General features: G+C 48.3%; 49 protein-coding genes and 1 tRNA gene (1 of these 50 running past the window's edge). 20 read left to right on the top strand and 30 right to left on the bottom strand.

Annotation, left to right across the window (positions count from 1 at the left end; genetic code table 11):
- The 5 genes from Q3C19_RS13160 to Q3C19_RS13140 all read left to right on the top strand — a co-directional run.
- Nucleotides 1–259, top strand: the 3' portion of a protein-coding gene (locus Q3C19_RS13160; protein ID WP_277122865.1) for an RNA polymerase sigma factor. It extends 287 nt beyond the left edge of the window; the window shows 259 of its 546 coding nt (coding positions 288–546); its start codon lies off the left edge, out of view; its stop codon occupies nucleotides 257–259.
- Nucleotides 246–572: a DUF5056 domain-containing protein gene (locus Q3C19_RS13155; RefSeq protein WP_277122863.1), complete on the top strand. Its 327-nt coding sequence runs from the start codon at nucleotides 246–248 to the stop codon at nucleotides 570–572. The genes Q3C19_RS13160 and Q3C19_RS13155 overlap by 14 nt, the downstream gene beginning before the upstream one ends.
- Before the next feature lie 116 nt (nucleotides 573–688).
- Nucleotides 689–1897 carry a cardiolipin synthase gene (gene cls / locus Q3C19_RS13150; RefSeq protein WP_302729867.1) on the top strand — a complete coding sequence of 403 codons (1209 nt, stop codon included), beginning with the start codon at nucleotides 689–691 and terminating at the stop codon, nucleotides 1895–1897.
- A gap of 305 nt (nucleotides 1898–2202) precedes the next feature.
- Complete coding sequence (locus Q3C19_RS13145) at nucleotides 2203–2997, top strand: thymidylate synthase (RefSeq protein ID WP_071148790.1); 795 nt, start codon at nucleotides 2203–2205, stop codon at nucleotides 2995–2997.
- Between the two features lie 22 nt (nucleotides 2998–3019).
- Entirely contained in the window at nucleotides 3020–3508 is a 489-nt protein-coding gene (locus Q3C19_RS13140) for a dihydrofolate reductase (RefSeq protein WP_302729853.1), read from the top strand.
- A gap of 23 nt (nucleotides 3509–3531) precedes the next feature.
- On the opposite strand, the gene Q3C19_RS13135 is transcribed toward Q3C19_RS13140, so the two are convergent.
- The gene (locus Q3C19_RS13135; RefSeq protein WP_071148788.1) at nucleotides 3532–4020 is read right to left on the bottom strand and encodes an Lrp/AsnC family transcriptional regulator; all 489 of its coding nucleotides are present in this window, start codon (nucleotides 4018–4020) and stop codon (nucleotides 3532–3534) included.
- 186 nt (nucleotides 4021–4206) lie between these two features.
- On the opposite strand from Q3C19_RS13135, the gene Q3C19_RS13130 reads away from it, so the two are divergent.
- Nucleotides 4207–5484 carry an IgA Peptidase M64 gene (locus Q3C19_RS13130; protein ID WP_302729850.1) on the top strand — a complete coding sequence of 426 codons (1278 nt, stop codon included), beginning with the start codon at nucleotides 4207–4209 and terminating at the stop codon, nucleotides 5482–5484.
- A gap of 21 nt (nucleotides 5485–5505) precedes the next feature.
- On the top strand, nucleotides 5506–6039 hold the full coding sequence (locus Q3C19_RS13125) for a GNAT family N-acetyltransferase (RefSeq protein WP_302729848.1): 534 nt from the start codon (nucleotides 5506–5508) through the stop codon (nucleotides 6037–6039).
- Between the two features lie 358 nt (nucleotides 6040–6397).
- Here the strand turns inward: Q3C19_RS13125 and Q3C19_RS13120 are convergent, their stop codons facing one another.
- The 9 genes from Q3C19_RS13120 to Q3C19_RS13080 form a co-directional block, all read right to left on the bottom strand.
- On the bottom strand, nucleotides 6398–6862 hold the full coding sequence (locus Q3C19_RS13120; RefSeq protein WP_071148786.1) for a biopolymer transporter ExbD: 465 nt from the start codon (nucleotides 6860–6862) through the stop codon (nucleotides 6398–6400).
- Nucleotides 6862–7452, bottom strand: coding sequence for a biopolymer transporter ExbD (locus Q3C19_RS13115; protein WP_302729846.1), 591 nt, complete (start codon nucleotides 7450–7452; stop codon nucleotides 6862–6864). The genes Q3C19_RS13120 and Q3C19_RS13115 overlap by 1 nt, the downstream gene beginning before the upstream one ends.
- Nucleotides 7453–7469: 17 nt before the next feature.
- Nucleotides 7470–7952, bottom strand: coding sequence for a hypothetical protein (locus Q3C19_RS13110; protein WP_302729844.1), 483 nt, complete (start codon nucleotides 7950–7952; stop codon nucleotides 7470–7472).
- Nucleotides 7953–7967: 15 nt separating this feature from the next.
- On the bottom strand, nucleotides 7968–8780 hold the full coding sequence (locus Q3C19_RS13105; protein ID WP_022164429.1) for a MotA/TolQ/ExbB proton channel family protein: 813 nt from the start codon (nucleotides 8778–8780) through the stop codon (nucleotides 7968–7970).
- 76 nt (nucleotides 8781–8856) lie between these two features.
- A tRNA-Ser gene (locus Q3C19_RS13100) sits at nucleotides 8857–8944 on the bottom strand.
- Between the two features lie 162 nt (nucleotides 8945–9106).
- Nucleotides 9107–9886: a TatD family hydrolase gene (locus Q3C19_RS13095; RefSeq protein ID WP_071149358.1), complete on the bottom strand. Its 780-nt coding sequence runs from the start codon at nucleotides 9884–9886 to the stop codon at nucleotides 9107–9109.
- Between the two features lie 8 nt (nucleotides 9887–9894).
- Entirely contained in the window at nucleotides 9895–10596 is a 702-nt protein-coding gene (locus Q3C19_RS13090; RefSeq protein ID WP_071148785.1) for a hypothetical protein, read from the bottom strand.
- Between the two features lie 18 nt (nucleotides 10597–10614).
- A complete protein-coding gene (locus Q3C19_RS13085) occupies nucleotides 10615–11589 on the bottom strand; it encodes a polyprenyl synthetase family protein (RefSeq protein ID WP_302729841.1) in 975 nt (324 codons plus the stop codon).
- Between the two features lie 86 nt (nucleotides 11590–11675).
- The gene (locus tag Q3C19_RS13080) at nucleotides 11676–12365 is read right to left on the bottom strand and encodes an energy transducer TonB (RefSeq protein WP_071148783.1); all 690 of its coding nucleotides are present in this window, start codon (nucleotides 12363–12365) and stop codon (nucleotides 11676–11678) included.
- A gap of 269 nt (nucleotides 12366–12634) precedes the next feature.
- Here Q3C19_RS13080 and cmk point away from each other — a divergent pair, with 269 nt between their 5' ends.
- The 3 genes from cmk (at nucleotide 12635) to pfkA (ending at nucleotide 15301) form a co-directional block, all read left to right on the top strand.
- The gene (gene cmk / locus Q3C19_RS13075; RefSeq protein WP_071148782.1) at nucleotides 12635–13324 is read left to right on the top strand and encodes a (d)CMP kinase; all 690 of its coding nucleotides are present in this window, start codon (nucleotides 12635–12637) and stop codon (nucleotides 13322–13324) included.
- Nucleotides 13325–13348: 24 nt separating this feature from the next.
- Nucleotides 13349–14224, top strand: coding sequence for a 4-hydroxy-3-methylbut-2-enyl diphosphate reductase (locus tag Q3C19_RS13070; protein ID WP_071148781.1), 876 nt, complete (start codon nucleotides 13349–13351; stop codon nucleotides 14222–14224).
- 96 nt (nucleotides 14225–14320) lie between these two features.
- The gene (gene pfkA / locus Q3C19_RS13065) at nucleotides 14321–15301 is read left to right on the top strand and encodes a 6-phosphofructokinase (protein ID WP_022164438.1); all 981 of its coding nucleotides are present in this window, start codon (nucleotides 14321–14323) and stop codon (nucleotides 15299–15301) included.
- A 135-nt stretch (nucleotides 15302–15436) separates the two neighbouring features.
- Here the strand turns inward: pfkA and Q3C19_RS13060 are convergent, their stop codons facing one another.
- From Q3C19_RS13060 to Q3C19_RS13050, 3 genes are all read right to left on the bottom strand, one after another.
- Nucleotides 15437–16282 (bottom strand): SDR family oxidoreductase, encoded by an 846-nt coding sequence (locus Q3C19_RS13060; protein WP_302729836.1) that lies wholly within the window; start codon nucleotides 16280–16282, stop codon nucleotides 15437–15439.
- Between the two features lie 4 nt (nucleotides 16283–16286).
- Nucleotides 16287–17510: an NADH:flavin oxidoreductase gene (locus tag Q3C19_RS13055; protein WP_288912071.1), complete on the bottom strand. Its 1224-nt coding sequence runs from the start codon at nucleotides 17508–17510 to the stop codon at nucleotides 16287–16289.
- A gap of 75 nt (nucleotides 17511–17585) precedes the next feature.
- Nucleotides 17586–18356, bottom strand: a complete 771-nt coding sequence (locus Q3C19_RS13050) for a DUF1295 domain-containing protein (protein ID WP_302729833.1) — start codon at nucleotides 18354–18356, stop codon at nucleotides 17586–17588.
- 76 nt (nucleotides 18357–18432) lie between these two features.
- On the opposite strand from Q3C19_RS13050, the gene Q3C19_RS13045 reads away from it, so the two are divergent.
- The 5 genes from Q3C19_RS13045 to Q3C19_RS13025 all read left to right on the top strand — a co-directional run bounded on the left by Q3C19_RS13045 (nucleotide 18433) and on the right by Q3C19_RS13025 (nucleotide 23195).
- A complete protein-coding gene (locus tag Q3C19_RS13045; RefSeq protein WP_302729831.1) occupies nucleotides 18433–20337 on the top strand; it encodes an AAA domain-containing protein in 1905 nt (634 codons plus the stop codon).
- 309 nt (nucleotides 20338–20646) lie between these two features.
- Nucleotides 20647–21813, top strand: coding sequence for a 6-bladed beta-propeller (locus Q3C19_RS13040; protein ID WP_302729829.1), 1167 nt, complete (start codon nucleotides 20647–20649; stop codon nucleotides 21811–21813).
- 457 nt (nucleotides 21814–22270) lie between these two features.
- On the top strand, nucleotides 22271–22510 hold the full coding sequence (locus Q3C19_RS13035) for a DUF3791 domain-containing protein (protein ID WP_022162977.1): 240 nt from the start codon (nucleotides 22271–22273) through the stop codon (nucleotides 22508–22510).
- Nucleotides 22507–22980: a DUF3990 domain-containing protein gene (locus Q3C19_RS13030; protein WP_302729827.1), complete on the top strand. Its 474-nt coding sequence runs from the start codon at nucleotides 22507–22509 to the stop codon at nucleotides 22978–22980. The genes Q3C19_RS13035 and Q3C19_RS13030 overlap by 4 nt, the downstream gene beginning before the upstream one ends.
- The gene (locus tag Q3C19_RS13025) at nucleotides 22977–23195 is read left to right on the top strand and encodes a hypothetical protein (RefSeq protein ID WP_071148775.1); all 219 of its coding nucleotides are present in this window, start codon (nucleotides 22977–22979) and stop codon (nucleotides 23193–23195) included. Before Q3C19_RS13030 ends, Q3C19_RS13025 begins: the two co-directional genes overlap by 4 nt.
- 113 nt (nucleotides 23196–23308) lie before the next feature.
- Here the strand turns inward: Q3C19_RS13025 and ilvC are convergent, their stop codons facing one another.
- From ilvC to Q3C19_RS12985, 8 genes are all read right to left on the bottom strand, one after another.
- Nucleotides 23309–24352 (bottom strand): ketol-acid reductoisomerase, encoded by a 1044-nt coding sequence (ilvC, locus tag Q3C19_RS13020; RefSeq protein WP_277120396.1) that lies wholly within the window; start codon nucleotides 24350–24352, stop codon nucleotides 23309–23311.
- A gap of 131 nt (nucleotides 24353–24483) precedes the next feature.
- Nucleotides 24484–25233: an acyl-[acyl-carrier-protein] thioesterase gene (locus Q3C19_RS13015; RefSeq protein WP_302729823.1), complete on the bottom strand. Its 750-nt coding sequence runs from the start codon at nucleotides 25231–25233 to the stop codon at nucleotides 24484–24486.
- A 125-nt stretch (nucleotides 25234–25358) separates the two neighbouring features.
- Nucleotides 25359–25937 carry an acetolactate synthase small subunit gene (gene ilvN / locus Q3C19_RS13010; RefSeq protein ID WP_022163209.1) on the bottom strand — a complete coding sequence of 193 codons (579 nt, stop codon included), beginning with the start codon at nucleotides 25935–25937 and terminating at the stop codon, nucleotides 25359–25361.
- Between the two features lie 18 nt (nucleotides 25938–25955).
- The gene (gene ilvB / locus Q3C19_RS13005) at nucleotides 25956–27650 is read right to left on the bottom strand and encodes a biosynthetic-type acetolactate synthase large subunit (RefSeq protein WP_302729820.1); all 1695 of its coding nucleotides are present in this window, start codon (nucleotides 27648–27650) and stop codon (nucleotides 25956–25958) included.
- A 161-nt stretch (nucleotides 27651–27811) separates the two neighbouring features.
- Entirely contained in the window at nucleotides 27812–29611 is a 1800-nt protein-coding gene (gene ilvD, locus Q3C19_RS13000; RefSeq protein ID WP_302729818.1) for a dihydroxy-acid dehydratase, read from the bottom strand.
- Between the two features lie 238 nt (nucleotides 29612–29849).
- Nucleotides 29850–30197 carry a hypothetical protein gene (locus Q3C19_RS12995; RefSeq protein ID WP_277120401.1) on the bottom strand — a complete coding sequence of 116 codons (348 nt, stop codon included), beginning with the start codon at nucleotides 30195–30197 and terminating at the stop codon, nucleotides 29850–29852.
- 324 nt (nucleotides 30198–30521) lie between these two features.
- The gene (locus Q3C19_RS12990) at nucleotides 30522–32426 is read right to left on the bottom strand and encodes an alpha-L-fucosidase (protein WP_302729815.1); all 1905 of its coding nucleotides are present in this window, start codon (nucleotides 32424–32426) and stop codon (nucleotides 30522–30524) included.
- A gap of 25 nt (nucleotides 32427–32451) precedes the next feature.
- On the bottom strand, nucleotides 32452–33594 hold the full coding sequence (locus Q3C19_RS12985; protein ID WP_288911609.1) for a Gfo/Idh/MocA family protein: 1143 nt from the start codon (nucleotides 33592–33594) through the stop codon (nucleotides 32452–32454).
- Between the two features lie 142 nt (nucleotides 33595–33736).
- On the opposite strand from Q3C19_RS12985, the gene Q3C19_RS12980 reads away from it, so the two are divergent.
- Nucleotides 33737–34315, top strand: a complete 579-nt coding sequence (locus tag Q3C19_RS12980; protein ID WP_302729812.1) for a peptidylprolyl isomerase — start codon at nucleotides 33737–33739, stop codon at nucleotides 34313–34315.
- A gap of 106 nt (nucleotides 34316–34421) precedes the next feature.
- Here the strand turns inward: Q3C19_RS12980 and Q3C19_RS12975 are convergent, their stop codons facing one another.
- Complete coding sequence (locus tag Q3C19_RS12975; protein ID WP_071148767.1) at nucleotides 34422–35705, bottom strand: serine dehydratase subunit alpha family protein; 1284 nt, start codon at nucleotides 35703–35705, stop codon at nucleotides 34422–34424.
- A 181-nt stretch (nucleotides 35706–35886) separates the two neighbouring features.
- On the opposite strand from Q3C19_RS12975, the gene Q3C19_RS12970 reads away from it, so the two are divergent.
- Nucleotides 35887–37029: a PCMD domain-containing protein gene (locus Q3C19_RS12970; RefSeq protein ID WP_302729810.1), complete on the top strand. Its 1143-nt coding sequence runs from the start codon at nucleotides 35887–35889 to the stop codon at nucleotides 37027–37029.
- Between the two features lie 28 nt (nucleotides 37030–37057).
- Nucleotides 37058–37843, top strand: coding sequence for a porin family protein (locus tag Q3C19_RS12965; protein WP_022163217.1), 786 nt, complete (start codon nucleotides 37058–37060; stop codon nucleotides 37841–37843).
- A gap of 360 nt (nucleotides 37844–38203) precedes the next feature.
- Here the strand turns inward: Q3C19_RS12965 and Q3C19_RS12960 are convergent, their stop codons facing one another.
- A complete protein-coding gene (locus Q3C19_RS12960; RefSeq protein ID WP_302729806.1) occupies nucleotides 38204–39688 on the bottom strand; it encodes a PCMD domain-containing protein in 1485 nt (494 codons plus the stop codon).
- A gap of 398 nt (nucleotides 39689–40086) precedes the next feature.
- Between Q3C19_RS12960 and aroC the strand changes: the two genes are divergently transcribed.
- Nucleotides 40087–41163 (top strand): chorismate synthase, encoded by a 1077-nt coding sequence (aroC, locus tag Q3C19_RS12955; protein WP_022163219.1) that lies wholly within the window; start codon nucleotides 40087–40089, stop codon nucleotides 41161–41163.
- Nucleotides 41164–41291: 128 nt separating this feature from the next.
- Complete coding sequence (locus tag Q3C19_RS12950) at nucleotides 41292–42644, top strand: dipeptidase (RefSeq protein WP_302729804.1); 1353 nt, start codon at nucleotides 41292–41294, stop codon at nucleotides 42642–42644.
- Nucleotides 42645–42804: 160 nt separating this feature from the next.
- Here the strand turns inward: Q3C19_RS12950 and Q3C19_RS12945 are convergent, their stop codons facing one another.
- The 7 genes from Q3C19_RS12945 to Q3C19_RS12915 form a co-directional block, all read right to left on the bottom strand.
- Entirely contained in the window at nucleotides 42805–45003 is a 2199-nt protein-coding gene (locus tag Q3C19_RS12945) for a DNA topoisomerase 3 (protein WP_302729802.1), read from the bottom strand.
- Nucleotides 45004–45520: 517 nt separating this feature from the next.
- Nucleotides 45521–47206: a RagB/SusD family nutrient uptake outer membrane protein gene (locus tag Q3C19_RS12940; RefSeq protein ID WP_302729800.1), complete on the bottom strand. Its 1686-nt coding sequence runs from the start codon at nucleotides 47204–47206 to the stop codon at nucleotides 45521–45523.
- A 22-nt stretch (nucleotides 47207–47228) separates the two neighbouring features.
- Nucleotides 47229–50435 carry a TonB-dependent receptor gene (locus Q3C19_RS12935; protein ID WP_302729798.1) on the bottom strand — a complete coding sequence of 1069 codons (3207 nt, stop codon included), beginning with the start codon at nucleotides 50433–50435 and terminating at the stop codon, nucleotides 47229–47231.
- A 123-nt stretch (nucleotides 50436–50558) separates the two neighbouring features.
- The gene (gene hepC, locus Q3C19_RS12930; RefSeq protein ID WP_022163224.1) at nucleotides 50559–52562 is read right to left on the bottom strand and encodes a heparin-sulfate lyase HepC; all 2004 of its coding nucleotides are present in this window, start codon (nucleotides 52560–52562) and stop codon (nucleotides 50559–50561) included.
- 82 nt (nucleotides 52563–52644) lie between these two features.
- Nucleotides 52645–55179 carry a DUF4962 domain-containing protein gene (locus tag Q3C19_RS12925; protein WP_302729796.1) on the bottom strand — a complete coding sequence of 845 codons (2535 nt, stop codon included), beginning with the start codon at nucleotides 55177–55179 and terminating at the stop codon, nucleotides 52645–52647.
- A 176-nt stretch (nucleotides 55180–55355) separates the two neighbouring features.
- Complete coding sequence (locus Q3C19_RS12920) at nucleotides 55356–55823, bottom strand: HU family DNA-binding protein (protein ID WP_022163226.1); 468 nt, start codon at nucleotides 55821–55823, stop codon at nucleotides 55356–55358.
- Between the two features lie 182 nt (nucleotides 55824–56005).
- Nucleotides 56006–57643, bottom strand: a complete 1638-nt coding sequence (locus Q3C19_RS12915) for a DUF6562 domain-containing protein (RefSeq protein ID WP_302729794.1) — start codon at nucleotides 57641–57643, stop codon at nucleotides 56006–56008.
- Between the last annotated feature and the right edge of the window lie 28 nt (nucleotides 57644–57671).

The raw sequence follows: 57671 nt of genomic DNA, 5'->3' as shown, positions 1-57671 counted from the left end.
CCTGGACACTATGCGGGTAGATGCCCAATGCAGCACCCGACAGCCAGACACTGGCCTGAAGACAGACCTGCACCGCGCACTCGCTACACTGAAAGACATAGAACGTACCTGCATCACCCTGTTCTACCTGGAGGACCAGAGTATCGAAAAGATAGCAGGAATCACCGGATGCCCCACGGGAACCGTAAAAAGCCACCTTTCGAGGGCCAAGGAAAAGATGGCAACTTACTTAAAGCAAAATGGTTATGACGGAAAATAATGATAAACTACTGGAAAACTTCTTCGCCGAAAACCGGCAGGAAGTAGCCGACAACGGCTTCAGCAGACGAGTGATGCACCACCTGCCCAACCGGAACAGCCGTCTGGCACGCCTGTGGACGGCTGGCGGATTTACGCTGGCTGCCGTACTGTTTGTCCTGATGGATGGTCTGCAATTGGTATGGGACACTTTGCGCGAAACATTCACCACAACCGTAGCCAACGGCATGGAACAGGCCGACCCACGTTCGATAGCGATAGCCTTGGGCGTTCTTTTGTTCCTGATGTACCGCAAAATAGCTTCGCTGGCTTGAATAAACGTTTTTTCGTAAAGGAAAAACATTTTTATCGATGATATGTTATATCTTTGCCCACTTAAAAAACTAAAATGGCAAAGAAAGTTTTAATACATATCACCGTCAGCCTGACTATGTTCCTGCTTCTGTTTGCAGGGTATGTGCATGCACAAAGCACCAGCGACAGCATCGTCATGAACCGGCTGAAACAAATGGGAGCCCCATTGACCTATAACAACAAAGTGGAATTGCTGATGAACGGTCACGACAAGTTCACCGACCTGTTCGAAGCCATTCGCGGCGCCCGACATCACATCCATCTGGAATATTTCAACTTCCGCAACGACTCCATCGCCAACGCCCTGTTCGACCTGTTGGCCCAGAAAGCGGCCGAAGGCGTGGAAGTGCGTGCCCTGTTCGATGCTTTTGGTAACTGGTCGAACAGCAGCCCGCTGAAGAAAAAACATTTGGAAGCCATCCGCAAACGAGGCATCGAAATCATAAAGTTCGACCCCATCACCTTCCCTTGGTTCAATCATGCCGCCCACCGCGACCATCGGAAAATCGTAGTGATCGATGGGAAGATTGGCTACACGGGAGGCATGAACATAGCCGACTATTACATCAAAGGTTTACCCAAGATAGGCGAATGGCACGACATACATGCACGCATCGACGGCGATGCAGTCCGCTACCTGCAGGGCATCTTCCTGACCATGTGGAACCGCGAAACCGGACAACACATCGGCGGACCGGAATACTTTCCGGACACGCCCCAGCTGCCGGACAGCATTGCCGAAGAAATCATGATTGTAGACCGTACGCCGCGTGAAACACCGCGCTCCATCAGCCGAGCGTACGCCACTTCCATACGTGCGGCCGACAGCCTGATCCGGATTGTAAATCCTTACTTCGTACCCACCAAATCCATTCGTGAAGCCCTCAAATACGCCCTGAAAAAAGGAACACAGGTCGAGATTATGGTGCCCAAAGTATCCGACGTGCCGTTTACGCCCGAAGCGGCCTTCTACATCCTGCACAAACTGATGAAGCGGGGAGCCAAAGTATATCTGTTCAACGGCGGTTTCCATCACTCCAAAGTTATGATGGTGGACGACAGCTTCTGTACCGTAGGTACGGCCAACCTGAACAGCCGCAGCCTGCGCTACGACTACGAAACCAATGCTTTTATCTTCGACCCCGAAACGACAGCTGAACTGACCGAGATGTTCGAACATGACAAAGGACGCAGCACACTGCTGACTCCCGAAGTGTGGAAAGAACGTTCGGCATGGAAAAAGTTCGTGGGATGGTTCGGCAACCTGTTTACGCCGTTCCTCTGACCTGTCTGTACGCTGTTTGTGGGACACTTGCACGGCTCGCGAACAACACAAGTGTCGAACAAATGGATTGCAAGTGTGGCTCACGAGCCGTGCAAGTATCCCACAAAGCCCCTCCTGAAAGCCCACTAAGTTTTTTAAAGTCGGCAGTACCGATTTATCACCAAAAGAATTAACTTTGCAACGGCCTTGTTTCTGAAGACGGAATAGGTTCGGTATAGAAATAGCAGAAATACAGCTATTTACAGGACCAATAAACGTCTGAAAGAAAGGGTTGGAATCTCTCTATCAGTAACTATATCCTTGCAATGAAACAATATTTAGACCTACTCAACCGCATACTGACCGAAGGCGTCGAGAAAAGCGATCGTACCGGAACAGGTACCATCAGCGTGTTCGGACATCAGATGCGTTTCAATCTGGAAGACGGTTTTCCCTGTCTGACAACCAAAAAACTGCACCTGAAATCCATCATTTACGAACTGCTCTGGTTCCTGCGGGGCGACACCAACGTGAAGTACCTGCAAGACCATGGTGTGCGCATCTGGAACGAATGGGCCGACGCTGACGGCGATCTGGGACACATCTACGGCTATCAATGGCGTTCTTGGCCCGACTATCAAGGTGGCTTCATCGACCAGATCAGCGAAGCGGTAGAGACCATCAAGCACAATCCTGACTCGCGCCGCATCATCGTAAGCGCCTGGAACGTAGGCGACCTCAACAACATGAACCTGCCTCCCTGTCACGCCTTCTTCCAATTCTACGTGGCCAACGGGCGGTTGAGCCTGCAACTGTATCAACGCAGTGCCGACACCTTTCTGGGGGTTCCGTTCAACATCGCCTCGTATGCCCTGCTACTACAGATGATGGCACAAGTGACCGGCCTGAAAGCAGGCGACTTTATCCACACACTGGGCGATGCACACATCTACCTGAACCATTTGGAGCAGGTAAAGCTGCAACTGACGCGCGAACCACGTCCACTGCCGCAGATGCGCATCAATCCGGATATAAAAAACATCTTCGACTTCCAGTACGAGGACTTCGAACTGGTGAACTACGACCCGCATCCGCACATTGCCGGAAAAGTATCTGTATAACCCTGAAACAAACCTAAGATATATGATCAGCATCATCGCCGCCGTCGACCGCCGCATGGCCATCGGCTACCAGAACAAACTGCTGTTCTGGCTGCCCAACGACCTGAAACGTTTCAAAGCACTGACCACCGGACACACCATCGTCATGGGACGTAAAACTTTTGAGTCGCTGCCCAAAGGCGCGTTGCCCAACCGGCGGAACATCGTCCTGTCGTCCAACGCCGCCACCGTATGTCCTGGTGCCGAAGTGTTCACCAGCTTGCAGGAGGCGCTGGAACATTGCAGCAGCGATGAAGACATCTACATCATTGGCGGCGAAAGCGTCTACCGTCAGGCTCTTCCGCTGGCCGACCGCCTGTGCCTGACCGAAATAGACGACGAGGCACCACAGGCCGATGCCTATTTCCCTACCGTCGATCCCGCCGTATGGAAAGAAAAAAGCAGGGAGTCTCATCCTGCCGATGAAAAACATCCCTGCCCTTATGCCTTTGCCGACTACGTAAAGAAGTAGCCCATCCCTGTCAAGCCGCACAATCAAGCGTCCAGCTCGTCATCCTCGCCTTCCACCACAATCGGCATCTGGCGCTTGATGGCTTCGTGGAACGAAATCAGCGTTTCGGTCCGAGCCAACCCCAGCGGTTGCAACTTGTCGTGGATAATACTCAGCAAGTGGTGATTGTTGCGGGCATACAACTTGATGAACATGTCGTACTTACCTGTCGTAAAGTGGCACTCCACAATTTCAGGAATGGCCTCCAATGCCTTTGTCACGGCATCGAACGAAGCAGGATCTTTCAGATAAATGCCGATATAGGCACAAGTCTCGTACCCGATTTTCTCCGGATCAATCACAAATTCCGAGCCTTTCAGTATGCCCAGATTAGTCAGCTTCTGAATGCGCTGATGGATGGCAGCACCCGACACGTTACAGGCACGGGCTACTTCCAGAAAAGGTATACGCGCATTGTCAGCAATCAGTTTCAAGATCTGTTCGTCTAAAGTATCCAATTGATGATGTCCCATTTTCGATTCAAATGATTAATAAGTAACTTACTTTATTCCCGTGTTCACACACGGCTTTTGTGCAAAGTTAGTCATTTTTTTCTCGTTTTCTATCCGATTTATAACTTTTATGACAAAGAAAGAAATAAAATTGCAGATGCAAAACAAAGCACGTATCTTTGTGGATATAAATAAATGCGAACGAATATGAGAAAAATTGGATTGTTCCTGATAGGTTTGTGCATGTCTGCGGCTGCATCTGCACAAAACTTCAACGACTATTTTGCCGACAAGACGCTTCGGCTGGACTACATCTTTACCGGAAACGCAACCCGACAGGAAATCTGCCTGGACGAACTCTGCTCCCTGCCCGGATGGGCCGGACGGAAACACCATCTGGACGAATTGCCCCTGGAAGGAAACGGACAAGTGGTCGTAAAAGACCAGCAAAGCGGAAAAGCCATCTACAAGACATCTTTCTCATCACTTTTTCAGGAATGGCTGGAGACTGACGAAGCACAGCAGACGGTAAAGGGATTCGAAAATACTTTCCTGATTCCCTACCCGCTCCGTCCGGTTGAAGTAGAAATTACGCTGTTCGACCTGCGCCGCAACGTACAGGCAAAGCTGAAGCACATCGTCAATCCCGACGACATCCTGATTCACCACAAAGGACAGTCGCACATCACCCCGCACAAATATCTGCTGCAAAGCGGCAGCGCCGAACAGTGCATTGACGTAGCTATCCTGGCCGAAGGATATACACCCGACGAAATAGAAACCTTCTATCAGGACGCCGACATCGCCTGCGAAAGCCTGTTTGCCCACGAACCGTTCAAAAGTCTGAAGTCGCGTTTCAACATCGTAGCCGTTGCCAGCCCTTCGCAAGACAGCGGCGTAAGTATTCCCCGTTTGGGCGAATGGAAGCACACGGCATTCAGCTCACACTTCAGCACGTTCTATTCGGACAGATACCTGACCACCTCGCGCGTAAAATCCATCCACGACGCACTGGCCGGCATCCCTTACGAACACATCATCATCCTGGCCAATACCGAAGAGTATGGCGGCGGAGGCATCTACAATTCGTACACACTGACAACTGCCCATCATCCGCAATTCCGTCCTGTAGTGGTACACGAATTCGGCCATAGCTTTGCCGGGCTGGGCGACGAATACTTCTACGATGACGATGTCATGTCGGGCATGTATCCGCTGGACATCGAACCGTGGGAACAAAACATCACTACCCGCGTCGACTTTGCCTCCAAGTGGGAAGATATACTGGCTCCGGGCACACCGGTTCCTACGCCGACAGAGCAAAGCGAGACTTATCCCGTAGGCGTATACGAAGGCGGAGGCTATTCTTCGAAAGGCGTTTACCGTCCGGCCGACGACTGCCGCATGCGTACCAACAGTTATCCAACTTTCTGCCGCGTATGTCAGCGTGCCATCCAACGGATGATTGATTTCTATACCAAATAATCACCTTTAACCCATATTTCTATGATTACATTCGAACGTATCACCGACTCACGCTCTCCGCATTATCAGTACATGGAGCAACTGCTAGTGGCGTCTTTCCCAACAGACGAATACCGCGCTTTAGAAGAAGAACGGGAATATACCGACTCAAAAGAGATCTTTTATAACAACATTATATTGAACGACGGCGCCCCCATCGGACTTATCACTTACTGGGATTTCGGACAGTTTTATTATGTAGAGCACTTTGCCATCGATCCTGCGCAACGAAATGGTGGCTACGGCAAAACGGTACTAAACAAACTTTGCGAGGAACTGCACCGTCCCATCGTACTGGAAGTAGAAACACCTGTAGAAGAAATGGCCAAACGGCGCATCGGATTCTATCAGAGACAAGGATTCAGCTTATGGGAAAAGGAGTACCTGCAACCTCCTTACAAAGCGGGTGACATGTACCTGCCCATGCACCTTATGGTATACGGTAATCTGGAATGTGAAAAATCTTTTGATGAAATAAAGAATCTTATCTATCGGGAAGTATACAACGTGAAATAAGAATACTTACCCCCATTTTTCTCCCCAGTTAGGAAAAAATATTTTCCTAACTGGGGAATTTTATTTTCCTAACTGGGAAAAAATCCGGCCCCAGTTCCGAAGATTTTTCCAAGTATATTTCAAGGTGTTTTGAGTCGTTAATTATTTCCTTCCTAAGCCATAAGTCAACGAGTAGATGCAGCCGCTAACTATTCACTCGACAAGCCGTCAGTTAACCACTCAGCATACCGTAAGCAGTACTCTATCATCATGACGATACAGGAGGACAAACTGATCACTTGAAAACGAGAGGATATAGCAAAAAAGAGGCCGGATCAATAAGACCCGGCCTCTCTTTTTATAATTCACCGATTAACAATTACTGACGTGGTTGTGCAGAATAGTTAATCTTCAATGCATAAGCTTTACGAAGAGCTTCCTTGATATCGGTTACGATACCCATCTTGGTATCCTGATCGACCTTCAAAGAAACGGTCATCAAAGGCTGATCAGATTCTTTCATACTGGCACGTTCACCAATAATATAATCCTGAATCTCAGAAACCTCTGCATAACTATCATTCAACTGGATACGGCTCTCATTACCTAATTTCTTACGGAACTCGGCAGTAGGCTTTCCTACATAGATGAACGTAACCAATGATTTCTTCTCCAGTTTTTCCAATTCTGTACCTTGCGGAACCTTAAACTCAACCTTTAATGTTACTTCACGCATTGTTGTTACAATCATAAAGAAGAACAACAGTGAGAAGATAAGGTCAGGCAGAGAAGAAGTGTTCAACGCAGGCATTCCGCGTTTACCAGATTTATTAAATTTTCCCATTACTTCTTTTCTCCGTACTTTTTAGGTTCTGCCTCAGAAATCATCTGAGGATAAATTTTACGAATTGCTTCTTGCTGTACTTCATCCAGATCAGCATAATTCTTACCCCATTTTTCCTGAGCTAGTTCGTCACGCAATTCATTGTATGCAGCAACCAACTCATTCTGAACAGCGATATATGCCTTGTAAGAAGTACCACGGTCACAACGCAAAGATATTACATGCTTCTCTGTTACTTGAACAGTTCCGAAGAACGGTACTTCTACCGCATATTTTTCCGGAAGCTTTTCATCATTGTTCGGATTAGCAATGAATTCCTTAGCTCTATCACGCAGTTGATCTACGTTAATATAGTCTTCACCACACATCAACTGGTCTTGTAAGTTCAAGAAGACTTGCAATACATTACGCTCCTTCAACTTGATATCATCTTTCTGTTGGTTTTCCTCGGGTGGTGGCGGCAAACGTCTTGCCAATCCACGGTCAGTATCCATAGAAGTAGTAATCAAGAAGAAGATGAGCAACAAGAAAGCCATGTCCGCCGTTGAACTGGAGTTGATTTCAGGTGTGCTTCTTTTTCCTTTTGCCATCTTATTCTTCTCCTAAATTATTTAAGTTTCTTCGAAATTCCAAAACCTACAATTAACAGGATGAGTACACCCATCATAATATAAGTGGAATACAAGAACATATCAGTGATCTTCAACCAAAACGGTACGTTCTCTGTACCTTCATAACCCGGTATTACCAAGGGAACATCACTGCCTACCGAATAAGTCACAACCAACAGCAGAACAATCATGATAAGTCCCAACAAAGATCTAATTGCCGTTTTAGGAGAATCAACCAACTTAGATCCAAACTGGAAGATAGCAGCTACTATCGTAATGAATACAGTAACAGCGAGCAAAATATACATCCAGTAAATCAATGCATCTGTCTGTGCAGGTTCCGACATGGAAGTATCTGCGACTAACCGTTGGGATACAGGAGTTTCCCCTCCGAAGAAGAAGAGTCCCAGTATTACCACCGTAATGAGAAGCATTACCAATAATACAGAACCTGAAACTTTTTGAATTCTAATTTTCATATCGCAGATATATTATTATTTTTTGTACTTCAGGTCATATTTAATGAGCATATCCAAAAGCGTAATAGAAGAATCTTCCATTTCGCTGGTCAAAGCTTCAATCTTAGTCAGGATATAGTTGTAGAATACCTGCAGAATCAAAGCAACGATCAAACCGAAGATAGTAGTAATCAAGGCCACTTTCATACCACCTGCTACAACCGTCGGAGAGATATCACCTACTTGTTGGATCTTATCGAATGCCTGCACCATACCGATTACAGTACCCAAGAATCCCAATGACGGAGCCATCGCAATGAACAATGTGATCCAAGAGCAACCTTTTTCCAGGTAACCAGCTTGTACACCACCATAAGAAACAACAGACTTCTCAACAACATCAATACCTTGGTCAAGTCTCAGCAGACCTTGATAATAGATAGATGCGATAGGACCTCTTGTGTTACGAGCGATGTCTTTAGCAGCTTCTACATCACCTTTTTCCAAAGCAGCTTCGATAGCAGCCAAGAACTTCTTTGTGTTAATTTCAGCCAAGCTCAGATAAATGATACGTTCGATGCAGAATGCAAGACCGATAACCAATGCAATAGCAACGAAACTCATGAAGAATGCAGAACCTTCGATGAATTTTGTTTTCAATTCCTTGTGGATACCACCTTCAGTAGCTTCTACAGCCGCAGGAGCAGCGGCTTCAGCGGGAGCTGCTTCAACAGCCGGAGCAGCTTGTTCGGTTTGTTCAGCTGCAGGAGCATCTTGAGCCTGAGCAAGTTGAGTTGAGCCAAATGTTAAGACTCCCATCACAGCAACAATTGCAAATAACTTTTTCATTGTGTGTCTAAATTTTAAGATTAATTAATTAATTTATTTTATTATATTTATTTGTTTCACAATTAATCAAAATCTGCGGAGAGACGGGGATTCGAACCCCGGATACCCTTTAGGGGTATACACGCTTTCCAGGCGTGCCTCTTCAACCACTCGAGCATCTCTCCTAATCAATGCCCCTTATAAATCGGGTGCAAATTACAAAAAAAATGCGAATAATCTGCGTTTTCAGCTACAAATGTATTCTTTTTTTCGTTCTTCCGGTGCATTCTCCCCGTTTTATATTGAATAATATCTCAAAATTAATAAACTTTAAAACCTTCGGAACGTTATTTGAGCATTCCAAACACTTTTAAGGCATTTTCAGAAGTCACCAACGAAACCTCTTCCGGCGTCTTGCCGTACACTTGGGCAACTTTGGTAAGCGTATCTCTGACATAAGCACTCTCATTTCTTTTTCCCCTATTGGGAACCGGAGTAAGGTAAGGGGAATCCGTTTCCAGTACCACACGTTCCAAAGGAATCTGAGCTAACACACCAGGCAATGTCGATTTCTTAAAAGTAACCACTCCATTAATCCCTAAACAGAACCCTTGAAACTCAAGAAGGCGTTCCGCTTCTTCTTGCGTTCCCGTAAAACTATGAAAGATGCCAGTTAAAGGCGTAGCTTTGTAATCTGCTAATACCTTATATATATAATCAAAAGCTTCACGACAATGAATCACGATAGGCAGGCCGTATTCCAATGCCCATTCAACCTGTTGCCTGAACACAACCTCCTGTTCTTTTACGAAGGTCTTGTCCCAATAAAGATCCATACCGATCTCGCCAATTGCCACAAACGAATTAGGTTCTTTCAGATAACGGCATACAACTTCCAATTCCTGAAGATAATCATCCTTCACCGAAGTCGGATGAAGCCCCATCATCGGATAACACAAATCTTTATAAGCAGCGCAAACCTGCAACAGCGGCTCAACGGTGGTACTGTCTATATTGGGCATAAAGATATGAGTTACCCCTGCCTGCCGGGCACGTTCCATTACTTCAGGCAAATCTTCCGAAAATTCTTCCAGAAACAAATGCGAATGCGAATCTACCAACTTTATCATCTTACTTACTTTATCTGCTTTTCACCGGTACGGTAATAATAGACCAGCCCATAACTTCTGCACAGGTCCAGTCTCTTTTCATTTGGACTAACCGCCTCGAACTTACGTTCAACCTGATTCCAAATATCCAAAATCAGTTCATCTGCCTCGGCACGCATTGAAGAGAGTGCTTCGAGACTCCGAGCCGTAGCCTCCTGATACTCCTTCTGCCGTTCACCACTGTCCATAAAAATATCATAGTGTACCTTTACCTTAGCAATAGTCGGATTATAAATCGGCGTTCCTCCTTGAGACAGACGACGAGTTTCTCCGTCTATGATTTTTCGCCCCCATGACGCCAGTTGAGTTTCGGATGACAAATCGGGCACATTACAACTTTGTGGTTCCAAGCCATAATATTCTTTATGCGATGAACGGATTTCCGAACGTATTACCGCTAAATTCAACACCTGAATGAAATGTGAAACATACAAACGAGCCATTTTTACATTAGATTGGTGTTTCTGACCAGCCTTTGCCTGCCTCGCAAAGCATTCGGTATAGTAACGCTGTGCCGCCTCAAACTTCACAAGAAACCGCCTGGCCGCCGACAACGACTTCCAGGATATGGCCATCGCATCACCGTTGCACATATCCGCCTTCGTTATGACAGCTTTCAAAGCCCTGATTCTGGCCTGGTCAGTATTCGGTAGTCTTCGGTAAGGCATTACATCTGTTTAAACCTATCAGACTTCACGATGCATCAGTTCGTTCATCATCGTTTCCAGTTCCTGCTTGTTTTCTGCAGGAACATTCACCCGGTTCAGACTTTCCGACGCCCGTTTGCTGTACTCCACAATTCTATTTTCACACAAAGCCTTCACCCCAATCTCGTTATACAAACGGGTTACAGCAGCAATTTTCTCCTGCGGATCGAAAGTCTCACGGGTAAACCAATCGCTCAATAAAGCTTCCTGCTCGGTATTGGCATGTTCAAAAGCCTTTATAACCAGATAAGTCTTCTTATTGCACAGGATATCACCTCCGATGTTCTTTCCAAATCGAAGCGGATCGCCATAAACGTCCAGCAAATCATCCTTCAGTTGGAATGCCAGTCCTAGATTTACGCCAAAATCATATAAAGCGTCCGCATCTTCCTTCGAAGCACCTCCTAAAATAGCTCCGATTTTCAAACTGGCAGCCAGCAGAACCGATGTTTTCAAACGAATCATTTCAATATATTCATCTTCCTTCACATCCTTACGCTGTTCGAACTCCATATCCAACTGCTGTCCTTCACATATTTCCAAAGCGGTCAGACTGAACAAATCCATCACGTCCTTCAACTTTTCGGAAGCGCATTGCGTCATAAACTGATAGGCCAACACCAGCATGGCATCGCCCGAGAGAATGGCTACATTATCATTCCACACCTTATGCACGGTTGCCTTACCCCGTCGCATGTCTGCGCGATCCATCAGATCGTCATGCAACAAAGTATAGTTATGATACACCTCAATACCCGTAGCAGGTTGCAAAATCGACTTAACATCTTCCCTGTACAGATTATAAGCCATCAGCATCAAGACGGGACGGATTCTTTTTCCACCAAGCGATAAAACATAAGAAACAGGATCATACAGTCCTTTGGGAGTACGGGTAAATTGCAATCCGGCAATATGCCCCTTTACAATATCAAGTAGCTCTGAAGCCGTAAACATAGTAAATAGATCTTTTTTATCTTGAAAGAAGAGAGAACAAAAAGAGGCTGCTTAAAGCAGCCTCTTCTTTTTTTATATAAACTTTATTACTGCAATCTAAACATTACAGGCACTGTGTATTTTACACGTACGGGTTTACCACGTTGCATACCCGGTTTCCACTTCGGCATAGTACCGATCACACGGAGTGCTTCTTTGTCCAGATAGGGGTCAACACCTCTCAATACTTTTGCGTCTACAATACTACCGTCCTTGTTAACCACGAACTGTACTGTAACACGACCCTGAGTACCATTTTCCTGTGCGATAGTCGGATACTTGATGTTCTTGCTCAAGTACTGCATCAAACCAGCCATACCACCATCAGGAAATTCCGGCATCTGTTCTACAACCTCGAAGATTGTTTGTTCTTCCGGTTCTTCCTCTTCTACAGCAACAGGCACGTACTTGATTTCTACAGCCTGGCCAGTTTCCTCAGAAGAAGCAATTGTAGTTTCTTCTACATCAGCATCGTCCTCCACAATCGTCAAGGTCTCAGCAATAGACGGAGCCTCGGGAGGAGGAGGCGCAACAACTTCCGGTTGTTCGGTGATAGGAATTTCAATTTCCTCTTCAAATACAACATCGGTTACAGCTTGGCTTGTATCGATCTTCACATCGCGTTTCGTCCATTCGAACGCAACGAACATAAAGGCAAGCACGATTACGTAACCGACAAGCAGCCATGTAGACTTTTTGTTCTCCAAGTCTGCCTTAGGTGTCTTTTTAATTTCCATAATCTATAATAATAATTTTAGTGTTTCTCATTTGGGGCAAATATAGCACTTTTCCTACGAATGTTCACGCTTGGCTGTGTTTTTTTACACAATAGACCTTGCATTTTTATTTTTTTAATCCTTAAAAGGGCTTTATCTGCTTTTGTGCTACAAAAGTAACGAGATATTTTAAAAATACCCGTATCTTTGGCAGGATTTTTAAACGAAATGTCGAAAAACATTCTGATTAAAGCCAAAATCGAAATACACCTTATTATATATACACTCTTATGAGAAAGATTACAATTGCCATCGACGGATTCTCTTCTTGCGGGAAAAGTACCATGGCCAAAGACCTGGCCCGTGAGATAGGTTACATTTATATCGATAGTGGAGCCATGTACCGTGCCGTGACTTTATACAGCATCGAAAACGGAATCTTCCACGGGGACGAAATCGACAAGGAAAAACTGAAAGCACAGCTTGGCGACATACATATCAGTTTCAGGCTGAACGCCGAGACCGGACGCCCCGATACCTATCTGAACGGAGTGAACGTAGAAAACAAAATCCGGACCATGGAAGTATCGGCCAAAGTAAGCCCGATCGCCACCCTTGATTTTGTTCGTGAAGCAATGGTAGCACAACAGCAGGCAATGGGAAAAGAAAAAGGAATTGTAATGGACGGACGCGACATCGGTACTACCGTATTTCCGGATGCCGAACTCAAAGTGTTTGTTACCGCTTCGCCCGAAATACGCGCTCAACGCCGCTACAATGAGTTAAAAGCCAAAGGAGAAGCTGCCAGTTTCGACGAGATACTGGAGAACGTAAAGCAAAGAGACTACATCGACCAGCACAGAGAGGTAAGCCCGCTGAAAAAGGCCGAAGACGCTTTATTGCTGGACAACAGCCACCTGTCACTGACACAGCAAAAAGAATGGCTGAAGGAACAGTTCGAACGGATTACCAAAGCTTGAACAGGCAGACAGGAGGACAAAGATATGGTGAAAGTAGAAATAGATGAAGGATCCGGATTCTGCTTCGGAGTAGTAACCGCCATCCGCAAAGCCGAAGAAGAACTGGCCAATGGAGGAACTCTTTATTGCTTGGGCGACATCGTGCACAACAGCCGCGAAGTAGAACGGCTGGAAAACATGGGACTGACAACCATCAACCACGAGGAATTCAGACAACTGAAAAATGCCAAAGTACTGCTTCGTGCCCACGGTGAGCCACCCGAGACATACGAAATAGCCAGACGCAACAATATCGAAATCATTGATGCAACCTGCCCCGTAGTCCTCCAGCTGCAGAAAAGAATCAAGCAGGAATTCATGGCAGAGGAAAGCAGTGACAAACAAATCGTCATCTACGGCAAGAACGGACATGCCGAAGTGCTTGGACTTGTTGGGCAGACCAACGGAAAAGCCATCGTCATTGAAAAACTGGAAGAGGCTCAGCGACTGGATCTCACCAAAGACATCCGGCTTTATTCGCAAACGACCAAATCGCTCGATGAATTCCGACGTATTGTAGAATATATCAAGGTACACATCTCCCCCGGTGTTTCTTTCGAATACTACGATACAATCTGCCGCCAGGTAGCCAACCGCATCCCCAACATCCGGAAATTTGCCTCTTCGCACGATCTGATATTTTTCGTCAGCGGCAAGAAAAGTTCGAACGGGAAAATGCTCTTTGCCGAATGCCAGAAAGTCAACCCAAATTCACATCTGATAGACAACGCGGCTGAGATAGACAACAATCTGCTCACAGGCGCCTCCTCCATCGGTATATGTGGAGCGACTTCTACTCCCAAATGGCTGATGGAAGAAATATCGGATGCCATAAAAGAAAGACTAACAAGCCAGAAATAGTCCTTTTCAGGAATTAGAAATTAACGTAAATTATCAGTCACGCCCTTGGGTTTTTCGTATCTTTGTGGCGAATTATTAACTTAAAAAAAGATTGTTATGGGAACAATTAAGTGCATCGGAATCTTGACTTCCGGAGGAGATGCTCCGGGAATGAACGCAGCCATCCGTGCTGTGACACGTGCAGCCATCTACAACGGACTTCAAGTAAAAGGTATATATAGAGGTTACAAAGGACTGGTGACCGGCGAGATTAAGGAATTCAGAAGCCAGAATGTCAGCAACATCATCCAGTTGGGAGGAACCATCCTGAAAACGGCACGTTGTAAGGAATTCACTACTCCCGAAGGCCGTCAGCTGGCTTACGACAATATGAAGAAAGAAGGCATCGATGCACTCGTCATCATCGGCGGTGATGGTTCGCTGACTGGTGCACGTATCTTCGCTCAGGAATTCGACGTTCCGTGTATCGGACTGCCGGGTACCATCGATAACGACCTTTATGGTACAGATACTACCATCGGATATGACACCGCCCTGAACACTATTCTGGACGCTGTCGACAAAATCCGTGATACAGCGACCTCACACGAACGTTTGTTCTTTGTTGAAGTCATGGGACGTGATGCAGGCTTCCTGGCACTGAACGGCGCTATCGCTTCAGGAGCCGAAGCTGCCATTATCCCGGAATTCAGCACAGAAGTGGACCAATTGGAAGAATTCATCAAGAACGGTTTCCGCAAATCAAAGAACAGCAGTATCGTGCTGGTAGCTGAAAGCGAACTGACCGGAGGTGCCATGCACTATGCCGAACGTGTGAAAAACGAATACCCGCAATACGACGTACGCGTTACCATCCTCGGCCACTTGCAACGTGGTGGTAGCCCAACGGCACACGACCGTATCCTGGCCAGCCGTCTGGGTGCAGCAGCCATCGATGCCATCATGGAAGGCCAACGGAACGTCATGATAGGTATCGAGCACGACGAAGTGGTTTATGTCCCCTTCACCAAAGCCATCAAGAACGACAAGCCTATCCAAAAGGAACTGGTGAACGTTTTACGCGAACTTTCTATCTGATACACAAGATTACCAACCGGCATAGCCGGTCTATCATATAAAAGTACATGTGTGTCAAATGAAGGAGCCTCTTTCTTCATTTGGCACACACTTTTTTTGCCAGCTATCGACATCTTCTATGCCGCAGCTTACTTATTATAACCACTTCTCTACTACGATTTCCGTACGGTTCCACAGTTCTCCCATTTGCCAGTGGTGCAAATATTTATCTGACAAATGCTTCGGGCGACAACTTACATTCAGTGTACCAGTCCGTTGTCCGGCTTCCTCGTCCAACAGCAGACTGATAGCTGTAGCAGCTCCCTTACGGGGCGTACGGATAAACGGACGAAACAGAATATCTGTCAGCGGATCGAACCACATGTGCATCGTAATAATGTCTGTCGAAACAATACCCGGATCGGCAGCGTTTACCACAATGCCACGCTCCTTAACCTTGCGTGCCAAGTCGATGGTAAACAGCGTCAGCGCCAATTTGGTATTACTATAGATAGGAATACGCCAGAAGGCGCCCTTCTTGCCCCGCAGGAAGAAGTCGGGAAAATCAAGTTTCCCGATGGCATACGTACACGACACCATATTCACCACCCGGCTCCCCTCACCCATCAGCGGCAACAGCTTGCGCGTCAGAAGATAAGGTCCCACGTAATTGACGCTGACCGTACGCTCCAGTCCGTCGTTTGTAATGTGCAGGCCGGTTTCCATCGTTCCGGCATTGTTCATCAACAGTGAGATTCTTTCTCCCTGTTCCAGCAGGTGGTTGGCAAAAGCGGCTACCGACTCCAGCGAAGCCAGGTCAATACCCCGCACTTCAATGTCGGCATTGCCTGTTTCCTCAACCAGCATTCTGCGCCGCACTTCGGCTTTGGCCGGATTGTAGCAGGCCATTACTACCCGATAGCCCGCACGAGCTACGGCACGGGTGATTTCAGTCCCCATACCACCGTCGGCTCCTGTTATTACAGCCAGTTTCTTCTCCATACGCCTACCCTCTACTTTCGATGCGTTCAATCTCTTTCTTCAGGCAAGGCGGCAACTCTTCCTTCAGCCGTTGATGGCATGCCATGTCGATGCTGTACATACGGGCAATGCAGTAGTTGCTGTGCCGACACGAACAGCGGGCATTCTCTTCCGCCTTCATTCGATTCACAAAACCCGGTTCATTAAGTAGTGCGCGACCCATTTGCACAGCCTCGAAACCGCAATCCAGTACTTCGTCAATCTTCTGCCGGGCCACCAGTCCGCCTACATAGACCAAAGGCATGGTGAGCGCCTTGCGGAACTTCAAGGCATCTTCCAGGAAATAAGCCTCCTTGAAAGGAACGGTAGGAATCATCCATTTGCCTACCATACGTACTCCGTACTTCAGCCACCAGCAATCCATATAGTGGGTCATGGTACGGATGGGCATCTCGCCGCGCATCACGTACATAGGTGCCTTGCTCACAAAGCCACCGCTCAACACCAGCGCATGGGCACCGCTTTGCTGCAACCGCTGCGCCACCTGCAACGACTCGTCCAGCTCCATACCTCCACGGAAGCCGTCGCGCATATTCATCTTCACCAATACGGCCATGTCGTTGCCGGCTGCCTTCATTACCTCGTCCATCACCATATCCATGAAGCGCATGCGGTTTTCCAACGAACCGCCAAATTCATCTTTGCGATGATTGGTAGAGGGCGAAAGGAACTGACTGATAAGATAGCCATGCCCGGCGTGAACCTCCACAGCATCGAAGCCCGACTCACGCGCCAGATTCACAGCATGGCCGTAAGCACGAGCCATTTCCGGAAGTTCGTCGGCACGCAGGCCACGGACAAACGTAGGCGAATAAAGGTTGAAGCCGCTACTGGCTCCTACGGGCATACAGCCACAGATGCTTTTGTGTGACATGTTGCCGCAATGTCCTAACTGGATGCTGGCCGCAGCACCTTCGGCATGAACAGCATCAGTCAGACGGCGCAAGCCAGGCACAATCTCCGGACGCATCCACAACTGACGGTCGAAGGAAAGGCCGCTACGGGTAACGGCAGCATAAGCCACTGTCGTCATACCCACACCACCCGCGGCTACGGAGCGATGATAGTCGAGCAGCTGTTCCGAAGGCTTGTTGCCCGGACACATACTCTCGAAGGCCGCCGAGCGGATAGTACGGTTACGCAGCGTCAGCGGACCTATGGTTACAGGGGTAAACAGTTTTGAGTTCATTTATCTATGTTTCTTTAAGATTCAGATATAACATATTTTCCAACTGCGGACAACACGAGCGGATGCAGACCAGAGTTAATATATAAAAGGTATCACCCTCTTCCGCCGTCCTACCGCCTCATCGCCAAACTCCTCACGATAACGTTTGTGGATGGCATCGGCACGGGGCACCAGGTTGGCAAACGTCCACCAGACAAACACCCAGGCTGCCGGCGACGCGGTCAGTATGGCAAAGCCTGTCCATTCCACCAGTTCACCGAAGTAGTTGGCCGAAGTGACATAACGGTACAGACCACGGGCAGGCAGATAATGTTTCGTATCGCCCGGACGACGCAGATGACGGATGACATGATCGGAATGGAGGTTAATGCCCATGCCCACTACGAACAGCAACAATCCTGCCACGGCATGAGGTTCCAGGAAATAATCCAGCCCGCCGTTATAAAGTCCGTCCGGCGCAAAATAGAACAATCCGCCAGCCTGCATCATTCCGTTCAGCACATTGAACACAATGCCCATCACCATAATGGCCAGCGGCATGCGGCTTTTTCCTTTCATCAGGAAGGGGAAAATGAACGAACGCTGAAGGTAGTGAAGCTGAAACAACAGGAAAAACACATATACCGGCATGGAAAAGCCCACGCCACTACGCCCCCACAGCCAGAACATCACGACAAACACAGGCGCCTCCATCAGCATCCAGGCCAGCTTGTTGTTGATGGACAGTCCCCACGACGAGGTGCGGAACATACCGTAACCGGCCTTTACAAAATAGAGTGCCACAAACACAAACAGTGCCACGACACTCATCACTATCAGAAACAAGTGAAACTTTTCTACATCCATAACTGTCTCATTTATGCGTACAAATATAGTGAAAACTAAAACAATGGAATAAGTTTTATCCGAATTAAAATAAAGAATGACTACCTTTGCACTCATGAAACAGGAAAAAGAGACAAACAGCCCCAGCCTCCACCTGCAGCGTCAGCAATTGCTGTTGCGCATGGAGTACGAATACGAGAAGGAAGAGTTCCGCCGCCAGACCGAAACCATGGGCGTGGCACGCAAGGTGAAGCGTGGCCTGTGCTGGTTTCCCGCCACAGCCGGACGCAGCTACTACAACTCGCTCAACCAGCTGGTGCTGGAAGTGACACGCACCGAAGATACCGACATCGAGCACTCGTTCGAGTACGGACGCCCCGTCTGCTTCTTCCGCCAGACGGCGGACGGCAGCCTCAACTATTACAACTTCCAGGCCACCGTCAGCTATGCCGACGACACACGCATGGTAGTAGTCATGCCCGGCGCGGGTGCCATCCTCGACGTGCAGGGAGCCGACCGCCTGGGCGTGCAGCTCTACTTCGATGAAACCAGCTACCGCACCATGTTCGAGGCACTGAACGACGTTCTCCGGGCCAAAGGCAACCGCTTGGCCGAACTTCGCGACACACTGCTGGGCACTTTGAAGCCCGGCTTCCGCGAACTCTATCCCGTCCGCTTCCCTTGGCTGAACCGCACGCAGGAATCGGCCGTCAACAAGGTATTGTGTACCCGCGACGTGGCCATCGTACACGGCCCTCCCGGCACGGGTAAGACGACTACGCTGGTCGAAGCCATTTACGAAACGCTACACCGCGAACCGCAAGTGCTGGTGTGTGCTCAGAGCAACACGGCTGTCGATTGGATTTCGGAAAAGCTGGTGGACCGTGGTGTCAACGTACTGCGCATCGGCAATCCTACACGGGTCAACGACAAAATGCTGTCCTTCACCTACGAGCGTCGCTTCGAGTCTCACCCCTCATATCCCGAACTGTGGAGCATCCGCAAGGAGCTTCGCCAACTGCACGGCAAGTTACGACGCGGCACCTACGAAGAACGTGAAGGCGTACGCAGCCGCATCTCCCGCCTGCGCGACCGCGCCACAGCCTTAGAAGTGCAGATCAATGCCGACCTCTTCGACTCGGCTCACGTCATTGCCTCCACACTGGTCAGCAGCAACCACCGCGTGCTGTCGGGCCGCCGCTTCGGTACCCTCTTTATCGATGAGGCGGCACAGGCGCTCGAAGCCGCCTGCTGGATAGCCATCCGCAAGGCCGACCGCGTCATTCTGGCGGGCGACCACCAACAACTGCCGCCCACCATCAAGTGTTACGAAGCGGCACGCGGCGGATTAGAGCGCACGCTGATGGAAACCGTCGTTGCCCGCAAGCCCGACACGGTCTCCCTGCTCACCACACAATACCGCATGAACGAAGCCATCATGCGCTTCTCGTCCGACTGGTTCTACGACGGCCAACTGCAGGCCGACCCCAGCGTACGCCATCGCAGCATCCTCGACTGGGACACACCCATCTCGTGGATTGACACCTCAGAAATGGACTTCAAGGAAGAGTTCGTAGGCGAAAGTTTCGGCCGCATCAACCGGCAGGAAGCCGACCTGCTACTCAGCGAATTAGAGAAATACATCGCCCGCATCGGCGGACAGCGCATCCTGGACGAGCGCATCGACTTCGGCATCATATCGCCTTACAAGGCACAGGTGCAATACCTGCGCAGCAAGCTGCGTGGCAGTGCCGTCTTCCGCCCCTACCGCGACCTGATGAGCATCAACACCGTAGATGGTTTTCAGGGTCAGGAACGCGACGTCATCTTCATCAGCCTGGTCCGTGCCAACGAAGAAGGTCAGATAGGTTTCCTCTCCGACCTGCGCCGCATGAACGTAGCCATGACCCGTGCCCGCATGAAGTTGGTCATTTTGGGCGAAGCCGCCACACTGAGCCGGCATGCGTTCTACAGGAAGCTGCTGGAGTACATCAAGCAATAGTGTACCAATCAGCCAACAGTTATGTAAATACAGTGCAACAGTTACTGCACTGATAGTGCAGTAGGCTGTGCACTCACAGTGCAGAAGTTATTGCACTACAAGTGCAGTAACTGTTGCACTCGTAGCGTAGTAGTTAGTAGATGTCTTTACCCAATTGAACTATACGTATTTTAGTCTTACAAACAATGTCAACAGACAGTTTCCCAAGAACAGTTTCTGCCTAAATAGACAAAATGCACGTTTTTGCACGCTCGTTTTGTTGCTCAATACTTGCTATTTGCTCATATTTGCAACAAAAAAAATAAAACCATGAAAAAGAAACTACTAACACTCATTGCTTGCTGTGCACTGCTTGCAAGTTGCAGCTCCAACAAGAGCAACCAATCTGAGAAAGAAGAAACGTTAAAAGTCTCTACAGAAAAAGTAGAATTGACTGATTCGGCCTTTTTTGCCCAAACCCGTATCTTGCCGCTTGAAACGACCGACGCTTCCTTGATCCAGAGTATCAATGCCATCTGTATGGCTGGCGACACACTGTTTCTGCTGGACAACAGACAACAGAAAATCTTCATTTTCGACGGAAACGGAAAGTTTATCAATGCCATTCATGACATCGGCAACGGTCCGAAAGAATATGTTGCCCTGAGTGACATCAGCATACAAAACGGACTTCTGGCCGTCCTGTGCAACCGGCCTTATAAAATAATGTATTATTCCTACGACGGACAATTTGTCAAAGAGCAGAACGTCTCCGACTATTTCCGGAACTTTGCCACAACCGACCGCTATACTTACTATTATAGTACAGCCCCCTTGGGCAAACGTATTTTCAATATATATGATGAGCAAAACGGAACGGAAAAGCAGATACCTTTTCCCGACGGTAAATACATGGGGGCAGAAGCTCAGGAAGAGGGAACAATATATCGTGTAAGCGCCGGCAGGCAGGTCACCGAAGGGCACAGCGTACTGTTCACCTGGCCTTTTGACTATACCATTTACAAAGCCGACAACGGAGAAGTAAAAGCCCTGTACACAATCGATTTCGGTGAAAGGACACTGCCCAAGGAACTGCTTGAACAACCGATGAATGTTTTCGAGTTTACACAACTCTGCGCAAAGGAAGGATACGTCCACACCATTGAAGATATGGTCGAAAACGAAGACTACCTGATTTTCAAGACCAACCCGTGGATTTTCTTAATAGACAAACAGGAAAGAACCGTGAAGCCATGCAGCTTTATACGGGTAACGGAATTTATGGGCGGCGGAAGCAACGATTATCTTGCCGTCAAGGGGACAGACATGCTGGCCCAGTCCTATCCGCCCTTCCTATTCAAAGGACTGATGCGGAATGTGATTGCCCAAAACCTTCTGCCTCATAACGAACTGGCAGACCAATTTGCCCGCGTGTACAAAGAACTGAAAGACGAAGACAATCCGGTCCTGTTACTGTTCCAGTTGCCAAGGAAGTAAAAGGCCAAGACCAACCGAAATAGCCGCGAAGTTTCACCATATATCACTTATAATAAGCGCATTGCGTTGAAAGGTGAAACAAGAACTTTCGTTTTTTTGCGGATTTGCCGTCACCGTGGTGAAACTTCATGTTTCACCACATTCGCCAGAACGCCACCCCAATGCAAGGCGGTGAAAGCGTGAAAGGTATTTCCGGATAAAAGAAATCAAATGCGTGGAGAGATGTTTCACACCACCTTACCCCCCCCGCCGTACAACACAAGCATTCTGCACAAGCCACACCAGTGTGGAACAAATGGATTGCAAGTGTGGAACACATGGAATGCAAGTGTGGCAGAAATGATAGAATTTCAATCTTATCCTCAAAAATATCCGAGCATGAAAATAATGAGGGAAATATAATAAAGCAAACAATTTTTCGCTATTTTTGCCAAAGCAACCATTGGATAAAAGCACTATGGACATCGTTGTAGAACATAGCATCATCCGGGATAAAGCGGAATATCTGCTCTCTCTCATTTCACATTTTGCCGAGCGTAACGGACTGAATAAAATGCAAGCCTACCGATACATCAAACGTTTCGGCGGTATCAAACTTGTAGACGAGCATTACAACATCATGCATACACTCAGTTTTGACGAAGCTTTGGATTCATTGACCCATTATTTAAATCGTCAGGGAGGAGCTATTACATGAAACTATATCACGGCAGCAATATTGAAATCGAGAAGATAGACCTCTATAAATCCAAACCCTGCAAAGATTTTGGACGGGGATTCTATCTATCAGACAATCAAATTCAATCAGAAGAGCTTGCCAGATTCAGAGCACTGACTGTGGGCGGTAATCCTGTAATAACCATATTTGAATTTGATGAGTCCCTATTGGAAAATGGCGATCTGAAATATCTCAAATTTGAACATTATTCTGAAGAATGGGCCAACTTTGTATTTGAGAACCGAAAGAATGCTTTTACTTTCGATAACAACTACGATGTTATTTATGGACCTATTGCAAATGACAGAGTGGGCTTTCAAATTCAAAAACTGGAAGACGGAAGTATCGATATGAAAGAGTTTCTTAATCGTATTAAATACTTCAAAGGCGTTACTTACCAATATTTCTTTGGAACAGAACTTGCTATCTCTAAACTTAGGAAATTATGACCGACATTGATTACATGATAGAACATGTAGCAGCAGACCTCATCAGACTGCTCGTTAAAAAACAAGGCATGACATTCATTGACGCAGTAGACACTCTGTATACATCGGACACTTACGCCAAACTATCCAATCCTGAAACTGGACTATACTTCCAAAGTTCCAACTATGTCTACTCGTTTTTGGAACATGAGCTAACTACCGGAATAATGGGATAGATTAGAAACTATAAGAGGAGACATATCAAAACGCTTCCCCATAAAACAAGAATGCCCCAGCCGTGCAACGCACGCCGGGGCATTCCCTGTTTTTTCTACAATCCTAAATGACTTTAGTTGTTTTCCGGACGGAGCTTGCGTACCGTAACAGCTGTCTGCCACATTTCGCTTTCGCGCAGGGCTTTCAGTTCGGCATTCAGCTTCTCGCGATAGTCGGGTTGCGAGTTGCTGTCGATAGAAATCTGAGCTTCGTTACCACACTTCACGCTCTCGTACAACTTCTGAACCACAGGTTTGATAGCATCGTGGAACGGGCCCATCCAGTCGAGGGCACCACGTTGTGCAGTAGTAGAGCAGTTGGCATACATCCAGTCCATACCGTTCTTGGCGAAAAGGGGCATCAACGACTGAGTCAGTTCCTCAACAGTTTCGTTGAAGGCTTCGGAAGGTGTGTGACCGTTCTCGCGCAACACCTCGTACTGTGCCAGCAACAGACCCTGGATAGCACCCATCAGCGAACCACGCTCGCCGGTAAGGTCGGAAGTAGCCTCGCGTTGGAAAGTAGTCTCGAACAGATAGCCGGAACCGATACCAATACCCAATGCCAGTGTGCGGTCCATAGCTTTGCCCGTAGCGTCCTGATAAATGGCGTAAGAAGAGTTCAGTCCGCGGCCTTCGAGGAACATGGTGCGGAGTGAAGTACCCGAACCCTTCGGAGCTACCATGATAACATCAATATCTGTAGGAGGAACTACACCCGTACGGTCGCTCCAAGTGATGGCGAAGCCGTGTGAGAAATAGAGTGCCTTGCCGGCTGTGAGGTGCGGCTTCAGCGAAGGCCATACTGACATAACAGCAGCATCAGAAAGCAGGCACATCACAATTGTACCTTTCTCGGCTGCTTCTTCGATGCCGAACAGTGTTTCGCCCGGTACCCATCCGTCAGCAATCGCCTTCTCGAAGGTCTTGCCCGGACGCTGGCCAACGATAACGTTGAAACCATTGTCACGCAGGTTGCAGGCCTGACCCGGTCCCTGTACACCATATCCGATTACTGCGATAGTTTCGTCTTTCAGAATCTCACGTGCTTTCTCCAAAGGAAATTCTTCGCGGGTCATCACATTCTCGATAACACCGCCAAAATTCAATTGTGCCATTTTGTTTTAGTTTTTTATTTGTGGCTTTCGCCTGGTTAATATTTTATTTTTTTAGTTTTTGAGTTCTTGAGGTTTTGAAGTTTTGAGTTCTTGAGGTTCTAAGTTCCATATAAACTTAAAAACTCAAAAACTTATAAACTTAAAAACTCAAATTCTATTTTCGCCCGGCAGACCGTCTCACTGCCGTTCTTCTTCACTTCCACACCGTAGACGCCGTTGCCGTCGTCGTCCAGATAGAAAGAAAGTTCGTCGCCGTAATAGCTCTCGGCTACGTAGGCCATCTCGAAACGACGGATGCGTTCCGTACGATACTTCTCCAACGGGAAGAGGTCGAGAATATGCTCAATGTAACGGATACTGTTCACATGGCCGTTCACGTCGATGTCGCTATACTTGGCCTTCAGCGTAGACACTGGCTCCGTAGCAGTGATTTTGATGCGCGAAGGTTTCTCGATGGGGCAAGGCTCGTCGCATACATAGTCCACAATGCTTCCGTTGTGCATGGCCATCAGGTCGATGGGTTTGCGCGTCTGCATACTGATCATGGCCCATACGGAGCGTGCATAACCAATCTTACGTCCGTCCTTGCCGACAATGGCAAAGTTACGGTCGGTGAAGAGGCGATAGACGTTCTCCACCCACGTCTGCACCGAAAAAGTCTCGTACTGATAGGGCATCTCGTCCATCTCGATAGCCAGTCGGGACAATACCCACGTATAGTTTTCCTCGTTCAGTGTAGCCATGCCGAAACCGCGTTCGGTGGCATGAAAGCCTGCACAGTTCAGCAGGTGGTTGCCCAGCACGCCCAACGTCAGCCTTCCTGTAAAGTCTACATGGAAAGGTTCGGCTACGAAATTATAGGTTCCTATCTTGTTGTCCATAGGTCGAGGATTTTTAGTTTTTAAGTTTTTTAGTTTTTAAGTTTAGTTGACGAGGGGAAAAGTTAACGAGGCCACGAGGGGAAAAGGGACTCATTACTTGTTAACTTGTCTACTTGTCTACTCGTCTACTCGTCAACTTGTCTACTCATTTCTTCTTTACTCTTCAGATACTTTGCCTCACGTTCGGCCAGATATTCGTTCACCCGTTCGAAGCAACTGGTGGTAATGGCCACACGGCCCGAACGGACAAACTGAAGCACACAGCCGAAAGTCTGCAACTCCTGGTAAAGACAGGTGATGTCGTCGCTCATACCATTCATCTCGACAATGGAGAACACCGGATTTACTTCCACAATACGGGCATGATACTTACGTATCACCTTGGAAACCTCCGGAGTCTGCTCCAACGCAGGAGTTGCCACCTTATAGAGGGCAATCTCATGCTGGTAGATCTCATCATCGGTGAAATAGTGCGCCTGCAGCACATCTATCTTCTTGGTTATCTGTTTCACCACCTTTTCAATGGTGTCACGATCGGTCCATGCGGTAATGGTATATTTGTGCACCCCCTTGATGGACGAGGCAGACACATTCAGGCTCTCGATATTAATCTGCCTGCGGGTGAACACAGCCGTCACCTGGTTGAGCAAGCCGGCGATGTTCTCCGAATGGACGATAATGGTATATAATGTCTTTTCAGTCATAATTCTTTGTTTTCAATTTCAACATTCCAACAGCATCTGGTTCACCGAACCACCCGGAGGTGTCATCGGCATCACGTTGCCTTCTTCTTCCACACAGGCTTCGAGCAGGAACGGGCCGTCGGTTGCCAGCATCTCGCGGATAGCATCAGCCAGTTCCGAACGCTCCATCACACGACGCGAAGGAATGCCGTAAGCAGCAGCTATCTGCATATAGTCGGGGTTCAACATGGGCGTGAACGAGTAGCGGCGGTTGAAAAACATGGCCTGCCACTGGCGAACGTTGCCCAAATAATTATTGTTCAGCAGAATCATCTTGACAGGGACTTTCTGTTCCATCACCGTGCCCAGTTCCTGCAGGTTCATCTGCAAGCCGCCGTCGCCCATGAAGACACAAACCGTGCGGTCGGGGCGTCCGAACGTAGCACCGATGGCAGCAGGAAGTCCGAAGCCCATCGTACCCAATCCGCCGGAAGTGACAATGCTGCGCGGACGGGTGTACTTGAAGTAACGGGCAGACATCATCTGGTTCTGACCAACATCGGTCACCAGAATAGCATCGTTATGGGTTGCCTCGCTCACGGCACGTACCACTTCGCCCATACTCAGCTCGCGGGTAGTGCGGCACAGTTCGGGACGGATTACCTTCTCTTCCTCTACTTCTTCGTAGGTACGGAAACTGTCGAGCCACTCCCGGTGGGTGGCCGGTTTCAGCAGTTCGGTAACGGCAGGCAATGTCTCTTTGCAGTTACCCAGCACAGCTACATCGGTCTTGATGTTCTTGTCTATCTCGGCAGGGTCGATATCGAAGTGAATGATTTTGGCTTGCGGGGCATAGGTTGCAACGTTGCCTGTCACACGGTCGTCGAAGCGCATACCTACGGCTATCAGCACATCGCACTTGTTAGTATTGATGTTCGGTCCCAAATTGCCGTGCATACCCAGCATGCCTTTGTTCAGCGGATGGTCGGAAGGCAAAGCCGACAGTCCCAACAAGGTGCGTCCGGCAGGCAGTTCAGCCTTTTCGATGAAAGCTAACAGCTCGGCTTGGGCATTTCCCAACTCTACACCTTGCCCAACGAGCACCAACGGACGCTGGGCAGCGTTGATGAGGTCGGCCGCCTGGCGGATAGCCTCCATATCCATGTCGGGCACAGGCTGGTAGCTGCGGATGAAGTCGACTGTTGCCGGCGCATACTCTGTCTTATCCACTTGGGCATTCTTGGCAAAGTCGAGCACTACGGGACCGGGACGTCCGCTGCGTGCTATGTAGAAGGCACGTGCCACAGCCCAAGCCACATCTTCGGCCCGGCGAATCTGATAGCTCCACTTGGTGATAGGTTGTGTGATGCCTACCAGATCGACTTCCTGAAAAGCATCCGTACCAAGAAAGCCCGTCCCCACCTGTCCGGCTATCACCACCATCGGCGTACTGTCTATCATGGCATCGGCAATGCCTGTAATAGTATTGGTGGCTCCCGGACCGCTGGTTACCAGACAGACACCTACCTCACCCGACACGCGGGCAAAGCCTTGCGCAGCATGGGTAGCTCCCTGTTCGTGGCGTACCAGAATATGGTTCAACGTCTTCCGATGGTCGTATAAGGCATCGAATACCGGCATGATGCTTCCACCCGGATAACCGAATATTGTTTTTACCCCCTCGTGTTCCAGCGAACGCATCAGGGCTTCTGCGCCTGTAATTGTATCTTTCATCTTGTAAATGAAGAATTAAGAATGAAGAATTAAGAATACTTTTTAATGAAAAATGATGAATGAAGAATGAAAAATTTCTTGTAAATGAGGAATTAAGAATTTCTTTATTAGTGAAGAACCACCAAAATTCTTCATTCTTCGTTCTTCATTCTTCATTTTTCTCATATCAGTCTCACCGCTCCTTTATCTGCCGAGCTTACCAGACTGGCGTAAGCCTTCAGCGCCTTGGATACCTCGCGGTTGCGAGTGACAGGCGTCATGGGACGGGCAGCCAGTTCTTCATCAGTCAGCTTCACGTTAATGGTGCGGTTGGGAATATCTATTTCGATGATGTCGCCATCCACCAGCTTGCCGATGTTACCGCCGGCAGCCGCTTCGGGCGAGATGTGACCGATGCTCAGGCCCGACGTACCGCCGCTGAAACGTCCGTCGGTAATAAGGGCACATTCCTTGCCCAAGTGGCGCGACTTGATGTAGGAGGTAGGATAAAGCATCTCTTGCATGCCCGGACCACCCTTAGGACCTTCGTGGGTGATAACCACTACGTCGCCACTCTGTACTTTACCGCCCAGGATGCCTTCGCAAGCAGCTTCCTGCGAGTCAAACACCTTGGCAGGACCTGTAAACTTCCAGATGCTTTCGTCCACTCCGGCAGTCTTCACTACACAACCGTCCTGGGCGATGTTACCCTTCAGTACGGCCAGTCCGCCATCCTTGCTATAAGCGTGCTCCAAGTCGCGGATGCAACCGTTGGCACGGTCAGTATCGAACTCTTTGTAATAAGCATCCTGCGAACCCAGCTTCAAGTTGAACTTACCGCCGGGGGCACTGGCATACTTTTTCTGTGCCTTCTTGCAGACGTTGGGACTGGTGATGCAGTACTGGTCAATCTCCTCGGCCAGCGTCATGCCATCTACACGTTTCACACTGGTATCTACCAGTCCCCCTTTAGCCAGTTCGGCCATGATGGCTACGATACCACCTGCACGGTTCACGTCCTGCACGTGGTATTTCTGCGTGTTCGGAGCAACCTTACACAAGCAGGGCGTCTTGCGCGACAATATGTCAATGTCTTCCATCTTGAAGTCGGCTCCAGCCTCGTGGGCCACGGCCAGCAGGTGAAGCACCGTATTGGTAGAACCTCCCATGGCGATATCCAGCGTCATGGCGTTAAGGAAAGCCTCGCGGGTGGCAATGCTGCGAGGAAGTACGCTCTCGTCGCCCTCCTCGTAGTATTTGTAAGCGTTCTCCACAATCAGTTTGGCAGCGTCCTTGAACAGTTTCCGGCGATTCTCGTGTGTAGCCACAATTGTTCCATTGCCCGGCAGAGCCAGTCCGATGGCTTCGTTCAGACAGTTCATCGAATTGGCGGTAAACATACCCGAACAGCATCCGCATGTGGGGCAGGCATGTTGCTCTATCTTGGCTACATCCTCGTCGCTCACCGTCGTATCGGCCGACTTGATCATGGCATCAATCAGGTCGAGGTGCTGCCCTTTCCACTCGCCAGCCTCCATCGGTCCGCCCGAAACGAAGACGGTAGGAATGTTCAGACGCATGGCGGCCATCAGCATGCCCGGCGTAATCTTGTCGCAATTGCTGATGCAGACCATGGCATCGGCCTTGTGGGCATTGACCATGTACTCCACACTATCGGCAATGATGTCGCGCGAAGGCAGTGAATAAAGCATGCCGTCGTGTCCCATGGCAATGCCGTCGTCGATGGCAATGGTATTGAATTCGGCAGCAAAGCAACCCAGCTTTTCAATCTCTTCCTTGACGAACTGCCCTATCTCGTGCAGGTGGACGTGCCCCGGAACAAACTGCGTAAACGAATTAACGATGGCAATAATGGGCTTACCCATCTGCTCACGCTTCATGCCATTGGCCACCCACAATGCACGTGCTCCCGCCATGCGGCGGCCTTGCGTGCTGAACGAACTGCGTAACTGATGTTTCATCTTCGTTATTCTCCTTTCAATAAAAAAGCCTTTCTCGTATGTGAGAAAGGCTTCAAAAAAATATCTTCATCAGGTATGGATACATACACAAAACCTTTCTCACGCTCTTGATTTCAAGACCACGACGCGAATAATATGCAGGACTGCCAGGTTAATGGATGTATGTAGCATCATATCTTTCTTTTTTAAACGATTCAACTGTTTTATTGCTTAACGTGTCGCAAAGGTAAGTGATTTTTTATAATATACAAGCAGTTTGAAGAAAAAAAAGATATTTTTCTATAGATTCGTAAGAAAAAGGCGCATAAAAGTCTCCTTTTATCATAAAAGTCGAACTAACGAAAGAGCAACAAAAAGAGACTGCCACGGCTTTGCAGGCAAAACCAGTGAGGTTTGTCCGGCTGTTGCCCCGCATTTGATGAACAAACACGAGGCGTTTTCCCTGCAAACGCGGGGCATTTTCCCGACAAACGCGGCGCGTTTCTAAAGCAAACCTGCCCTCCAGTGTTCCAGACAACCGTTCCACAGGAACAGTCGCTAAAACCAACCGGAAGGCAGGGACGTTGTCGTTGTCATTCCATGCCACATTTATAACAACAACATCTTTCTTTTTTTCTTTATTTCTTTCTTTATATATATAAAGGAGAAAATTGCGCTTATTTTACGTAGTTCTTCATCATTTTCCTTATTATCAAACGATTATCTACTACAAAACAACTGTTTTAGTAATCATTACTCCCTATTTTCGACCAATTTTCCTTCATTTTTCGATGTTTTTCCACTGTTTTTTGCAGTTTTTCTGATGTTTTTTGCTGGATTTTCATCGTTTTTTCATCAAAACCTTGTCGAAACTGGAAAGATTTTCATCATTTTCTGTTGTTTTCTGAGCGTTTTCTGTTGTTTTTTCAGGTCAGCGCACTGCTATTTCGGCAAAGCCCATCGGCTCGTTTTCCGTAACCATACGGACAGCCTTCAGGTAGAGGTAACGAGCCTTGACCGGAGTAAAATAGACCGATTGCATAACCGGATTGTTACGGATATTAGAAAACTCACCTGCTTTAATCTTGCGAACATGCTGCCCATCGGCATCCGCCACAGACAGTTCATAATGGGAAACAAGTCCCCGATTAGGTTCACCCTGGTCGGGCAGGAAATGGAAGGATGAAACAAAACGTTCGCTGCCCAAATCGACAGTCAACAGATCGCCATCAACAAAACAAGTAGTCTTTTCGTCACGGTCGGACGCTGCAGCAGCCGATTCCGCGTTCACACCGGAGAGAGTGAAAGGAAAACTCTGCATTTTGGAAACCTGTACTTCTTCAAAAAGCTTGTCTGCCTGTTCGCCAGCATCATACACCCCGATATTATTGAGACACAGCGGGCCACGGGCGTCGGTAATCCGGATACGGATACCATCGGAAACTACAGAAGAAAAGCGCAAAAGACGCTTATAGCCAATGGTCGTAGTTTCTTCATTCAGCACAACAGGCTGCCAGTTGCCCGATGCGTCACGATACTCTACCGTAAAAGCCTTCACACGCTGACCCAACGGAATGTACTCCTGCAAAAGCATGCGGTTCATCCGCAAGGCCGATGGAAAAGCAAAAGTAATATCGGCCGTCACTACACTGTCTGTTGTAGCCCAGAATGTATCGTAATCGTTGTCTGTCAAGGCTGAAGCCACATAAGCACCGCCCCGCTCGTCGCTCACCTGTGGAGTAAGGCCAGCTACCAGATTTGTTTTCAACTCTTCCTGTATGATCTGATGGAAACGGACAGCATTAGCCGAATCAATCGGATGAATCAGACCGTTTCTGTCTACCGGGAAGTTGAGCAACAAAGTGCCGTTATGACCTACGCTGCGATAGTACAGGTCAACCAGTTGTTCGGGTGTTTTCACCAGACTGTCCTGTTCGGGATGGTAGAACCAACCCGGACGGATGGACACATCGCACTCGGCAGGTACCCATTGATCGCCATCGGCATGACCATACTGAAGCTCATAGCTTTTGTCATAGCCGGGATAAACCTCGCCCTTACGAAGGAAAGACCAGTTGGTTGCCCCCGCAAAGCCACGTTCATTGCCCACCCAACGGCATCCGGGACCACCGTCGGAAAAGATAACAGCCTGCGGCTGGATGCTGTCCAGCATTTCATATATACGAGGATAGTTGTAATAGTTGCGCCGGTCGATGGTCCTCGTTTCCTTCGCTCCGCCGTACCATCCGTCACCTCCATTGGCACCATCAAACCATACTTCGAAAACTTCACCATAATTCGTCAGCAAATCACGCAACTGGGCATAAAAATAGTCCAGATATTCAGGTGTTCCATAATTGGCCTGATGGCGATCCCATGGCGACAGATAGACAGCAAACTTCAGCCCATACTTCTTGCAGGCTTCCGACAATTCACGTACGATATCTCCCTTACCATCTTTATAAGGACTGTTGGCTACACTGTAATCGGTCCCGGCAAAAGGCCACAGACAGAAGCCATCGTGATGTTTGGCCGTCAGTATCACGCCTTTCATTCCGGCAGCCACTAACGTACGTGCCCATTGTTCACAATCCAAACGGACAGGATTGAACACCTCTGCCGGTGTGTCACCATATCCCCATTCCCGGTCGTTGAACGTATTCAGGCCGAAATGGATAAAAGCATAGGTTTCCATCTTTTGCCATTCCACTTGCTTAGGTTCAGGAACAGGCAACAGAGGAGCCGGAGCCTCAACATGGGTTGATGAACAGGAAGACAGGCCTACGGCCAACATCGAAGCCAGGCATAATGCTGACAAACTGGTACTTTTTTTCATATCATAGATTGGTTTTGATAAATAATCAGTTGTTATCGTTCAGGTATATTGTCCGCCGCTCGGCAATGGACAGCTTTGACCATGGAGTGACCGAAGTCCACAAAGCCAGGTCGGTAATGTCTGCCGGATAAGTTTCTCCACCGTTCAAGTCTTCCTGCAATGCCTTCAGCATCACATAGTCCATCCCCTGATGATGGGTATCTACCCTCAATGCTTCCTGTCCCCACTGCTGCCAATAACGATGTTCGTAACGGCTGATATAGGACTCATCGGACTCCCAGGTTTCATTAGGGCTGTATCCCTCGATATAAATCTGCCGACGGTCGCCCTGCCAGATGCCTTTGGTTCCCTGTATCTCAAAATCAAGGCTACGCGGACGAGGCAAAGTCGTATCATGAGTCAAAGTAACCAGAATACCTTTTTCGGTCTGCAACTGGGTTACTACGACATCCCCCATGGTAATTTTCTGATCCGACGGTCCGCCCAAATCACGAATACGCTGCAACAGACCAGCCGGCTTTGAGGCAAAGGAAGTAAGACTCTTAAAACGATCGGTACGCCCGATGCCAGCTATCAGGCAAAGCGGAGCCAGACCATGCGTAGGATACAAATCGCCATTTTCCTCCTGATAAAAACGGCTACGCCAAACGCTTTCCGTCTTGTCACGGTTGCCCAGCGTGCCGTCATCGTCCAGTAGCAAACGACGCAAATCGTGGCGGTAGCCGCCACGCATATAAACTATCTCGCCCAACAGGCCGGCACGTACCAATGTATAGACTGACAGATTCTCGCGCATGAAGAGTGTATTTTCCAACGGATAGACTTTACGTCCTGCACGTCGGGCACATTCTATCAGCGGCCGGTATTCATCCAGATACAATCCGCCTTTTATTTCCAAAGCCACATCGGCTCCATGTTCCACACAGTGCAGCGCGTGTTGCACATGACACTGCCAAGGCGAGGCCACAAATACCAAGTCGGGATGCTGCTCATCCAGCATGTTCAGGTAGTCATCCTCACCACTATTGTAGCAACATACATCGGGCATCCCGATATCCGTTAAAGCCGGATCGGCAACTGCCACTACCCGAAAGCCGGAAATGCAACGCAACAATCGGAACAGTTGCATCCCCCGATACCCAACACCTATAAATGCTGTCTTTATCATATACTTGCCGTCAGTCTGTTCTTTTCCTTTTCATTGTACGAAATGTATGTCAAAGGTAGGCATTTTTTGCAACATAAGCCAAAAGTTTCCTATCTTTGCCCGGTAAAACAAAAGATTATTCACTAAAATCATCTTTATAAAAATGGAAAACAAATACATCACCGTAGCCTATAAACTGTATTCAATAGAGGACGGCGAAAGAGATTTCGTTGAAGAAGCCCCTGCAGAACACCCTTTCCAGTTCATTTCGGGATTGGGCATGACACTCGACGCCTTCGAAAGCCAACTGACCGGCCTGAATGTTGGAGACAAATTCGACTTCACCATCGGAGCAGCCGACGCTTATGGCGAATACGACGAAGATCACGTTATTGACTTGCCGAAAAACATTTTCCTGATAGATGGAAAATTCGACAGCGAACGTGTAATAGAAGGAGCCGTTATTCCGCTGATGACAGCCGAAGGACAACGCATCAACGGCAGTGTGGTAGAAGTAAAGGACGATGTGGTAGTAATGGATATGAACCATCCCCTGGCCGGATGCGACCTGAACTTCGTAGGCGAAGTAGTAACCAGCCGTCTGGCAACCAATGAAGAGTTGGCTGAAGTAGCCCGCATGATGAGCGGCGGTTGTGGCGGCGGATGTGGAAGCTGTGGCGGTGGTTGCGGCGATCACGAATGTGGCGACGACTGCGGATGCGAAGGCGGATGCTGCCACTAAAAGAATGAAGAACTAAAAATGAAGAATGAAGAATTTCTTTGTGTTCCCTTATTGAGCAGATACACATCAAACGAAAATTCTTCATTCTTCATTTTTAGTTCTTCATTTACTTGCTTGTCATAATATCAAGCACCAGTCGGTCCGTCTCGTTCATTCCCTGCGAACCAATCTTCGTCAAGTTACGGATACTCTGGTCAACGTCCTCGTCAATGATTCCTTCCACCGAAGTAACGCACCGGTTTTCCATCGCCATGATGGCTGAAAGGACTGCAGTCGACACACCGGTCGTCACCTTCAATGCACAGCTCGGCTTGGCTCCATCGCATATCATTCCCGTCAGATTAGCAATCATGTTCTGCACAGCATAAGTTATCTGCTCGTATGTGCCTCCCATCAGCCAAGTGATGCCACAGCTGGAACCTGTAGCTGCCACCACGCAACCGCATAAAGCAGAAAGACGTCCCAGACTTTCCTTTATATAAATCACCGTCAGATGACTCAACATCAGGGCGCGTATCAGTTCCTCTTCCGACTTTCCATTCTCTTCGGCATAAACCACTACCGGAAGCGTGGCCGAGATGCCTTGGTTTCCACTGCCTGAATTACTCATTACCGGTATCATGGCTCCTGCCATACGGGCATCACAGGCACCTGACGTATACGAGAGAATATGTGAAAAGACACTGTCGCCCATGATCTTATGCTCGTAATTTCCACGGAGCATCTTACCCAAACCGTGACCATAATCTCCTGCAAACGACTGCTCGGCAGCAGCCTTGTTCAGACGGGCCGTCTCCTGAATAAATCGAATTTCATCCAATGGAGCTGTCATTGCAAAATCGTAGACCTTACGGAAAGTCAGGCTAAGCTTTTCTTCTTCCTGCTCGGTTGTGCCCGAAGCTGTACGTTTGTCAAACTGTATCTGTCCGTTACAGGCTTCATACACAAAATTGGTATGCCCTCCAGCAATAATGGCCGTAGCCTCATCACCTCCTGCCTGACAGACAGCTTCTATGTACAGCTTCTCGGCAATATCTTTTTTCAAAGCAATCGATATCCGCTTATCGGCAATAAACTGCTTGCCTTCCTCTACAGCTTCGGGAGTACTATCCTTCAGCACTTCCAACTGGTAAGCAGATTTCCCTATCAAGGCTCCCAGAGCCACAGCAATCGGCAATCCTATCATGCCCGTACCAGGTATACCCACTCCCATCGCATTCTTCAGGATATTGGCACTAAGCCACAGCGAAATTTTCTCCGGGCGTTTACCCAATAACTCGGTGGCACGAGCCACACAAAGAGCAACCGCAATAGGTTCGGTACATCCGATAGCCGGAACAACTTCCTGTTTTACCAACCTGATAATCTTTTTTCTTTCTATTTCGTCCATACAAAAATCCTATCATTATTCAATAATCATACAAATTTATAGGTAATAGAAGAGAAAAACAACAAGATTTAGTGGCTTTTTTGCAGAATAAAGCCTTTTAAAACCAATATTCCGAAATAATGGAGTATTTTTGTAACTTGCTAAATAATAGGTAATATTAATCGTAAAAAAGAAAAGAATTATGAAGCTAAAAAAATGGATACTTACGCTCTGCATAGGTATAACCGCAATGTCGTGCATACAGAACGAAGCACTGAACATGGAAGCGGCAATAGACGGCTGTACAGGACCGGATATACAACTGACAAACATAAGCAACACTGAAAAGAGAGTATTGCTCTACGTACAAAAAGGCGCCGACCTGTCGCAGCAGGAACTGATATTTACCTTGCCAGATGGTGCAACTATCGAAGCGGACGAAAAGAGACAGGGTGATAACGGCAACATATACGATTTTAGCGAAGGCGAACATGTACGTTCCTTCACGGTCACTTCCGAAGACGGAGAATACAAGGCTGTATACACCATCTATATCATTCTGACCGAACTTCCTACCACTTATCACTTCGAACAATTGCTTGAAGGTTCAACCAGCAATTATGATATCCTTTACGAGGAAAGCGAACCGACAGCAATAGGTGATTCAAAGAAGATTCTGGAATGGTCCAGTGGAAATCCTGGATACGAATTGACCAGCATGGCTAAAGATCGTACCGGCTATCCCACCATGCTCTCGGCTGACGGCTACATGGGTAAATGCGTCAAACTGGAAACCAAAGATACCGGTAGCTTTGGCGCTATGGTAAAAATGTACATTGCCGCCGGTAATCTGTTTATAGGCAATTTTGAACTGGGTGATGCTCTGAAAGATGCTCCTGCAGCCACAAAGTTCGGATTCAAGTTCTTCAAACATCCTGTACGGCTGACCGGTTACTTCAAATATAAAGCAGGAAGCGTTTTCACAGAATCAGGACAGGCAAACGAAAACAGAAAGGACCGTTTCGACATTTACGCCATCTTCTACGAAGCGTCGGACAACTCCTTCATGCTGAATGGTTCCAATGCGCTGACCCACCCGTCTCTGGTAGCTGTAGCTAGAATCCCGGAAGAAGAAGCTATCGAAACCGAAACCTGGACCAAATTCGATATACCTTTCGAACTAAAAGAAGGCAAAAGTATCGATGAAGAAAAGCTTGTTCAAGGTAAGTACAAACTGGGCGTCGTATTCTCATCGAGTGTTGACGGTGCTTATTTCAACGGAGCCGTCGGTAGCACACTTTATATTGATGAAGTAGAAGTAGTCTGCCAAGAGCCTTCCTTTTAATCAAACAATTAACTAAACTACAAGTCATATGAAAAAATATTATCTCCTCATAATAGCTCTGTTGTCAAGTGTGGCCACCATACCTGCATGGGCACAGCAAGAACGTACTCAAAGTATCATCCAGTCCTATCTGCACGGTTGGGAATATTCACTGAAAGCAGGTTTCAGCATCGGAGGAACCTCTCCCCTTCCCCTTCCTGTAGAGATACGTAGTATAGACGGATACTCACCCAGTATGGCTATCTCTATTGAAGGCAACACGACCAAATGGCTGGATGCGAAAAAAATATGGGGACTTACCATCGGACTACGCCTGGAGAACAAGAGTATGACAACCGAAGCTACGGTGAAGAACTATAACATGAAGATTATCAATACCAATGGAGGCGAATTGAAAGGGCTTTGGACCGGAGGTGTAAAAACCAAAGTAAAGAACAACTACCTTAGTATACCTGTTCTTGCCAATTACCGTATCAGTCCACGCTGGAAACTGGTAGCCGGTCCTTACTTCTCGTACTTACTTGAAGGCAATTTCTCTGGAAATGTATACGAAGGACACCTCCGCACCCCTGATGCTACAGGCTCACGCGTCAACTTCGAAGGCGAAAGCATTGCTACCTACGACTTCAGCAACGACCTGCGGAAATTCCAATGGGGATTGCAGCTGGGTGGCGAATGGCGCGCATTCAAGCATTTGAATGTTTATGCCGACCTGACGTGGGGACTGAATGACATCTTCCAAAAAGACTTTGATACAATTACCTTTGCTATGTATCCCATTTATCTGAATGTAGGATTCGGATATTGGTTCTAAATTAATGCCGCTAAAATAAGCCTTCTATACCCCCGCTGAACAACACAAGTGTGGCTCGCGAACCACACTTGTGTTGCTCGTGAGCCGTGCAAGTGTCGCTCATGAGCAATACAAGTGTTGTTTGTGAGCAATATCGACAACACTTGCTACATTGCTTATTGGACGGTTCAGACAGGTATTTACATTTACCAAATACGTCGTCATCCTCTTTATCCGTATCTATAAGAAATAAAATATCACACTCTTTCCAAACTGTCAACAGTTAAAAAACAAGGAAGGGGTAACAAAACTGTTATCAGTTTTGTTACCCCTTGCAATCAATATTCCTGTATTCGAAGGAAACAAAGAAATCAAGTCAATTTATTCTGCTACAACTTCCAGCTCGTCAACAATCAGCGTGCTGTTACCGGCACCCTTGAACGAATCACCATCTTTGCTCGAAGAGCATACAATGGCAAATTTATACTCGCCTGCCGGATCATAATCATTCTTATACTCGAACTCAATATCAAAAGAAACGTATTCAGAAGTGTTTTCTGTAATAGTAGAAGCATAACCTACGATATTTTCAGATGTATTTACATCATGTCCAGTCAAGGTAACCTCCTTACCTTCAGCATCTTTAGCTTTGTATAAGACTGCAACAATAGAACCTTTGTCAACATCTTCTGTCGCAATCACGTTATTATAATCAGATGCATCCAGATAGGTTTCTCCAGCCTGATACTTATACACTCCTTTCAAACGAACAGGTTTTCCATTCAGTCCAACAGTCGAAGTCGGAAGGCCAAACTTTGTACAAGACAAACGATCGCCCATAAGAGCCGGCATCATATCGAACTCACCAATAAATATAGAGCCAGCTGTAATCTTGGGAATCAATGAATTGGGTTTATCAGGATACTCAAAAGTAATCAGCTTAGCAGCAAAAGTACCATCTTCATTAGCCTCTTGTTTCAGCAATGAGCCTCCCAAAATACCTGCTCCTGCTGCACTTGATGCCCATAATTCTTCCGGAAGCAAAGTATCGTTCTTATCACCAACAGTCCAATCTTCGAAAGAATATTTTAGAATATTCTGTGTACCAGATACAGAGACCTTATATGTCTTCGTCTTTCCATAATCCTCGGAAACAACAGTGTAAGTTACAGGACCTCCCGAGAAATCTTGAGCCACACCTGTAGCCGGAGTCACTGTAGCACCTTCGGAAACTGTAATAGTTGGAACCAAAGCTGTGATATCAGCCCCTTCGACAACCTTAAAAGTAATTGTATTATCATCATTGATAACAGGCTGCTCGGTCACAACATCAGTATTATCGAACGTAAAAGTCAAAATATCAGCCCCAGTCTTCTCCGTACCTGTCAATTTAGTACCGGCAAACGTAACTTTAACATCCTGCTCCATCGAACCAAGCATAGCCTTTATGTTCAGATTTAAAGAAAGAGTGCCGTTTGCAACAGAACCCTGAGCTTCAACATCTGCGTCCAAGCCAGCTACTTCTACCTTAACAGTAGTAGTACCAGTAAATGTATATGCATTACCGTTCGGAGTAAGTTCACAATTCAATAATTCAACATCACCTACCGGAATACCCATAAAAGCAAAATCCGTAATAAACAAGTTGATAGCAGTAGTACTAGCCTTTTCTACCATTATTTTCTGATAAGCAGAAGGCATATCCTGTCCCATAACGTTCACTTTCAGTTCTCCCTTGTATCCACCGGCAATCTCATCCTGAATTACCTGTGAATAATCGGCCGGAGTAGAATCATCGTCGCTACAAGCAACGAACAAACTCATTGAACAAATCAATGCAAATAAATAAAATAATCTTTTTTTCATACTTTCTAACCTACTTGATTTTAGTTAATAATATCTCCACAACGGAGACCTTAATTCTTCTATTTTGCATTAAGGGTGCAAAATAACACTTTTTGCATGACTTCCACAAGTTCTTTTCCACAAAAAAGTTGTTCCATTTTTACCATTTTTTTATAAGAGGCCTAAAGAGTTCTATGTTTTAAAAGAATTAAAGAGTAACTAATACCTAGCCTTTTAACTAAATAGCTCCAAAACAAATAGACTGTTTACTTTGTACCATCCTTCAACATTCTGCAAAACTTTTCAAGACTTACGTTCAGATTTCACAAAAAAGCATTATCTTTATAGAAAAAATAAAATCTAACAAAGGCATCAAAGTACACTATAGTTATATATAACCTATTTAAAGCATATCGACTATGTTCAACTCATTTGGAAACATCCTGCGCCTGACCAGCTTTGGCGAATCGCATGGCAAAGGCATCGGAGGTGTTATTGACGGATTTCCCGCCGGTATCACCATTGACATGGATTTCGTACAGAAAGAACTTGACCGGCGTCGTCCCGGACAATCGGACCTTACTACTCCACGCAAAGAGGCCGACAAAGTGGAGTTTCTTTCCGGTATCTTTGAAGGAAAATCTACCGGCTGCCCCATTGGTTTCATCGTATGGAACGAAAACCAACACTCGAACGACTACGACAATCTGAAAGAAGTATACCGTCCCTCGCACGCCGACTACACCTACCGGGTGAAATATGGCATTCGGGATCATCGGGGAGGCGGACGGTCATCGGCCCGCGAAACCATTTCGCGCGTCGTAGCAGGGGCACTGGCCAAACTGGCGTTACGCCAACTTGGCATACGTATTACCGCATATACCTCGCAAGTAGGCCCTATCCGTCTGGAAGAAAACTATACCGCCTACAATCTAGATCTGACAGAAACCAACCCAGTACGTTGCCCTGATCCGGACAAGGCTAAAGAAATGGAACAGCTCATCACCCAAGTGAAAGCCGAAGGCGATACCATAGGCGGAGTCATCACCTGTGTCATCACAGGTTGCCCTGTCGGACTAGGACAGCCCGTTTTCGGCAAACTGCAAGCCGCATTGGCATCGGGTATGCTAAGTATTAATGCAGCCAAAGCTTTCGAATACGGCGACGGATTCAAAGGACTGAAAATGAAAGGATCGGAACAGAACGATGTCTTCTACAACGATGCCGGCCGCATCACCACCCATACCAATCACTCAGGAGGCATACAGGGTGGCATCAGTAACGGTCAAGACATCTACTTCCGCGTAGCCTTCAAACCTGTAGCCACTGTACTTATGGAGCAGCATACCGTCAACATCGACGGACGGGATACTACCCTGAAAGCCCGCGGACGCCACGACCCTTGCGTACTGCCTCGGGCAGTACCCATCGTAGAAGCCATGGCCGCACTGACCATTCTGGACTTCTACCTGATAGACCGGACAACGCAATTGTAAGAGGCCTCTCCTCCGCCCCAAAGAAATGGGAGAAAGGAAACGGCTTACCTTTTATATAATGTATTACTTTTAATCCACCCGCTCCCCCTCCGACGGATCAGGGAGCGGAAAAAGAGTTTTCCTCGCTTATGATCAAGACTTACATTTCTGAAAACGAATCCCGCATGCTGGACGAATTGTTCAGCCTCATCCGTATCCCAAGTATCAGCGCCCAGCCGGAACATCACGACGACATGCTGGCCTGTGCCGAACGCTGGCGTCAGTTGCTGCTGGAAGCAGGTGCCGACGAAGCCATGATGATGCCTTCGCAAGGTAATCCGATGGTTTTTGCTCAAAAGAATGTCAATCCCGAAGCTCCAACCATCCTCATCTATGCCCACTACGACGTAATGCCGGCCGAACCGCTGGAACTGTGGAAAAGCGCCCCCTTCGAACCCGAAGTACGTGACGGGCATATATGGGCACGTGGTGCCGATGACGACAAAGGTCAATCGTTCATCCAGGTGAAAGCATTCGAATATCTTGTAAAGAACAACCTGCTGACTCACAACGTAAAATTCATCTTCGAAGGCGAAGAAGAGATTGGTTCTCCCAGTCTCGAAGCTTTCTGTAAAGACCACCGCGAACTGCTCAAGGCTGACATCATCCTTGTATCCGACACCAGCATGCTGGGTGCCGATCTTCCTTCATTGACTACAGGCCTACGCGGACTGGCTTATTGGGAAATTGAAGTAACCGGTCCTAACCGCGACCTGCATTCCGGACACTTTGGCGGTGCAGTAGCCAACCCCATCAACGTACTGTGCCAGATGATGAGCCGCATTGTCGATGCCGACGGCCGTATCACTGTCCCCGATTTCTACGACGATGTAGAAGAAGTTCCTCAGGCCGAGCGCGACATGATTGCCCACATTCCTTTTGATGAAGAAAAATACAAGGCTGCCATCGGCGTTCGTGAACTGTTTGGCGAAAAAGGATACAGCACACTGGAACGTAACAGCTGCCGGCCATCGTTCGACATCTGCGGCATCTGGGGCGGATACACCGGAGAAGGTTCAAAGACGGTACTCCCTTCTAAAGCTTACGCTAAAGTATCCTGCCGACTTGTTCCGCATCAGGACCACCACAAAATCTCCCAGCTATTTGCCGACTATATTCAAAGCATTGCTCCTGCCACCGTACAGGTAAAAGTCACTCCCATGCATGGCGGCCAGGGTTATGTTTGCCCCATCAGCCTGCCGGCCTATCAGGCAGCGGAGAAAGGTTTTGAGAAAGCTTTCGGCAAGAAGCCGCTGGCCGTACGCCGTGGCGGAAGCATCCCTATTATTTCCACTTTCGAACAGGTATTAGGCATCAAGACCGTTCTGATGGGATTCGGACTGGAAAGCAATGCCATCCACTCGCCCAATGAAAATATACCGCTCGACATCATTCGCAAAGGTATCGAAGCTGTAGTAGAGTTCCACCTGAACTTCCATTAAAGCTGTTGTTCACCCAAAGAATGGTCGGCTAGTACAAAACAACAGACCCGGACAACACCAAAAACAATATCAGTGTTTGTCCGGGTTATTTGTTTCAGACAAGCTGTTCGCTGTCTTTATCTGCCTCATCGCAACTACTTGTCAACAGACAGGCACAGTGTTAGAAAGGTTTTCGGAAACTGCATCCGTTACGCCATTCCGAACAGCCATAAGCAGTCTTTCCTTTTATAACGGTTCCTTTGCCACAGAGCGGACAAGGAGTACCCACCAACTCGTCGGTAGCAGTAGCGACAGGTGTAGCCACAGTCGTAGTAGCTGCTGCAGGAGAAACGGCAGCCGCAGCATCTGCCTTCTTCTTGCGAGGAGCTCGCTTTCCGGTTTCCTTTTTCGGCTTCGCCTCAGAAGCAGCAGCAGACTTCACCGCGCGTCCCGCTTTTTCCACAGAAGGAGTCTGCACGGTAATACGCCGATTACTGCGATCGGCCAAGACGCTGGCCACAATCTCGGCAACCATCTGCTTCAGTTCTTCCAAGAATTGAGCCGCATTATAGGTACGACGTTCTATCTCGCGCAGTTTCTTTTCCCAGATACCAGTCAGTTCGGCACTCTTCAGCAGTTCCTCGTGAATGGTCTGTATCAGCTCTACCCCCGTAGGAGTAGCAATCAGATTTTTCTTTTCTTTCCGGATATAGTTACGCTTGAACAAAGTCTCGATGATGGCCGCACGTGTAGAAGGACGTCCTATGCCATTCTCCTTCAGAGCATCGCGCAGTTCATCGTTATCCACCAGTTTTCCGGCAGTCTCCATAGCCCGCAACAGCGTAGCCTCGGTATACGGACGTGGAGGCTGTGTCCACTTCTCGACCAATTCAGGTACATGAGGTCCACTTTCTCCTTTGACAAAAGCCGGAAGTACCCGGTCTTCATCGCTGCTATCCTTTGTCCCTTCATCATTATTGTCTTGTGCCGAAGCGTTGTAATTGAATACCACCCTCCACCCCGGATCCAATATCTGTTTACCCGAAGTCTTGAACTCAATACCTCCTGTCTCGCCCATAACTGTAGTAGTAGAAAAACGACAATCGGGATAGAAGACGGCAATAAACCGACGGGCTATGAGGTCGAACACACGCCGCTCCAGGTCAGTCAGGTTGACAGGCGGCTGACCGGTAGGAATAATGGCATGATGGTCTGTCACTTTCGAATTGTCGAATACTTTTTTCGACTTGATCAGAGTGGTACCTTCCAGCGGCGCCGTCAGTGTTTCATAACCTCGTAAACCTTTCAGGATAGAAGGACATTTGGGATAAATATCGTCACTCAGGAAGGTCGTATCTACACGAGGATAAGTCGTTATCTTTTTCTCGTAAAGAGACTGGATAGTCTTCAGGGTGTCATCGGCCGAGTAAGCGAACTTCTTGTTACACTCTACTTGCAGCGAAGTCAAATCGAACAGACGAAGCGGAGCTTCCCGACCTTCTTTCTTGGTGACAGAAGTGACAGTAAAAGGCTCGTCCTTAATACGTGCCAGTAATTCCTCACCCCGTACACGGTCGGTAATGGGGTCAATGCCACGGTTTTCTTCCTCTTTCTTAGGCTTCTTACCGGCCGCAATAGCTTCTTGCTGCTTTTCGGCCTCCAAAGCCAGTTCTTCATCACTCTTGCGGATAAGAGCAGAAAAGGACGTGTCGCGATAAACGGTATTGAGAACCCAATACTGTTTGGGGACAAAATGTTGGATTTCGAGCTGACGATTCACAATAAGCGCCAACGTAGGAGTCTGTACCCGCCCGATGGAGAGGACCTGACCATTCTGACCGTACTTCATCGTATACAGGCGTGTAGCATTCATGCCCAACAGCCAGTCGCCAATGGCACGACTCAGGCCGGCTTCGTACAACGGTTGAAAATCGGCAGCATCGCGTAGTTTGGCAAATCCTTCACGGATGGCCTCCTCGGTAAGCGACGATATCCAAAGGCGTTTCACCGGGCACCGGGCACCAGCCTTCTGCATCACCCAGCGTTGGATAAGTTCACCTTCCTGGCCGGCATCACCACAATTGATGATCATATCGGCCTTCTGCATCAGACCTTCAATGACATGAAACTGACGTTCGTAAGTAGGATTACTGATAAGCTTGATGCCAAAACGGGGAGGAATCATAGGCAGATACTCCAATCTCCACGATTTCCAGTCGGGCGTGTATTCGTGCGGCTCTTTCAAGGTACAAAGATGGCCGAATGTCCACGTCACCTGATATCCGTTTCCTTCGATATATCCGTCTTTTTTATCCCTTGCTCCCAGCACGTCGGCAATATCACGTGCCACAGAAGGTTTCTCGGCTATGCAAACTATCATTACTTCTTCAGTTGTTTTTTAGTCGGGCAAAGATACAGATTTAATAAGGAATGAAAAAACGAAGAACTGGAAAATTCGTAGCCTCCAACTGAGGGAATATTTTTACCCAACTGGGGAAAAATATTTCTCCAACTGGGAAATAAATTACAGCTATCTGATAATGAAACAAACGTATTATCACCATTCCCCCACAAACGCATAAATTTTAATGCCCGTTTACCTGCATAAAAAAAGGGCTCCGCCGAGCCCAACCTTTGTTAATTTTAAATCTAATACTATGAAAAACATGCTGCAAAGATAATAATATCTTTGGTTTTTGCAAATATAATACCTAAAAAATATCCAGAATAACATTGATTAAGAAAAAGGGCGGAAATGTAAATACATCCCGCCCTTCTTTAACGATTAAATCAATGAATTATTCTTCATCCATCAAGATCTCCAGAATCTGGCAAGCAGCCTTGGCAACCGAAGTACCGGGGCCAAAGATAGCAAGGCATTAAATTAGGTAATTCGATCAATACCCCGGATTATTTTTAGCCTCTAACTTCGGATTACTCTGCAATTCGACCAAAGGAATGGGCAACAACTCATGTTTGCCGCTGACAAAGTTTTGGTAAGCAGGATAAGGTTTGTTTTCCTTCTTGTTCACCGAACTATTCTCACCGAAAAGTTTCAGAGCATCGGCCAACACCCCCCAGCGAATGAGGTCAAATTTACGCTGTCCTTCAAAAGATAATTCAAAGCCACGCTCCCAATAAAGAGCCGTGCGAAAACGTCCCTGTTCATCACCGTCAGTAATGAAAGGCAGATCATGTGTTTTTTTGCGGACAGCCATCAGTTGATCGTAGTTGGCCGATGTATAAGAAGTGGCTCCAGCACGTTGACGTACACTATTTAACAACATCCAAGCCTGTTCTGTCTTTCCCACTTCGTTGTAGGCTTCCGCTGCCATCAACACTACATCGGCATAGCGCAAGACACAATAGTTCACGTCACCATAGTTCATATTTTTGTTACGGCTTTCAGGAGCCATCCATTCTCTACGCCACTTACCTGGATACCAAGAACCGGCACCGCGTTCTTCCTTTACATGCTGCTTGTTTTTCCAAGCAAAACGATAAGTACAGATACTCACATCGCGACGCACATCGCCTTCCTCAAAAAAGTTCTTCCACTCAGGCACAGTAATAAAAAAACCGTTGGCTCTCCCCATATAGTTGGCTGATTCAGAAGAAGCAATCCCCGTAGGTTCGGCCACCAGCGGACCGTTGTAAATGCCCCATGCGCCCCCGTTACGACTGCCTTGCTGGTGATAGAACGAAATTTCGAACAGACTCTCCTTACTATTAAGCACACCTTCAGAAAAGCCTTTGAAAAGAGCTTCATAACCACCTTCATAGAAGCCATGGTAACCATTTGCCTGAAAAGCATCCCACTCTGTAAGGGCTGCTTCAAAATACGTTTTACGGGTACTTTCATCGGGACACGACAGTTTTCCATCTAACTGTAAGCTATAACCGGCACGTTGCAAATAAACACGCATCAGCAGAGCACGAGCGGCACCTTGCGTCACCCGTTCTGGACTGGACGAAGCCGTAGCCCAGTCCAGGTTATTCTTAGCAAAGTCCAAGTCAGCAATAATCTGATCGTAGATTTCCTCACGGCTCACTCGGGCACCGAATGCCTCATCGTAACTGGCCGAGTAGGAAGTCTTGAAAGGCACATCACCCCAACTCTTTACCAAATCGAAAGCTAGGAAGGCACGCAGGAAACGGGCTTCGGCATCGAGTGCTTTCAGTTTCTGACTGTCAGCATAGGCGGACATATTCTCTATGCCGTCAATAGCCATATTAGCCCGGTCAATGCCCTGGTACTTCAACAGCCAAAGCATTCTGACCCATTCGTTGGTGGGGTTCACCGTGTAGTGCACCATATCCTTAATCTGATTGTCCGAACCGGTGCGGGCCAAATAATATGTATCGTCCGATGCCATGGATGCCATTTCGTACCAGCCATAGTGGCGATAGTCTGAAATAGAATTGTAGATACCCAAGACGGCCATTTCGGCCTTGGCCTCCGTACTGAAGAAGCCGTCCTTGTCATAACTCGAATTTGGGGTCTCTGTCAGCATATCCTCGCACGATGTGAACGAAACAGCCAGCAGAGCAAATGCTATATATAATAATGTGTATTTTTTCATTGCTATCATTTATTTATTGAAGTTAGAATGCGATGTTTACACCGAAAATGAAAGAACGGCTACGTGGATAGGAACCGAAGTCCACACCGGGAGTCAGCGGGCTACGCATGTTGTTCACTTCGGGGTCGAAGCCTGTGTAGGGTGTCCATGTGAAGAGATTGTTGCCGGTGGCATACACACGCAGGTTGCTCAGCTTTATTTTCTTTATCAACTGTTTAGGAAACGTATAGCCCAAAGTCACGTTGCTCAAGCGCAGGAAAGAAGCATCTTCCACTGCCCACGAATGAATGTATTTGTTACCCTCCTGATTGTCATGCCAGGAAGCAACACTCTTACCTTGGTTCATAGCAGCCAGTTCGGCAGGGTCGGTCACCCGTTCGCCTCGGTCGTTGATGGTCATCCAGCGGTTGTGGCTGTTCATCACATTCAGGGCATTGTAATTTTCGCGTCCCACCTTGCTTGTCACCAACTTAGTGGCATTCAGTACTTCATTGCCATAGCTGAAGGTGAAGAATATACTTAGGTCGAACCCTTTGTAGGCGAAGTTGTTGTTCAAACCGCCATAAAACTTAGGCGAGGCATTGCCTATGACCGTCTTGTCGTTCTCGTCTATCACGTCGTTTCCGTCCATGTTGCGGAACTTCCAGTCGCCCGGCTGCACTGTGTTGCGGTTGCCATAGCATGCCACACCGTCCTTCAGGGTGTAGGTTTTGGTAGTGGGGGCGTAGTCGAAGTCGTCTACCTGATAGAGTCCATCGGTGATAAAGCCATAGAACTGGCCGATGGGTTCGCCCACAGCCAAGCGGTGAGTATTCTGATTGTAGCCGAACTTAGCCTCGAACAGCTGCACCTCCTCACCGGTCAATGCCTCAACGGTGTTCTTGTTGTGCGAGAAGGTCAGCGTAGTATTCCACGAGAAGTCCTTCGTAACGATATTCTGCGTATTGACAGTCAGGTCGATACCCACATTCTTTGTCTCGCCGGCATTGACCATCATCGTTTCATAGCCCGACGACATGGGCAGACGGGTGCTCAGCAACAAGTCGCTACTACGGTTGATATAGAACTCGGGCGAAACGGTAATGCGCTGTTCCAAGAAACCGAAGTCGAAACCCATGTTGAACGTCTTGTTGGCCTCCCACTTCAGGTCTTTATTCGGAATGACACTCGAAGCATAACCCGGCACCAGAGCATCGCCCATGGCAGTAAGCACGGAACTGAACAGTGCCAGACTGTTATAGCTGCCTATGCGGTTGTTTCCTGCCAAACCGTAACCGATGCGGAACTTCAGGTCGGAGAAGATATTGAGCTTCTTGATGAATTCCTCCTCACCCAGACGCCAGGCGGCAGATACGGCAGGGAAAATGCCCCACTTGTTGTCGGCACTGAACTTGGACGAGCCGTCGGCACGCAGAGTAGCACTCAGCAGGTACTTGTCCTTATAGTCATAGTTGACACGGGCGAAGAAAGAGAGCAGGTTATCATCATCATTCAGATAAGAATCAGACGCCGAAGGTGTACCGATACCCATGTCATCCAACTGGAAGTCATCGGTAGGCAAATTACTAACCTCGGTGTGAACATAACGTTCCCAACGGTGCACATACTCCTGCCCCAGTTGGGCGGTCAGCTTGTGCGCTTTCTGGAAACGGGTTTCGTAAGTCAGCACGTTCGAGGTCTGAAAACTGCCATCTTCCGTATTACGGATAGAGCCATAAGTACCGTTACGGCGTCCCATGATGGACTGGTCGCCATAAAACAGCTCGCGGCGTTGCGTACGGTAACGCATACCGGTGTTGTTGCGAAAAGTCAACCCCTTCATTATTTTATAGGTCAATCCGCCATTAGCCTGTAGCGTGCGGATTTCGCGGTCGTCTTTTTCTTCAGCTGCGTTTATCAACGGATTCTGCATCACATTGCCGGCCTCATCGGTCAGCAGCGGATCTTCACCCATCAGCAGTTCGTCATCGCTGCCCTTAATGCCGATAGTAGGACGGTATTGCAGAATCTGTGCCATCTTGTTGAAGCGGGCATCCGTGTTGCTGCCGCCTTCGTTAGTACCGTTGCCTGCCACGCCTGCTCCGTAAATACTACGATAGTCGAAGTTGATGCGTGCAGTAACGCTGAGTTTGTCGTTCACCTTGCCGTTCACACCCAGAGTAATGTTGTGGCGCTCGCTGCCGCTGTATACCATGGCTCCCTCATCCTTGTTGTAGCTATAGGCCAGGTTGTACTTCACCGCTTCGCTGCCACCGTTCACGCCTACACGGTAGTTCTGCGTCAGCGTGGTGCGTCCCATGGTTTCGTCCAGCCAGTCAATGCCGGGACGGTTGCCATAGTTTTCGTGCAGTTCCAGGAAGCTGCCGTAGCGGTTCTGCCAGGCGGTCATGGTTTCTTCGGGGGTGGAGGTCAGCCCCACGGTGCGTTCATAGTCGGCCAGCACAAACTCTTCGGTACTCAGCACGTCGAGCTTGTTGGCAAGCTTGCGGAAGCCCACATAGGCGTCAAACGTCACCTGTCCTTTGCCCTCCATGCTCTTGCCACTCTTGGTCGTGATGAGTACCACACCGTTGGCACCCCGGGCACCGTAGATGGCGGTGGCAGAAGCGTCCTTCAGCACGTCGATGCTCTCAATGTCGGCGGGGTCGAGGCTGGACATACCGTCCTCTGTGGGGAAACCATCTATCACATAAAGAGGCTCATTGCTCTGAGTAATGGAGATGCCGCCACGCACACGAATGGAAGCCTCTGCACCCGGCTGACCGTCGGTCTGTACAATCTGCACACCCGCCATGCGTCCGGCCAATGCCTGTGTAGCATCCGAAGTGGGCACTTTCATTAGATCCTCACTCTTGATAGAGGCTACGGAACCGGTCAGGTCCTTGCGCTTCACAGTAGCATAGCCCACAACAACCACTTCTTCAAGCAACTGGTTGTCAGCCTCCAGCGTCACATCAATCTTACTACGTCCCTTCACAGGCACTTCTATGGTTTTCATACCGATGTAAGAAAACACCAATACGTCTTTCTTGGCATCATTGACGGTTATGGTGTAGTTTCCGTTCATATCGGTGATGGTGCCCACGCCCGCCGCACCTTTGAGGCTGACGTTTCCGCCTATCACTTCCAAATTTTCATTGTCCATCACTCTACCGGTGACGGTCAGGCTTTGCGCACGAAGACCGGTGATGCCTACCACCAACAGCAAAGCTAAGATAAGATTTCTCATTGTTGTTTAAATATTAATAGAATTTTAAATGAATTATTTCCATGCTGACATTCAAAAAAGATTAAAGAAAAGCCCGACAAACGCCCTCTATTTCTTTTGAATGCTTTTATAAATATGCTTTGTTTAATATTGTTCGGCACCAGCAAGATTGTAATACAGTCTATCTTTCTGCCCATCCACCTCAACTTCTACCACGATGCGGCCATCACCAGCTTCAGCAAGTGAAGCATGAATGGTTGTGTTATCCGCCTGCTTGCGCGGGCAGATAACGGTGACATAACGAACAGGGTTTTCATCGTTCTTCTTTACATTGAAAGAGAATGCCGGACGGCGAATGCGTTCGCGATAAGCCACTGAGTACCATCCTTCCTCCTCTACCATCTCCATCGGATGAGCCGAGAAGCACTGCAACCGCACATTGCTCTCACCATCGTAGTGGGTAGTCAGGCGGTTTTGTTCGCGACTGACCTCCACTGCCCCGTCGCACAACTGATAGTGCAGGTTTACCGTACCTGTTGCCGGACCGATAGCCTCGTCCACCAACACGAAGTAACTGCCTCTGACAAAGAACACCGAACGTCGGTGAAGCAAACCGGAATATCCTGGATTCTCTGTTACCAATATCCGAGTATCACCCTCCGCCTTCCACAGGCGGGTGACAGATTGGGTTGTCTCCAGATTGCGGTTGTCGAGCGTCAGCGTGTTGTGTACAGCAGTCTGCCGAAACCAGTTACGCTGTTTCCACACTTCCTCATCGCCTCCGAACACATAGCAGCCCGAGTCGGGAAAGAGGTTCTTTCCGCCCGACCACAATTCAAAGGTACCGTTGTCCGGCTGACAATGCCATTCTCCCTTCGGACCAGCCTTGAGCACCATCACCGTAGCATCTTCCTTCCACCCGTTGCGTAAGGTGAAGAAACCAGTGACAGGCGAAGCATACGACAGATGAATGGGACACCGCCCTTCCTTGCCCTGCGTAGCAAAGTAGCGCAACTGCTCATCATCAGGGAACTGGGCAGACCATCTCTTAAAACTCTTGACAAAACTGTAGGGAGCCGACCGCCTTCCGTCGCTAAAACAGGGAACAGTATAGTCGGGAAACAGGGTGTTCAGGTAGAAGTGCATCATCTGGTGAATGGTCTCAACATATGAGTCGGGAAAATCCTCACGAAAGCCATTAGCATCGGCCATGGATAGTGCCTGGCTAAATATGTCAATAGCCGCAGCATGGTATCCCAAATCAAGTTCATACTGTCCACCGTCGGCATAGACCTGCTTCCTGATTTCACGGTTCAGAACATCTATGCCACTCTGACGCCACCGGGAGGCTTCGGCAAATTCGGGAAAGAAGATACCTGCATTGAGCACGTACTGGGCCTCGAACAACAAATGATTGCCCTCGGCAGAATAGTTTTCCTGAACGTGCACGGCATGCTTGTGATAGTTCACCAAAAACTCCGTAAGGAATGCAGGCGTGAAATACCGGGAAGGAAGGAACAGCAGGAACTGATCTATCTGGTCTTTCAAGCGAATACCCGTCTCCAGCGGACGCCAAGCAAAACGCACGTTTTCGACTTCGCCCTTCACACTGTCCACATCGGCCAGCTCATACAAATCGGGATTTATCTTCACCAACGGGTTCTTACGAATCCAGTCCACGTACTGCAATACCCATTCGCGAGCATACTTCTCATCACCCGTCACCCGGTAAGCCTTACCCATGGGAATGAACCATTTATGACGATGAAGCTGCCAGCGCAATTCGTTGTCGCGCACCGGCCAGTATTTCCAATCAATATCCTTGCCGTAGTTGAAGGACGGTTGATAACCGGTATGCACAAAGAATGTGTGCTCCAGGGCCTCATCAGCCCACTTCCGCTCGGTGGGACTGAGAGTCACTTTATTCAAATCCAAAGCCGGATAAACCACACCGGCACGTTGCCGAAAATAGTCCAACAGAGCTTGAGCGGCTTTCTTCCAGTTTCCGCGACCGTAAGCTTCCTTCACCTGCTCCAACCCCGGATAATCCAAGTTGAGCAGTGCAAAAGCTTCCTTGTTCAACGACTGAGCCTGAAGAACCATAAAGGTTAACGGCAAAGCAAGCAGTAAAGCATATATACGTTTCATTAATTTGAAGTTACAATAATTACTATCATTTATTTATAAGTTCATCACATTATTTCATCCGTGTCATTTGTTTCATCCCCCATCACCTGTTCCGTGTCATGACAGGCGTTTTGTCTACCGCTTCCTGCACCTGCCACACACCGTCGGTTTCATCGTAGAGTACGGAAGAAGAGGCATAGCGACGCATGTAAGGTGTGCCACCAATCTGCGGATTGTCTGTCCCCAGGCTGAACACCACGGGAACGGCATCGTGAGTCACCTCCAGCGCGGCCGGTTGCGAGGCATCGAGCACGGCGCGTATGTTCCAGTCGCCCACCTCAAAGATGTGATTGCCAGTGCTGCGCAACAAAGGTATATCGGCACCCGTATGCCCCACCCGAACGACAGCCAGAAAACGCGCTGCACTACTGCCTTCCACCGTAGCAGTGAGGTGCCACTGATTGGGCGTAGCGGTCGTAATCTGTGCGGGCGGCACTCGGAACCGGTCCGTCTGACTCAAACTGAACGGCTCTCCACAAAACAACTGCGTCACCGCCACATAACTGCCATCGGCTCCAGCTGTAGTGAGCATCTGTTGTTCTTCGTCGATGCTGAAACGCACCGGGCTATGCAACAACCACTCCCAACGCACAGGCTCGGAAGCCTCCAACTCATCGTAAACAAGCAATATGTCTGGATGCAACATCAATACATGCCTCCGATAGCAATTCAACGGAGTGTCACCGAAACCATTTTCCGGTGTCTGGCTAATACCAGCCTGCTCGAAAGCAGAGACCCACATGGGGTCATCGGACACGCCACAATAAGCATGTGAAGCATCGCCCAAGCAATAACTGATATGACTGCCTCCCAAGGCACGGACTACGCTGCCATATCCTTTCGTGGAATAGGGCTGTCCTATACCATTGACCAACAGCGTATTGTGCGCACGGCTATGACGATAGGACATCAGGTTGTGGGCATCGCTGAAATTCTGATAATAACCAGTACTGCGATAAACGGGCTGCCCCTCATAGAGCAGATTGAACGCATTCTGGCTGGCCGTTGTATGACTACCCGAACCGAATGTGCTGGAACGGAACGATAAAGCCAAATCATCATCCGTACTCCCCGGATGACTGTGCATGGCCACTTCGCCCGTATCCTCATACCACAACATTTTGGACGCATCGGCGGGGAAAACCGTATCGTAAGTGCGGTCGGCACACATGCGGTAAAGGCGCAGCTCATAGTCCTGAGCCACCAGGTCGGCACACTCGGCGGCATACCAGCCCGCATAAGCATCGCCAGTTTCGCGAGCCAAATAATCGGCAAAGGCAGCTGTTAGCCGGTTAGGGGTGTCGCCCTGCTCGCTGGCATCGCCAAAACCATTGCTGGCCGAATGAGGCGGGAAGCTATAAACCAAGGCCTGGCCGGAAGCACGATACCAAGGATGCCCAAGGAAGTCGAAACGAGCCACATAGGAAAGCAAAGCCGGCATATAAGCCAGTGTATGAACATTGGCCGGGAAATAGCCCGTTCCGTTGTGCCACAGACCATCAAGATTGAAACCACCGGCCGGAGCACGGGCCGTCCACAGCTCATAATAGTATTCCAGCATAGGTAACACTTCACTGCCATAAACCGGATGGTCGTAAAGCAAGAAGGCTATCTGGAAGTAAGTACGCATGTTCTGCTGCCAAAAATGATTGTCAAATATATGATTTTCCTGATAACCCAAGTTTTCTTTATAATAACGGCGCAAGACACGCATCAGCAACTCTTCGGCTGCCGAACGTTCTGCCGGGTCAAGTCTGTCGTGAAGCAAGTCGTAAGCCAAAAGGCAACATATAGCCACATCGGACGAGGTGAAATTGTCGGCAAACAACTGCCCGTCGGATGGAGAAGCCATGCAAAATGCCTCCAACATTTCGTGCAGCTTGTCCGCATAGCACGACTGGAGCGTGAGGTAGGCTGCCTGATAGAGCCAAAAAGCCTGTGCCTTCAAGACAGATGCCTGGGAACAAAGATCGCCCAAAGCCTGATAATTGGTGTCTAAAGCTGTTGCCGCGCGTGTCAACAAAGCCTTATATTCGGAATGGGAAGCCACTTTACGACGCGCCTCGTCAATACGAGGAGCCAGAAAACAATACAGACGCGGATAATCACGCGGCGCGTTGCAAACAAAATCGGCAAAGGAAGGGGTGACAAACACAGCTTCGTCACCTGTTACCTCGAAAGCGATGGCCTCACTCCATTCACTTGCGACTGTCCCATCGGCGGCACAAGAGCGAAAGCGCCAGTACCATGTGCCCGCCTTTAGAACGCGGTGGGGATTGAAGAAGCATCCCGTCTGCAAAGTGGAAACAAGGGTCTCAGACGTATTGAACGATGCGCTAGACGAAAGGGCAAACTCCAGCATCTCGCCCGTCTTCTGGCTTTGGGGCACTATGAGGGGAGCCGGGTTAATCATCAGCTCGTTATCGGCCTTCGGATAAGGCTGTGTGCGTATCTTGTCGCGATAGGCATCAGGAACCTCGACAGCGGGTACTTCCTGTGGTTCGTCGGTCGGAGGAAGCGAATCAGACGTACAAGCGGCCAAAGAGAAAAGAAGGGCTATGAGAAAGACATGTTTCATGATCATACTATAAGAAAAATGTACCCAATCACTACAGAGATTACACGAATTACTACAGATTATCCAATCGAAGTTCCGTTATTATAAACAAGCATCTGTAAAAATCCGTATAATTCTGTAGTGAATGGAAATACTGGAATATAGAGAAATAGAATAGTTCAGGTCAGGAATTGCGGCTATCCGAGCGGACTTCCGCCCTCCTCTTCGCTTCCGCCACTGCCGGTTCCGCCTGTTGCGCTTTTTTCTTCGCCATTCCAACGCGTCCAACGCACGCTGGCGGGAGCCAGGTTACGCGTCACAGCACGGCCCTGCGTATAATGGGTTTCGGGGGTGAAGCGGATGCGAGTCAATTCGATGTCCTCGGCGGTCACCTTGTCGGGCGTGTCCTGCCCGCCCTTGCGTGCGGCAATGGTGTAGCGGAAGAAACCGATGTCCTGCAGATGGACGCTGCGACCGGCGTTCATGCCACGCGCCATGACACTGGGCAGCACCGACAGCACAGCCAGCACGTCGGCCTTGTGTACGGTAGACATTTCCATGATTTGTTCCACCAGTTCATCCGTCTCCATAGGACGGTCGGTAATAACGGCGTAAGGATAGTACTTGCCGTTGGATTTCAATTGTTTGGGTTTGAAATATGCCATAGTCTTTCAGATTTTCACCTCTTGCAGAAGAGGCAGTTAAACATTTGGTTTTCTGTGTCATTCTATAGTAATCGACGACACGGCGACCCGTAGGGTACGATACGGCGACCCGTTAGGCACCAGACGGCGGTCCGTAGGATACGAGACGCCGTGTCGTCGGCAAGGCTTCGAGGGGGGGGAAGTTATTCGAAGATGGTCAGCATCGGGCGGATAAAGCCTCTGGTGCTATAGGCTGCATCGGCCTGGCCAGCCTGACACGTATATGCTGAAGCCTCGGCTGCTGCAACATTGCCATTTCCAATGGTAAATACAGAGAATTTAAGACCCGAGTTGATGGTACTCGACAACAGATACCATCCGTTTGAAGCAACGGCTGCATCACTGCCAGGATTGGTCAAGAAGCTTTGTGGAGTCACGATTTTGGCAAGTTCGGCATCGGCCTCTTCACCAAAGATTTTTCCAGTCAACACCTCCAGCTGCTTATAGGTTGGGATATACCAGGAACTGATGTTAGCACCTGCAACGGGGTTGCTCGCCAGCCATTCATTGTATTTGGTATAAACACCACCTGTAAAGTCCTTGCAAACGCCTGTGGCGGAATTCAGCAGATAATCCGTGGCTGTGAAACCTTGGAAAGTAGTGGCCGACGCGGTCAGAGTCGGAAATGCTTCTACATCGGAGGCCGTCAGATTTATGCGAGGCGTTGCATTGCCCAATGCCACTGCATAAGCCTTGATAGTCTTGGTCGCATAGCTTTCGCCATAGCTGGCAGAAGTATCATCGGTACCTGATATTGCCATGGAAAACACCACAGCCACAGCATCTGTTGCCTCAGCCACCACTTCGCCCTGAGCATTGATATAGGCGCCTACCTTCAGTTCGCCTGCCGGCTGGGGTTCTTCGGGGTCAGTTTCTTCACCCTCGAAGGCATCATCTATCACAACTTCCACCTTAATTTTGTCATCGCCCGGTTCTTCACTCGGCTTCAGGCTGACACTAGTGTTACTTTGAAGGCTCTTCATTTGGTCAGAAGTAAGCTGGATACTCTTGGTAGAGGTTCCGTCTTCATTGCTGAAAGTGATAGTAGAAGTACGGTCTTCTTCGGCTACAGTAGCCAGCACATAGCAATAGAAAGCAAACTCACCATCAGTCAACACAGGCACGTAGCTATCGACAGTAGCCTGAAGCTGTCCCTTTGTAGTAGCCTTTCCCGTAGCAACGTTGAATCCGGCTCCTGCATAGAGATTAGGATTGATGCGAGTAAGACCCGTCAGGCCCAATGCTTCCACGTCAGCAGTCTTCACGGCAATGCGAGTGAAGGGACGCTTCAAGGTAACGCTACCTGACAAATCGCCGGTTTCCACGGCTGCGCAGAAGGCATCGGCGGCAGGATTGTTGAACAAGTCGTTGGTTTTGTTCAAACGATAGGTAATGTTGGTCAAAGCATCGGCCTTATAGATGGTGGTCGAAGTAGACGTATAGTCGTCACCGGCCACATAGTCGGCCCAGAACAGATACTGGGCAGCATCGGCATTCTTTTCAAACTCAAAGGTAGCCTTTCCGGCAGTCACGGGCTGCACCATGCGGGTGCCTTCGATGACTGTCCCTTCGCTGTCCACTGCTTCCATGATGCAACGCATCACATATCCCTGTACATCAGCCACTGCACGCGTATCGGGTGTGGCACCGCTTACATTCACTGAGAGAACGACTTTACCGCCGTTGGTTTCATTGCTGGAAATGATTTCCTCCTGACTGCACGCTGCCATAAAGAGCAGGGTGAACACAGCCATCACTGAATAGAAAAAGTTCTTTTTCATGGTTACTTAAAAGTTTTATTTGTATATA

Origin of the sequence: Bacteroides sp. ET489 (assembly GCF_030518095.1) — a bacterium.
GTDB lineage: Bacteria > Bacteroidota > Bacteroidia > Bacteroidales > Bacteroidaceae > Bacteroides > Bacteroides ndongoniae.
The sequence above is the reverse complement of the archived record's forward strand: the minus strand, read 5'-3'. Positions and strand labels throughout refer to the sequence as shown.

Coding starts and splice junctions, on each gene's coding strand:
- Q3C19_RS13135 (WP_071148788.1), bottom strand. CDS start 4,020: ATGGGACATCATCAATTGGATACTTTAGACGAACAGATCTTGAAACTG.
- Q3C19_RS13105 (WP_022164429.1), bottom strand. CDS start 8,780: ATGAAAAAGTTATTTGCAATTGTTGCTGTGATGGGAGTCTTAACATTT.
- Q3C19_RS13155 (WP_277122863.1), top strand. CDS start 246: ATGACGGAAAATAATGATAAACTACTGGAAAACTTCTTCGCCGAAAAC.
- Q3C19_RS13025 (WP_071148775.1), top strand. CDS start 22,977: ATGACCGACATTGATTACATGATAGAACATGTAGCAGCAGACCTCATC.
- Q3C19_RS13120 (WP_071148786.1), bottom strand. CDS start 6,862: ATGGGAAAATTTAATAAATCTGGTAAACGCGGAATGCCTGCGTTGAAC.
- Q3C19_RS12985 (WP_288911609.1), bottom strand. CDS start 33,594: ATGATAAAGACAGCATTTATAGGTGTTGGGTATCGGGGGATGCAACTG.
- aroC (WP_022163219.1), top strand. CDS start 40,087: ATGTTCAACTCATTTGGAAACATCCTGCGCCTGACCAGCTTTGGCGAA.
- ilvB (WP_302729820.1), bottom strand. CDS start 27,650: ATGAAAGATACAATTACAGGCGCAGAAGCCCTGATGCGTTCGCTGGAA.
- Q3C19_RS12950 (WP_302729804.1), top strand. CDS start 41,292: ATGATCAAGACTTACATTTCTGAAAACGAATCCCGCATGCTGGACGAA.
- Q3C19_RS13080 (WP_071148783.1), bottom strand. CDS start 12,365: ATGGAAATTAAAAAGACACCTAAGGCAGACTTGGAGAACAAAAAGTCT.
- Q3C19_RS13040 (WP_302729829.1), top strand. CDS start 20,647: ATGAAAAAGAAACTACTAACACTCATTGCTTGCTGTGCACTGCTTGCA.
- Q3C19_RS12945 (WP_302729802.1), bottom strand. CDS start 45,003: ATGATAGTTTGCATAGCCGAGAAACCTTCTGTGGCACGTGATATTGCC.
- ilvD (WP_302729818.1), bottom strand. CDS start 29,611: ATGAAACATCAGTTACGCAGTTCGTTCAGCACGCAAGGCCGCCGCATG.
- Q3C19_RS13125 (WP_302729848.1), top strand. CDS start 5,506: ATGATTACATTCGAACGTATCACCGACTCACGCTCTCCGCATTATCAG.
- Q3C19_RS13070 (WP_071148781.1), top strand. CDS start 13,349: ATGGTGAAAGTAGAAATAGATGAAGGATCCGGATTCTGCTTCGGAGTA.
- Q3C19_RS12920 (WP_022163226.1), bottom strand. CDS start 55,823: ATGGCATATTTCAAACCCAAACAATTGAAATCCAACGGCAAGTACTAT.
- Q3C19_RS12925 (WP_302729796.1), bottom strand. CDS start 55,179: ATGAAACATGTCTTTCTCATAGCCCTTCTTTTCTCTTTGGCCGCTTGT.
- Q3C19_RS12960 (WP_302729806.1), bottom strand. CDS start 39,688: ATGAAAAAAAGATTATTTTATTTATTTGCATTGATTTGTTCAATGAGT.
- hepC (WP_022163224.1), bottom strand. CDS start 52,562: ATGAAACGTATATATGCTTTACTGCTTGCTTTGCCGTTAACCTTTATG.
- Q3C19_RS12990 (WP_302729815.1), bottom strand. CDS start 32,426: ATGAAAAAAAGTACCAGTTTGTCAGCATTATGCCTGGCTTCGATGTTG.
- Q3C19_RS12940 (WP_302729800.1), bottom strand. CDS start 47,206: ATGAAAAAATACACATTATTATATATAGCATTTGCTCTGCTGGCTGTT.
- Q3C19_RS13085 (WP_302729841.1), bottom strand. CDS start 11,589: ATGTTTACGGCTTCAGAGCTACTTGATATTGTAAAGGGGCATATTGCC.
- Q3C19_RS12915 (WP_302729794.1), bottom strand. CDS start 57,643: ATGAAAAAGAACTTTTTCTATTCAGTGATGGCTGTGTTCACCCTGCTC.
- Q3C19_RS13030 (WP_302729827.1), top strand. CDS start 22,507: ATGAAACTATATCACGGCAGCAATATTGAAATCGAGAAGATAGACCTC.
- cmk (WP_071148782.1), top strand. CDS start 12,635: ATGAGAAAGATTACAATTGCCATCGACGGATTCTCTTCTTGCGGGAAA.
- pfkA (WP_022164438.1), top strand. CDS start 14,321: ATGGGAACAATTAAGTGCATCGGAATCTTGACTTCCGGAGGAGATGCT.
- ilvN (WP_022163209.1), bottom strand. CDS start 25,937: ATGACTGAAAAGACATTATATACCATTATCGTCCATTCGGAGAACATC.
- Q3C19_RS12965 (WP_022163217.1), top strand. CDS start 37,058: ATGAAAAAATATTATCTCCTCATAATAGCTCTGTTGTCAAGTGTGGCC.
- Q3C19_RS13060 (WP_302729836.1), bottom strand. CDS start 16,282: ATGGAGAAGAAACTGGCTGTAATAACAGGAGCCGACGGTGGTATGGGG.
- Q3C19_RS13140 (WP_302729853.1), top strand. CDS start 3,020: ATGATCAGCATCATCGCCGCCGTCGACCGCCGCATGGCCATCGGCTAC.
- Q3C19_RS13035 (WP_022162977.1), top strand. CDS start 22,271: ATGGACATCGTTGTAGAACATAGCATCATCCGGGATAAAGCGGAATAT.
- Q3C19_RS12935 (WP_302729798.1), bottom strand. CDS start 50,435: ATGAGAAATCTTATCTTAGCTTTGCTGTTGGTGGTAGGCATCACCGGT.
- Q3C19_RS13050 (WP_302729833.1), bottom strand. CDS start 18,356: ATGGATGTAGAAAAGTTTCACTTGTTTCTGATAGTGATGAGTGTCGTG.
- Q3C19_RS13055 (WP_288912071.1), bottom strand. CDS start 17,510: ATGAACTCAAAACTGTTTACCCCTGTAACCATAGGTCCGCTGACGCTG.
- Q3C19_RS12975 (WP_071148767.1), bottom strand. CDS start 35,705: ATGGACGAAATAGAAAGAAAAAAGATTATCAGGTTGGTAAAACAGGAA.
- Q3C19_RS13110 (WP_302729844.1), bottom strand. CDS start 7,952: ATGAAAATTAGAATTCAAAAAGTTTCAGGTTCTGTATTATTGGTAATG.
- Q3C19_RS13090 (WP_071148785.1), bottom strand. CDS start 10,596: ATGCCTTACCGAAGACTACCGAATACTGACCAGGCCAGAATCAGGGCT.
- cls (WP_302729867.1), top strand. CDS start 689: ATGTTCCTGCTTCTGTTTGCAGGGTATGTGCATGCACAAAGCACCAGC.
- Q3C19_RS12970 (WP_302729810.1), top strand. CDS start 35,887: ATGAAGCTAAAAAAATGGATACTTACGCTCTGCATAGGTATAACCGCA.
- Q3C19_RS12980 (WP_302729812.1), top strand. CDS start 33,737: ATGGAAAACAAATACATCACCGTAGCCTATAAACTGTATTCAATAGAG.
- Q3C19_RS13115 (WP_302729846.1), bottom strand. CDS start 7,452: ATGGCAAAAGGAAAAAGAAGCACACCTGAAATCAACTCCAGTTCAACG.
- Q3C19_RS13045 (WP_302729831.1), top strand. CDS start 18,433: ATGACTACCTTTGCACTCATGAAACAGGAAAAAGAGACAAACAGCCCC.
- Q3C19_RS13130 (WP_302729850.1), top strand. CDS start 4,207: ATGAGAAAAATTGGATTGTTCCTGATAGGTTTGTGCATGTCTGCGGCT.
- Q3C19_RS13145 (WP_071148790.1), top strand. CDS start 2,203: ATGAAACAATATTTAGACCTACTCAACCGCATACTGACCGAAGGCGTC.
- ilvC (WP_277120396.1), bottom strand. CDS start 24,352: ATGGCACAATTGAATTTTGGCGGTGTTATCGAGAATGTGATGACCCGC.
- Q3C19_RS13015 (WP_302729823.1), bottom strand. CDS start 25,233: ATGGACAACAAGATAGGAACCTATAATTTCGTAGCCGAACCTTTCCAT.